Annotated in this window: 63 protein-coding genes and 1 pseudogene (2 of these 64 cut by a window edge); 34 read left to right on the top strand and 30 right to left on the bottom strand. The window is 68.8% G+C overall.

From position 1 onward, the window contains the following. The 7 genes from DI276_RS18140 to DI276_RS18170 all read right to left on the bottom strand — a co-directional run. Positions 1-229, bottom strand: the 5' portion of a protein-coding gene (locus DI276_RS18140) for a hypothetical protein (protein WP_112264828.1). It extends 254 nt beyond the left edge of the window; only the first 229 of its 483 coding nucleotides appear in the window; it begins with the start codon at positions 227-229; the stop codon falls past the left edge of the window. Continuing rightward, positions 222-1499, bottom strand: coding sequence for a M20 family metallopeptidase (locus DI276_RS18145; RefSeq protein WP_112264830.1), 1278 nt, complete (start codon positions 1497-1499; stop codon positions 222-224). The genes DI276_RS18140 and DI276_RS18145 overlap by 8 nt, the downstream gene beginning before the upstream one ends. Continuing rightward, positions 1496-2668, bottom strand: a complete 1173-nt coding sequence (locus DI276_RS18150; RefSeq protein WP_112264832.1) for a M20 family metallopeptidase — start codon at positions 2666-2668, stop codon at positions 1496-1498. Before DI276_RS18150 ends, DI276_RS18145 begins: the two co-directional genes overlap by 4 nt. Positions 2669-2873: 205 nt before the next feature. Further along, on the bottom strand, positions 2874-3167 hold the full coding sequence (locus tag DI276_RS18155) for a hypothetical protein (RefSeq protein ID WP_112264834.1): 294 nt from the start codon (positions 3165-3167) through the stop codon (positions 2874-2876). Positions 3168-3224: 57 nt separating this feature from the next. Next, positions 3225-4217 carry a methylmalonyl Co-A mutase-associated GTPase MeaB gene (gene meaB, locus DI276_RS18160; RefSeq protein ID WP_112264836.1) on the bottom strand — a complete coding sequence of 331 codons (993 nt, stop codon included), beginning with the start codon at positions 4215-4217 and terminating at the stop codon, positions 3225-3227. Further along, a complete protein-coding gene (scpA, locus tag DI276_RS18165) occupies positions 4210-6345 on the bottom strand; it encodes a methylmalonyl-CoA mutase (protein WP_112264838.1) in 2136 nt (711 codons plus the stop codon). Before scpA ends, meaB begins: the two co-directional genes overlap by 8 nt. Beyond that, positions 6342-8039 (bottom strand): methylmalonyl-CoA mutase family protein, encoded by a 1698-nt coding sequence (locus tag DI276_RS18170; protein WP_112264840.1) that lies wholly within the window; start codon positions 8037-8039, stop codon positions 6342-6344. The genes scpA and DI276_RS18170 overlap by 4 nt, the downstream gene beginning before the upstream one ends. A gap of 136 nt (positions 8040-8175) precedes the next feature. Between DI276_RS18170 and DI276_RS18175 the strand changes: the two genes are divergently transcribed. The 3 genes from DI276_RS18175 (at position 8176) to DI276_RS18185 (ending at position 12351) form a co-directional block, all read left to right on the top strand. Then, positions 8176-9789, top strand: a complete 1614-nt coding sequence (locus DI276_RS18175; protein ID WP_232836736.1) for a serine/threonine-protein kinase — start codon at positions 8176-8178, stop codon at positions 9787-9789. A gap of 172 nt (positions 9790-9961) precedes the next feature. Then, positions 9962-10753 (top strand): purine-nucleoside phosphorylase, encoded by a 792-nt coding sequence (locus tag DI276_RS18180; protein WP_112264844.1) that lies wholly within the window; start codon positions 9962-9964, stop codon positions 10751-10753. Continuing rightward, a complete protein-coding gene (locus tag DI276_RS18185) occupies positions 10750-12351 on the top strand; it encodes a phospho-sugar mutase (protein ID WP_112264846.1) in 1602 nt (533 codons plus the stop codon). The genes DI276_RS18180 and DI276_RS18185 overlap by 4 nt, the downstream gene beginning before the upstream one ends. A gap of 26 nt (positions 12352-12377) precedes the next feature. Here DI276_RS18185 and DI276_RS18190 read toward each other — a convergent pair whose 3' ends face one another. Both DI276_RS18190 and DI276_RS18195 read right to left on the bottom strand, forming a co-directional pair. Then, on the bottom strand, positions 12378-12713 hold the full coding sequence (locus tag DI276_RS18190) for a hypothetical protein (RefSeq protein WP_232836737.1): 336 nt from the start codon (positions 12711-12713) through the stop codon (positions 12378-12380). 21 nt (positions 12714-12734) lie between these two features. Continuing rightward, positions 12735-13361, bottom strand: a complete 627-nt coding sequence (locus tag DI276_RS18195; protein WP_232836738.1) for a class I SAM-dependent methyltransferase — start codon at positions 13359-13361, stop codon at positions 12735-12737. A 20-nt stretch (positions 13362-13381) separates the two neighbouring features. On the opposite strand from DI276_RS18195, the gene DI276_RS18200 reads away from it, so the two are divergent. Together DI276_RS18200 and DI276_RS18205 are read left to right on the top strand one after the other, a co-directional pair. Further along, on the top strand, positions 13382-13849 hold the full coding sequence (locus DI276_RS18200; protein ID WP_157984785.1) for a hypothetical protein: 468 nt from the start codon (positions 13382-13384) through the stop codon (positions 13847-13849). Then, entirely contained in the window at positions 13849-14301 is a 453-nt protein-coding gene (locus DI276_RS18205; RefSeq protein ID WP_112264854.1) for a flavodoxin family protein, read from the top strand. Before DI276_RS18200 ends, DI276_RS18205 begins: the two co-directional genes overlap by 1 nt. Before the next feature lie 70 nt (positions 14302-14371). Here the strand turns inward: DI276_RS18205 and DI276_RS18210 are convergent, their stop codons facing one another. From DI276_RS18210 to DI276_RS18225, 4 genes are read right to left on the bottom strand one after another with little or no spacing between them, the layout of a single operon-like run. Further along, the gene (locus tag DI276_RS18210; RefSeq protein WP_112265003.1) at positions 14372-15292 is read right to left on the bottom strand and encodes an aldo/keto reductase; all 921 of its coding nucleotides are present in this window, start codon (positions 15290-15292) and stop codon (positions 14372-14374) included. A 47-nt stretch (positions 15293-15339) separates the two neighbouring features. Continuing rightward, complete coding sequence (locus DI276_RS18215) at positions 15340-15717, bottom strand: MerR family transcriptional regulator (RefSeq protein ID WP_112264856.1); 378 nt, start codon at positions 15715-15717, stop codon at positions 15340-15342. Positions 15718-15751: 34 nt separating this feature from the next. Further along, on the bottom strand, positions 15752-16138 hold the full coding sequence (locus DI276_RS18220; RefSeq protein ID WP_112264858.1) for a type II toxin-antitoxin system death-on-curing family toxin: 387 nt from the start codon (positions 16136-16138) through the stop codon (positions 15752-15754). Positions 16139-16170: 32 nt separating this feature from the next. Further along, positions 16171-16377, bottom strand: coding sequence for a ribbon-helix-helix protein, CopG family (locus DI276_RS18225; protein WP_030470728.1), 207 nt, complete (start codon positions 16375-16377; stop codon positions 16171-16173). 56 nt (positions 16378-16433) lie between these two features. On the opposite strand from DI276_RS18225, the gene DI276_RS18230 reads away from it, so the two are divergent. Further along, positions 16434-17018 carry a TetR/AcrR family transcriptional regulator gene (locus tag DI276_RS18230; RefSeq protein ID WP_112264860.1) on the top strand — a complete coding sequence of 195 codons (585 nt, stop codon included), beginning with the start codon at positions 16434-16436 and terminating at the stop codon, positions 17016-17018. Positions 17019-17089: 71 nt separating this feature from the next. Here the strand turns inward: DI276_RS18230 and DI276_RS18235 are convergent, their stop codons facing one another. Together DI276_RS18235 and upp are read right to left on the bottom strand one after the other, a co-directional pair. Beyond that, a complete protein-coding gene (locus DI276_RS18235; RefSeq protein ID WP_112264862.1) occupies positions 17090-18382 on the bottom strand; it encodes a glycoside hydrolase family 18 protein in 1293 nt (430 codons plus the stop codon). 94 nt (positions 18383-18476) lie between these two features. After that, positions 18477-19100, bottom strand: coding sequence for a uracil phosphoribosyltransferase (upp, locus tag DI276_RS18240; RefSeq protein WP_112264864.1), 624 nt, complete (start codon positions 19098-19100; stop codon positions 18477-18479). Positions 19101-19133: 33 nt separating this feature from the next. Between upp and DI276_RS18245 the strand changes: the two genes are divergently transcribed. From DI276_RS18245 to DI276_RS18305, 13 genes are all read left to right on the top strand, one after another. Beyond that, positions 19134-19736 (top strand): maleylpyruvate isomerase N-terminal domain-containing protein, encoded by a 603-nt coding sequence (locus DI276_RS18245; RefSeq protein WP_157984786.1) that lies wholly within the window; start codon positions 19134-19136, stop codon positions 19734-19736. A gap of 33 nt (positions 19737-19769) precedes the next feature. Beyond that, complete coding sequence (locus tag DI276_RS18250) at positions 19770-20762, top strand: Gfo/Idh/MocA family protein (protein WP_232836739.1); 993 nt, start codon at positions 19770-19772, stop codon at positions 20760-20762. Between the two features lie 64 nt (positions 20763-20826). Further along, entirely contained in the window at positions 20827-21306 is a 480-nt protein-coding gene (locus tag DI276_RS18255; RefSeq protein ID WP_112264870.1) for a SigE family RNA polymerase sigma factor, read from the top strand. Between the two features lie 44 nt (positions 21307-21350). Then, positions 21351-22067, top strand: a complete 717-nt coding sequence (locus DI276_RS18260; RefSeq protein WP_157984787.1) for a hypothetical protein — start codon at positions 21351-21353, stop codon at positions 22065-22067. A 102-nt stretch (positions 22068-22169) separates the two neighbouring features. After that, positions 22170-22367, top strand: coding sequence for a hypothetical protein (locus tag DI276_RS18265; RefSeq protein WP_157984788.1), 198 nt, complete (start codon positions 22170-22172; stop codon positions 22365-22367). A gap of 19 nt (positions 22368-22386) precedes the next feature. Then, a complete protein-coding gene (locus DI276_RS18270; RefSeq protein ID WP_232836740.1) occupies positions 22387-23031 on the top strand; it encodes a DUF1707 SHOCT-like domain-containing protein in 645 nt (214 codons plus the stop codon). Further along, positions 23031-23441 carry a hypothetical protein gene (locus DI276_RS18275; RefSeq protein ID WP_112264877.1) on the top strand — a complete coding sequence of 137 codons (411 nt, stop codon included), beginning with the start codon at positions 23031-23033 and terminating at the stop codon, positions 23439-23441. The genes DI276_RS18270 and DI276_RS18275 overlap by 1 nt, the downstream gene beginning before the upstream one ends. Before the next feature lie 36 nt (positions 23442-23477). Next, positions 23478-23678, top strand: coding sequence for a DUF1737 domain-containing protein (locus DI276_RS18280; protein ID WP_112265007.1), 201 nt, complete (start codon positions 23478-23480; stop codon positions 23676-23678). Between the two features lie 71 nt (positions 23679-23749). Beyond that, positions 23750-24148, top strand: coding sequence for a hypothetical protein (locus DI276_RS18285; protein ID WP_157984789.1), 399 nt, complete (start codon positions 23750-23752; stop codon positions 24146-24148). Continuing rightward, positions 24145-26307: a bifunctional polysaccharide deacetylase/glycosyltransferase family 2 protein gene (locus tag DI276_RS18290; RefSeq protein ID WP_232836741.1), complete on the top strand. Its 2163-nt coding sequence runs from the start codon at positions 24145-24147 to the stop codon at positions 26305-26307. Before DI276_RS18285 ends, DI276_RS18290 begins: the two co-directional genes overlap by 4 nt. A 10-nt stretch (positions 26308-26317) precedes the next feature. Continuing rightward, on the top strand, positions 26318-27274 hold the full coding sequence (gene deoC / locus DI276_RS18295) for a deoxyribose-phosphate aldolase (RefSeq protein WP_112264881.1): 957 nt from the start codon (positions 26318-26320) through the stop codon (positions 27272-27274). A 4-nt stretch (positions 27275-27278) separates the two neighbouring features. Continuing rightward, positions 27279-28706 carry an aldehyde dehydrogenase family protein gene (locus DI276_RS18300; protein WP_112264883.1) on the top strand — a complete coding sequence of 476 codons (1428 nt, stop codon included), beginning with the start codon at positions 27279-27281 and terminating at the stop codon, positions 28704-28706. Then, a complete protein-coding gene (locus DI276_RS18305; RefSeq protein WP_112264885.1) occupies positions 28699-29562 on the top strand; it encodes an aldehyde dehydrogenase family protein in 864 nt (287 codons plus the stop codon). Before DI276_RS18300 ends, DI276_RS18305 begins: the two co-directional genes overlap by 8 nt. 3 nt (positions 29563-29565) lie before the next feature. Here the strand turns inward: DI276_RS18305 and DI276_RS18310 are convergent, their stop codons facing one another. From DI276_RS18310 to DI276_RS18320, 3 genes are read right to left on the bottom strand one after another with little or no spacing between them, the layout of a single operon-like run. Further along, entirely contained in the window at positions 29566-29766 is a 201-nt protein-coding gene (locus DI276_RS18310) for a helix-hairpin-helix domain-containing protein (RefSeq protein ID WP_112264887.1), read from the bottom strand. Between the two features lie 2 nt (positions 29767-29768). Further along, positions 29769-30395 carry a response regulator gene (locus tag DI276_RS18315; protein WP_112264889.1) on the bottom strand — a complete coding sequence of 209 codons (627 nt, stop codon included), beginning with the start codon at positions 30393-30395 and terminating at the stop codon, positions 29769-29771. Beyond that, positions 30392-31522 (bottom strand): sensor histidine kinase, encoded by a 1131-nt coding sequence (locus tag DI276_RS18320; protein WP_157984790.1) that lies wholly within the window; start codon positions 31520-31522, stop codon positions 30392-30394. Before DI276_RS18320 ends, DI276_RS18315 begins: the two co-directional genes overlap by 4 nt. Positions 31523-31631: 109 nt before the next feature. Between DI276_RS18320 and DI276_RS18325 the strand changes: the two genes are divergently transcribed. From DI276_RS18325 to DI276_RS18345, 5 genes and pseudogenes are all read left to right on the top strand, one after another. Further along, positions 31632-32318 carry an ABC transporter ATP-binding protein gene (locus DI276_RS18325; RefSeq protein ID WP_112264893.1) on the top strand — a complete coding sequence of 229 codons (687 nt, stop codon included), beginning with the start codon at positions 31632-31634 and terminating at the stop codon, positions 32316-32318. Further along, entirely contained in the window at positions 32315-34504 is a 2190-nt protein-coding gene (locus DI276_RS18330; protein ID WP_112264895.1) for an FtsX-like permease family protein, read from the top strand. Before DI276_RS18325 ends, DI276_RS18330 begins: the two co-directional genes overlap by 4 nt. 77 nt (positions 34505-34581) lie before the next feature. Then, positions 34582-35097: a VanZ family protein gene (locus DI276_RS18335; protein WP_112264897.1), complete on the top strand. Its 516-nt coding sequence runs from the start codon at positions 34582-34584 to the stop codon at positions 35095-35097. A gap of 37 nt (positions 35098-35134) precedes the next feature. Beyond that, positions 35135-35377 (top strand): annotated as a pseudogene (locus tag DI276_RS53415) (MarC family protein); the annotation flags it as partial. Positions 35378-35480: 103 nt separating this feature from the next. After that, positions 35481-35702, top strand: coding sequence for a hypothetical protein (locus tag DI276_RS18345; RefSeq protein WP_112264907.1), 222 nt, complete (start codon positions 35481-35483; stop codon positions 35700-35702). A gap of 22 nt (positions 35703-35724) precedes the next feature. Here the strand turns inward: DI276_RS18345 and DI276_RS18350 are convergent, their stop codons facing one another. After that, complete coding sequence (locus tag DI276_RS18350; RefSeq protein ID WP_112264909.1) at positions 35725-36261, bottom strand: SMI1/KNR4 family protein; 537 nt, start codon at positions 36259-36261, stop codon at positions 35725-35727. A gap of 87 nt (positions 36262-36348) precedes the next feature. Between DI276_RS18350 and DI276_RS18355 the strand changes: the two genes are divergently transcribed. Both DI276_RS18355 and DI276_RS18360 read left to right on the top strand, forming a co-directional pair. Next, a complete protein-coding gene (locus tag DI276_RS18355) occupies positions 36349-36675 on the top strand; it encodes a hypothetical protein (protein WP_112264911.1) in 327 nt (108 codons plus the stop codon). Beyond that, positions 36672-37844, top strand: a complete 1173-nt coding sequence (locus tag DI276_RS18360; protein WP_112264913.1) for a C40 family peptidase — start codon at positions 36672-36674, stop codon at positions 37842-37844. Before DI276_RS18355 ends, DI276_RS18360 begins: the two co-directional genes overlap by 4 nt. On the opposite strand, the gene DI276_RS18365 is transcribed toward DI276_RS18360, so the two are convergent. Then, entirely contained in the window at positions 37826-38254 is a 429-nt protein-coding gene (locus DI276_RS18365; protein ID WP_112264915.1) for a limonene-1,2-epoxide hydrolase family protein, read from the bottom strand. The two genes, DI276_RS18360 and DI276_RS18365, sit on opposite strands and share 19 nt — an antisense overlap. Before the next feature lie 26 nt (positions 38255-38280). Next, complete coding sequence (locus tag DI276_RS18370; protein ID WP_232836743.1) at positions 38281-38709, bottom strand: tautomerase family protein; 429 nt, start codon at positions 38707-38709, stop codon at positions 38281-38283. Positions 38710-38799: 90 nt separating this feature from the next. Between DI276_RS18370 and DI276_RS18375 the strand changes: the two genes are divergently transcribed. Continuing rightward, positions 38800-39363, top strand: coding sequence for a TetR/AcrR family transcriptional regulator (locus DI276_RS18375; protein ID WP_112264919.1), 564 nt, complete (start codon positions 38800-38802; stop codon positions 39361-39363). On the opposite strand, the gene DI276_RS18380 is transcribed toward DI276_RS18375, so the two are convergent. Beyond that, the gene (locus DI276_RS18380) at positions 39344-39670 is read right to left on the bottom strand and encodes a YnfA family protein (protein ID WP_112264921.1); all 327 of its coding nucleotides are present in this window, start codon (positions 39668-39670) and stop codon (positions 39344-39346) included. The genes DI276_RS18375 and DI276_RS18380 overlap by 20 nt on opposite strands. A 31-nt stretch (positions 39671-39701) precedes the next feature. Here DI276_RS18380 and DI276_RS18385 point away from each other — a divergent pair, with 31 nt between their 5' ends. Genes DI276_RS18385 through DI276_RS18395 form a run of 3 tightly spaced genes read left to right on the top strand, consistent with a single transcriptional unit; the run spans position 39702 to position 41767 of the window. Next, positions 39702-40055, top strand: a complete 354-nt coding sequence (locus tag DI276_RS18385; RefSeq protein ID WP_232836744.1) for a YbaB/EbfC family nucleoid-associated protein — start codon at positions 39702-39704, stop codon at positions 40053-40055. Beyond that, positions 40052-40489 (top strand): YbaB/EbfC family nucleoid-associated protein, encoded by a 438-nt coding sequence (locus DI276_RS18390; RefSeq protein WP_157984791.1) that lies wholly within the window; start codon positions 40052-40054, stop codon positions 40487-40489. Before DI276_RS18385 ends, DI276_RS18390 begins: the two co-directional genes overlap by 4 nt. A 54-nt stretch (positions 40490-40543) precedes the next feature. Beyond that, entirely contained in the window at positions 40544-41767 is a 1224-nt protein-coding gene (locus DI276_RS18395; protein WP_112264925.1) for a primosomal protein, read from the top strand. 60 nt (positions 41768-41827) lie between these two features. Here DI276_RS18395 and DI276_RS18400 read toward each other — a convergent pair whose 3' ends face one another. Continuing rightward, entirely contained in the window at positions 41828-42916 is a 1089-nt protein-coding gene (locus DI276_RS18400; protein ID WP_112264927.1) for an adenosine deaminase, read from the bottom strand. A 358-nt stretch (positions 42917-43274) separates the two neighbouring features. Between DI276_RS18400 and DI276_RS18405 the strand changes: the two genes are divergently transcribed. Then, the gene (locus tag DI276_RS18405) at positions 43275-44651 is read left to right on the top strand and encodes an apolipoprotein A1/A4/E domain-containing protein (RefSeq protein WP_112265013.1); all 1377 of its coding nucleotides are present in this window, start codon (positions 43275-43277) and stop codon (positions 44649-44651) included. Positions 44652-44721: 70 nt separating this feature from the next. Here DI276_RS18405 and DI276_RS18410 read toward each other — a convergent pair whose 3' ends face one another. The 7 genes from DI276_RS18410 to DI276_RS50025 all read right to left on the bottom strand — a co-directional run bounded on the left by DI276_RS18410 (position 44722) and on the right by DI276_RS50025 (position 51808). After that, positions 44722-45996: a thymidine phosphorylase gene (locus DI276_RS18410; protein ID WP_112264929.1), complete on the bottom strand. Its 1275-nt coding sequence runs from the start codon at positions 45994-45996 to the stop codon at positions 44722-44724. Beyond that, positions 45993-46382: a cytidine deaminase gene (locus DI276_RS18415; RefSeq protein WP_112264931.1), complete on the bottom strand. Its 390-nt coding sequence runs from the start codon at positions 46380-46382 to the stop codon at positions 45993-45995. The genes DI276_RS18410 and DI276_RS18415 overlap by 4 nt, the downstream gene beginning before the upstream one ends. Further along, the gene (locus DI276_RS18420) at positions 46375-47616 is read right to left on the bottom strand and encodes an ABC transporter permease (RefSeq protein ID WP_112265015.1); all 1242 of its coding nucleotides are present in this window, start codon (positions 47614-47616) and stop codon (positions 46375-46377) included. Before DI276_RS18420 ends, DI276_RS18415 begins: the two co-directional genes overlap by 8 nt. 8 nt (positions 47617-47624) lie before the next feature. Then, positions 47625-48698: an ABC transporter permease gene (locus DI276_RS18425; RefSeq protein WP_112264933.1), complete on the bottom strand. Its 1074-nt coding sequence runs from the start codon at positions 48696-48698 to the stop codon at positions 47625-47627. Then, positions 48698-50278, bottom strand: a complete 1581-nt coding sequence (locus DI276_RS18430; RefSeq protein ID WP_112264935.1) for an ABC transporter ATP-binding protein — start codon at positions 50276-50278, stop codon at positions 48698-48700. The genes DI276_RS18425 and DI276_RS18430 overlap by 1 nt, the downstream gene beginning before the upstream one ends. An 81-nt stretch (positions 50279-50359) precedes the next feature. Beyond that, the gene (locus DI276_RS18435) at positions 50360-51493 is read right to left on the bottom strand and encodes a BMP family lipoprotein (protein ID WP_112264937.1); all 1134 of its coding nucleotides are present in this window, start codon (positions 51491-51493) and stop codon (positions 50360-50362) included. 162 nt (positions 51494-51655) lie between these two features. Continuing rightward, positions 51656-51808, bottom strand: a complete 153-nt coding sequence (locus DI276_RS50025; protein WP_157984792.1) for a hypothetical protein — start codon at positions 51806-51808, stop codon at positions 51656-51658. Between the two features lie 415 nt (positions 51809-52223). Here DI276_RS50025 and sdhC point away from each other — a divergent pair, with 415 nt between their 5' ends. The 3 genes in view from sdhC to sdhA are tightly spaced (at most 22 nt apart) and all read left to right on the top strand, a layout consistent with a single transcriptional unit that may run on beyond the window. Next, entirely contained in the window at positions 52224-52646 is a 423-nt protein-coding gene (gene sdhC, locus DI276_RS18445; RefSeq protein ID WP_112264941.1) for a succinate dehydrogenase, cytochrome b556 subunit, read from the top strand. Between the two features lie 2 nt (positions 52647-52648). Continuing rightward, a complete protein-coding gene (locus tag DI276_RS18450; protein ID WP_408610559.1) occupies positions 52649-53056 on the top strand; it encodes a succinate dehydrogenase hydrophobic membrane anchor subunit in 408 nt (135 codons plus the stop codon). A gap of 22 nt (positions 53057-53078) precedes the next feature. Beyond that, on the top strand, positions 53079-54515 hold the 5' portion of the coding sequence (gene sdhA, locus DI276_RS18455; RefSeq protein ID WP_112264942.1) for a succinate dehydrogenase flavoprotein subunit. It continues 318 nt past the right edge of the window; only the first 1437 of its 1755 coding nucleotides appear in the window; the start codon lies at positions 53079-53081; its stop codon lies beyond the right edge, outside the window.

Below are 54515 nucleotides of genomic sequence, written 5' to 3' on the forward strand. Positions count from 1 at the left end.
TGTCGGATGATCCGGTGACGAGCTGATCTCCGTCGAGCACCCGCCACGGGCACTGCACGTGCACGGCGTAGTCACTGACCTGACGGGATTCGCCGCTGTGGTCGATCACATCGCGGGACGCGCCGAACCCCAGCCAGAGGAGGTCGGCGGCGCGCCCGAAAGCACGCCACCGCTCACCGACCAGTTCGTGCAGGGATCGGCGCGCTACCTCGATGACGGACTCAGGCAAGCGCTGCCAGGGCCGTGTGCACCATGACGCGGACGCCGACGAGCAGCGCGCGCTCGTCCAGGTCGAACGTCGGCTGGTGCAGGTCGCGCTGCTTCTCCTGGCCGTTCCACACGCCGAGGCGCGCGAACGAACCGGGCACGTGCTCCAGGTACCAGCCGAAGTCCTCGCCACCGGACGACTGCTCGGTGCCCGCGAGTGCGTCGTCGCCCAGCGCGGCCTCGATGCCGGCGCGCAGGATCTGGGTCGACTCGCGCTCGTTCACGACCGGGGGCACGCCGCGGCGGTGGTGCAGGTCGAAGCCGACGCCGGTGGGCAGCAGCAGACCCGTGACCAGGTCCTTGACCAGCGGTTCGAGCTCGGCCCAGATGTCGCGGTCGCCGGTGCGCAGCGTGCCGCGCAGCATGCCGTCCTGCGGGACGGCGTTCGGCGCCTCGCCCGCGTGGACGGCGCCCCACACCAGGACGGTGCCGGAACGCGGGTCGACGCGGCGGGACAGCATCGTCGGCAGGCCGGTGATGACCGTGCCCAGGGCGTGCACCAGGTCCGCGGTGAGGTGCGGGCGCGAGGTGTGGCCGCCCGGCGAGGACAGCCGCAGCTCCAGCAGGTCGGACGCCGACGTGATGGCGCCGATCCTGGTACCGATGCGGCCGACCTGCAGGCGCGGGTCGCAGTGCAGGCCGAAGATCCGCTCCACGCCGTCGAGGCCACCGGCGGCGAGCACGTCCAGCGCGCCGCCCGGCATGACCTCCTCGGCCGGCTGGAACACCAGACGGACGCGGCCGGGCAGTTCGGTGGCCGACGCGAGCGCCAGTGCAGTGCCGATCAGGACCGTCGTGTGGGCGTCGTGACCGCACGCGTGCGACACACCGTCCACAGTGGACGAGAACGGGAGGCCCGTGTTCTCCGGCAGCGGCAACGCGTCCATGTCGGCGCGGAGTGCCACGCAGCGGGGGCCGCTGCCGACGTCGCAGATCAGGCCGGTGCCGCCGGGGAGGATGCGCGGCTTGAGGCCGACCTCGCGGAGCAGCTTCGCCACCAGCTCGGTGGTGTTGTACTCCCGGCGGGACAGCTCGGGGTTGGCGTGGATGTGACGACGCCAGGCGACGATGTCGGAGGCGTGCGCCTTCAACCAGTCGTCGAGCCAGGCGGGGCCGCGGCCCTCTCCCAGATCATCCACAGGAGACATGCTCACCCCGGTGGGGTCGACGAGCATCTCGGTGGACGTCTGGACGGTCGAGGAACCCGAAGGGCGTGAGTCCAAAACCGTCATGCCGCACCTCCGCGGGCCAGCAGCCGTGCGCGCTGCTGGGAATCGGTGGCTGTCGCGATCGTCGTCCAGGCCATGGCAAGTGCTCCATCGAGCAATGCACGGTCCGCCGACGCCGAGGCACAGGCGGTCGCGAACTCTTGTTGGTGGTTCACCGCGTCTCCGCAGTCAATGGCAATGGTCGGGTGGATGGCGGGCAACACTCTGGTGACGTTGCCCATGTCGGTGCTCCCGATCTTCTCTCGCTGTTCCTGCTCGGGCGAGAGCGGTCGTCGTCCCAGCTCAGTGGCCGCACGCCGGTAGGCGTCCGCGAGCCACGGGTCGGGAGTCAGCTCGGCGTAGATCGGTGAGACCTGCTCGACCTCATGGGTGCAGCCGGTCGCGAGTGCCCCGGCGCTGAAGCAGTCCCGGATCCGGTTCTCCAGGCGCTGCAATGATTCCAAGTTCTCCGCCCTCACATCGAACATCGCTGAGGCGCGAGCGGGTATTACGTTCGGCACGGTGCCGCCGTTGGTGACGATGCCGGTCACCATCTGGCCGGGCTCGAGGTGCTGCCGCAGCAGGCTGATCGAGATCTGCGCGACGGTCACCGCGTCCGCGGCGTTGATGCCCAGGTGCGGGGCGGCGGCCGCGTGGGACGGCTTGCCCGTGTAGTGCACCTCGAGGTCGGTGATGGCCAGGGACTTCGCCGCGCACGACTCGTACGGCGCCGGGTGCACCATCATCGAGAACGAGACGTCGTCGAACACGCCCCGTTCGAGCATGAGCACCTTGCCGCCGCCGACCTCTTCCGCCGGGGTGCCGATCACCTTCACGGTGACACCCAGCTGGTCGGCGACGTCACGCAGAGCGAGCGCAGAGCCCACGGAAGCAGCGGCGATGACGTTGTGCCCGCACGCGTGCCCGACCTCGGGCAGCGCGTCGTACTCGGCACAAAGCCCCAGCACCAGCTCGCCGTCGCCGTACGTCGCGACGAACGCGGTGTCGAGGTCAGCCACCCCGCGGTCGATCTTGAAACCCTCGCGGGCGAGCAGGGAGGTGATCTTCTCGACGCTGCGGTGCTCCTGGAACGCCAGCTCAGGCTCGGCGTGGATGGAGTGCGACAGGTCCAGCAGCGCGTCCGAGTACCGCTCGACGGTCGAGCGTGTGCTGATCTTCAAGTCGGTACCCATTTGCCACCATCCTGCATCACCACCTGTCGGGCGCGGTGCGCTGATGATGATCAACCGGCTGGCCGGTCGCAGCGCTGCGCCAAGCGGCGAGCGAGTTTCGGTCTGACCGATCAACGATGACGCAAATGGTCGAGAGACACGCTTAATTTTGACTATTTCGTCCCACCAAGTGGGACGAATCGTCTCAGCCCGAACAAACGGCCGGCTAGCCCTTCTTGGCCGCCCGCTCCTTGCGCCACTTCGCCCACCGCTTCTTGTTGCGGTAGTAGACCAGCGCGAACAGGCCCAGCGCGATGGCGCCGATCCACAGTTTGCGCTTGGTCTCTTCACGTACTTCAGGCGACGGTTCCTGCGGCGCGTTCACGGTCGGACCCGGATTCACGGTCGTCTGCTGAGCGGCCACAACCGGCTCGTTCGCAGCCTCTTGCGCGGACGCCACCCCGGCGACCCCGACAACGCTCATCAGCGCGAACACGCAGGCCAGCAGCAACCTCGACATGGCCTGAACTCTACAACGAATACCACGATTGAAGGTCACCCAAACTAGTTACAACGGCTACCGAGAGTCCGATTGGAACGCCCGCAGAATCTCCTCTGCGGCCAGCGTCGCGGTGAGCTCTCCAGACCTGACCTTCTCTTCCAGAGAGGGCGCCAACGCGCGCACAGCAGTGCTCTCCCGCACCTGCCGCCACAGTTCGTCGTGGACCATCATCCAGGTCCATTCGACCTGTTGACGGCGACGGCGCTCATCCAGCTCACCAGCGTCGGTCAAGGTCGACCGGTGTTCCAGCACGCGGGACCACAGCTCTTCGAGCCCGTTCCCGGTGAGTCCGGAACACGTCAGCACGGGCGGGTGCCACAACGCGTCGGGCGGGCGGAGGAGTTTGAGGGCTCCAGCCAGCTCGCGCGCGGCCTTGCGGGCGTCCAGCTCGTGCTCGCCGTCGGCCTTGTTGACCGCGATGACGTCCGCGAGCTCCAGGATGCCCTTCTTGATGCCCTGCAGCTGGTCACCGGTGCGCGCCAGGGTGAGGAACAGCGAGCAGTCCGTCATGTTCGCGACGGCCACCTCCGACTGCCCGACCCCGACGGTCTCGACCAGCACCACGTCGAAGCCCGCGGCCTCGACCAGCACGATCGTCTCGCGGGTGGCCTGCGCGACACCGCCGAGCGTGCCGGACGTCGGCGAGGGCCGGATGAACGCGTTCTCGTTCACCGACAGCCGCTGCATGCGCGTCTTGTCGCCCAGAATGCTGCCGCCGGTGCGGGTGGACGACGGGTCGACGGCGAGCACCGCGACCCGGTGGCCCTGCTCGGTGAGCATCGTGCCGAGCGCATCGATGAAGGTCGACTTGCCCACGCCGGGCACGCCGGTGATGCCGACCCTGATCGCGTTGCCGGACTTCGGCAACAGCTCGATCAGCAGCTCCTGCGCTTTTTCCCGGTGGTCCGCCCGCTTGGACTCGACCAGCGTGATCGCCCTCGCGAGCACACCGCGCTTGCCCTCGAGGACGCCCTTGGCGAGTTCGGCGACGTCGATCACCCTAGCCATGGTGGCCGAGCTGCCCTGCGAGTTTCACCAGAAGGTCCTTGGCCGCGTCCGCGATCACGGTGCCGGGCGGGAAGATCGCCGACGCACCCGCCGCGTACAGCTCGTCGAAGTCCTGCGGCGGGATCACACCACCGACGACGATCATGATGTCCTCGCGTTCGAGCTTGGCGAGCTCTTGACGCAGCGCGGGCACCAGCGTGAGGTGGCCTGCCGCCAGCGAGGACACGCCGACGATGTGCACGTCCGCCTCGACGGCCTGGCGCGCGACCTCCTCCGGCGTCTGGAACAGCGGGCCGACGTCGACGTCGAAGCCGAGGTCCGCGAACGCCGTCGCGATCACCTTCTGGCCGCGGTCGTGCCCGTCCTGCCCCATCTTGGCGACGAGGATGCGCGGCCGGCGGCCTTCTTGTTCCGCGAACGCCTCGACGACCTCGCGGCAGGCGTCCACGTTGGACACTTGACCGACCTCCTGCCGGTAGACCCCGGTGATCGTGCGGATCTGCGCGCTGTGCCGGCCCCACACCTTGCCGAGCGACTCGGAGATCTCCCCGACGGTCGCCTTGGCGCGCGCCGCGTTGATCGCCAGCTCCAGCAGGTTGCCGTGGCCCTGCGCGGCGTTCGTCAGCTGCTGGAGCGCACTGTCCACAGCGGACTCGTCGCGTTCTTCCCTGAGCCTGCGCAGCTTTTCGAGCTGCTGCGCGCGCACGCCGGCGTTGTCGACCTTGAGGACGTCGATCTGCTCATCGTTGGTCACCAGGTACTTGTTGACGCCGATCACGGGCTGCCGGCCGGAGTCGATGCGCGCCTGCGTGCGGGCAGCGGCCTCCTCGATGCGCAGCTTCGGGATGCCCTCGTCGATCGCGCGGGCCATGCCACCGGCCTTCTCGACCTCGGTGATGTGCTCCCACGCCTTCCGCGCGAGCTCGTTGGTGAGGCGTTCGACGTACGCGCTGCCGCCCCACGGGTCGATCACGCGGGTGGTGCCGGACTCCTGCTGGAGCAGCAGCTGCGTGTTGCGGGCGATGCGTGCGGAGAAGTCGGTCGGCAGCGCCAGTGCCTCGTCGAGTGCGTTGGTGTGCAACGACTGCGTGTGGCCCTGCGTCGCCGCCATCGCCTCGACGCACGTGCGCGCGACGTTGTTGAACACGTCCTGCGCGGTGAGCGACCAGCCGCTGGTCTGGCAGTGCGTGCGCAGGCTCAGGGACTTCGCGGACTTCGGTTCGAAGGTCTGCACGAGCTTCGACCAGAGCAGGCGCGCCGCCCGCATCTTGGCGATCTCCATGAAGAAGTTCATGCCGATCGCCCAGAAGAAGCTGAGCCGCGGCGCGAACGCGTCCACGTCCAGGCCTGCTTCTCGTCCGGCGCGGATGTACTCGACGCCGTCCGCGAGCGTGTAGGCCAGCTCCAGGTCGGCGGTCGCTCCGGCCTCCTGCATGTGGTAGCCGGAGATCGAGATGGAGTTGAACTTCGGCATGTGGCTGCTGGTGAAGCTGAAGATGTCGGAGATGATCCGCATCGACGGCTGCGGCGGGTAGATGTAGGTGTTGCGGACCATGAACTCCTTGAGAATGTCGTTCTGGATGGTCCCCATGAGCTGTTCCGGCTTCACCCCCTGCTCCTCCGCCGCGACCACGAACAGGGCGAGAACGGGCAGCACCGCGCCGTTCATCGTCATCGACACGGACATCTTGTCCAGCGGGATGCCGTCGAACAGCGTGCGCATGTCGTAGATCGAGTCGATCGCGACGCCCGCCATGCCGACGTCACCGGCCACGCGCGGGTGGTCCGAGTCGTAGCCGCGGTGCGTGGCGAGGTCGAACGCGACACTCAGACCCTTCTGGCCCGCCGCGAGGTTGCGGCGGTAGAAGGCGTTCGACTCCTCAGCCGTCGAGAAACCCGCGTACTGCCGGACGGTCCACGGCTGGTTGACGTACATCGTGGGGTACGGCCCGCGCAGGAACGGCGCGATGCCGGGGTACGTCTGCAGGAAGTCCAGTCCGTCCACATCGGACGGTCCGTAGACCGGCTTGACCGCGATGCCCTCCGGCGTCTCCCACGCCGGCAGGTCGGTCTCGTACTTCGCCGACGGGAGCGGGCCGAGGTCGATGTCCGCGAAGTTGGGGATCATCGCTCCACTCCCAGGAAGTCGAAGGTGCTGTTCAGGATTTCCAGGGCCGGGCAGCCCATGTACACGTAGCCGTCGACATTTGCGTCTGACTTCTTGCCTGCCAGGAGTACCCGTTCGGCTCCCGCTGCACGCAGGGCCTCTTCCGTCGGGACGGCCTGGTCGGCGTAGCTGGTGTCACTGCCGCAGATGATCGCGATGCGCGCTCCTGAGGCCTTGAACTTCTCGGCCACTTCTTCTGGCGTTTTGGTCGGGCCCGCGTTGGGGGTGGCGAAACCGCCGGCGTTGAAGAGGTTGGCGGCGAAGGTGGCTCGCGCGGTGTGGGCGGCCACCGGGCCGAGGGTGGCCAGGAAGACCTGCGGGCGTTCCGGCTGAGCGTCGGCCAGGTCGCGGAGTTCCTCGAAGGCCTGGGCGTACCGAACTCTCGGCAAACCACCGGTGGGCAGTTCAGGAGCAGGTTCGCGGACGACCGGCTTCTCGGTCAGGTTCGGGAACTCGCTGACACCCGTGATCGGGTCGCTCCGATCCGCGAGCCGGGCCGAACGCGCAGCCCACGTCGCGGCGATCCGGTCCCGGACCAAGCCCTGCGCGGCGGAGAATCCACCCGCCCGCTCGATCTCCTGGAACCACGACCAGGCGTGTGCGGCCAGCTCGTCGGTCAGCTTCTCGACGTACCAGGACCCGGCCGCCGGATCGATCACCTCACCGAGGTGCGACTCCTCCAGCAGCAGGTTCTGCGTGTTGCGCGCGACCCGCCGGGCGAACTCGTCCGGCAGCCCGATCGCCGCGTCGAACGGCTGCACCGTCACGGCGTCCGCACCACCAAGGCCGGCGGCCAGCGTCGCCACCGTGGTGCGCAGCATGTTCACCCACGGATCGCGGCGGGTCATCATCGCGGACGACGTCACGGCGTGCTGCACCTGCGGCACGTCCACGCCGGACACCTCGGCAACGCGCGCCCACAACCGGCGCGCGGCACGGAGCTTGGCGATGGTCATGAACTGGTCGGCGGTCGCGGCGTAGCGGAACTCCAGCTGCGCGAACGCCTGCTCGACAGTCAGCCCGGCGTCCGTCAGGGCCCGCAGGTACGACACGGCCAGGGCCAGCGAGGCGCCCAGCTCTTCGGAGTCCGAACCGCCCGCGTCGTGGAACGGCAGCGCGTCCACCACCACGGTCCGCAGCGACGGGAACTGCTCGCAGGCCTGCTTGGTGACGTCGAGCGCATCACCGAAAGGAGTGAGTGCCAGGTTGCCGCGCACGTCCGAAGCCAGCACCGGCGCCTGGTCGTAGATCCGCAGCATGGCCCGCGCCGCGTCGACGTCGCCGTCCAGCACGATCGGGGCGAGGTCGAGGTAGACGCCGTCGAGCACCCGTTCCAAAGACTGAGCCGGCAGCGCGAGCCACAACGACGTGACGCCGCCCTCGAGGTCGTTCATCAGGGCGACCGGGTCGGGCACGGTGTGGCGCTGGCGGACGTCCCAGCCCTGCTTGACCGGCGCCAACGCGTACGGAGGCAGCGCGTCGTCGAGCGTGTAGAGCGGCTGGAGCTCGATGCCGTCGTACGTCTTCGTGACCAGGGAGTCGTAGCTCGCGCCGGTCTTGCGAAGGACGGCGTCGACCATCTCTCGCCACTGTTCCCGCGACGCCGCGGGGAACTCGTTCGGGCGGAATTCGGCGGGCAAGGCCAACTCCATCATGCGTTGCAGTGTTACCGACCAGTACCGACACGGCTATGTGAGGTTCACCGCCGTTAACGATGCAGTGGTGTTCGCGGACCCGTGCAGCGGCCCTCAGTGTCTCAGGAAGAATGAACATGTGGAGGACCAGGAGCGCTTGATCGCGGCTAGGTACCGGCTGCTGCACCTGCTGGGTCAGGGCTCGATGGGCACCGTCTGGGCTGCTCACGACGAGGTGCTGCGCAGGCAGGTCGCGGTCAAGGGGATCCTGCGGCCGCCGGGCATGCCCGACATCGCCGCCGACGAGCTGCGGGAACGGACCATGCGCGAGGCACGTGCCGTCGCCGCGCTCTCGCACCCGAACCTGGTGACGCTTTACGACGTCGTCCAGCACGACGGCGACCCGTACGTGGTGATGGAGCTCGTGCCGTCGCGCAGCCTCGGCGAGATCCTGCAGGAACAGGGCTGCCTCACCGAGAAGCAGGGCGCGGCGGTCATCGACGCGATCGCGGCGGCGCTGGCGTCGGCGCACCGGGCCGGCATCACGCACCGCGACGTGAAGCCCGGCAACGTGCTGATCGCGGACGACGGGCGGGTCAAGCTCACCGACTTCGGCATCGCGCGCAACGTAGCCGAGGCCACGATGACCGCGCGCGGGATCACGCTGGGCACGCCCGCCTACATCGCGCCCGAGGTCGCGCAGGGCGGCGATGTCTCGGAGGCCGCGGACCGGTGGTCGCTCGGCGCCACGATGTGGGCCGCGATGGCCGGCGAGCCGCCGTACGTGGGCAAGAACGTCATGCAGACGATCAACGCCGTGATCCACGGCGACGTGCCGGTGCCCGCGGGTGCCGGGCGGCTCGCGCCGGTGATCAGCGGGTTGATGCAGAAGGAGCCGTCGGAGCGCATGTCGCTGGTCGACGTGCGGCGGAAGGTCTACCAGCTGCTGCCCGAGCCGGGGACGGACGCGTTCGAGGTCCGCGAGTCCGTGCCGCTGCCGGTGGTCGTGCGGCCGAAGCCGAAGATCGAGCCGGACGCACCGCTGGCCGACGACCCGGGCCCGTTGCCGTTCATGCTCACCGAGCCGATCCGGCCCCAGCGCCGGCGCGGCCGGGTCGCCACGACGTTCATGCTGGTCGCGGCGCTTCTGCTGTTCGTGGCCGGCTCGGGCGGCGGGTTCGCGCTGACCCGGCTGGCGGCGGGGGCGTCGCTGCTGCCGCCGATCGAGCAGACGGTGCAGACGCTGCCGACCCTGCCCACGTCCGCGACGCTGGAGCCGCGCACCGCCTCGGCCGTGACGGCGATCGGTGACCAGGGCGGGAAGTTCACGCTGAACGTCGAGAAGAGCTGGTCGATGTACGCGGAGCAGCGCGCGGCCGACAAGCTGATGCCCGCGTCGTCGGTCGTGCACTTCGTGTCGGCCACCGGCGCGTACGAGGTCGCGGTGCAGCGGTTCCCCGACTTCTACCCGAAGCGCTCGATCAGCCAGTACATCGCGAGTGTGCAGACGCGGTGGCCGAACCGGTTCTTCGGCGGCGAGAAGGTGCTGACGCCGAACCTCGCGGGGCCGCGCAACGAGGACGGCATCCAGTTCATCTACAAGACGGTGGAGGGTGACGGCACGGAGGCGCTGGGACGGTCGCACTTCTCGCGGGTGCTGCCGTACGGCAACGACCTGTGGGTGGTCGAGGTCATAGTGCCGACCGAGCAGCAGGACGAGGCGCGCGTGCGACTGTTCGACGCGATCGCCTCCACCTTCGCCCCGGTGTAAGCCGTGTCCTGTGGGTCACGTCCGCGATAGCCGCGCCCGAGGGGGTCCCTGACGGCACCGCCGCGTCTCCCGAATACGCCCGGTATGAGGGAGACGCGGCGGCACCGCCAGGAACCCGCTCGAACACGACTCTCATCGGACAGACCCACAGGACACGGCTTACGCTCTCGCGGTGACTCCAGAAGAGCTGGCCGGCAAGGCCGCGGAAGAGATCCAGAGCCGCACCGGCGTGGCCAAGCACGACATCGCGATCGTGCTCGGCTCCGGCTGGCGGCCCGCCGCCGACGTGATCGGCGACCCGATCAGCGAAATCCCCGTTGGTGAGCTGGAAGGCTTCGAGGCGCCGACCGCGCTCGGCCACGGCGGCACCATCCGTTCCGTCGAGGTGGGCGGCAAGAAGGTCCTCGTCGTCCTCGGCCGCACCCACGGCTACGAGGGCAAGGGCGTCCAGAAGGTCGTCCACGGCGTGCGCACCGCCGCTGCAGCCGGCGTGTCGACGATCGTGCTGACCAACGCCGCCGGTGGCCTGCGCCAGGGCATGTCGGTAGGGCAGCCCGTGCTGATCTCCGACCACCTCAACCTGACCTCGCTGTCGCCGTTGGTCGGCGCGCGGTTCGTGGACCTCACGGACCTGTACTCGCCGCGGCTGCGCAAGCTCGCGCAGGAGATCGACCCGTCGCTGGAGGAGGGCGTGTACGCCGGTCTGCCCGGCCCGCACTTCGAGACGCCCGCCGAGATCCGGATGCTGCGCACGATGGGCGCTGACCTGGTTGGCATGTCGACGGTGCACGAGGCGATCGCCGCGCGTGCCGAGGGTGTCGAGGTGTTCGGGTTGTCGCTGGTCACGAACCTCGCGGCGGGCATCACCGGTGAGCCGCTGAACCACCAGGAGGTGCTGGACGCCGGTGCCGCCGCCGCTCAGCGCATGGGCACGCTGCTGCGCGAGCTGGTGGACCGGGCATGAGCCTGACGCCGGCACTGCGTGACGCGACGTTCCGGTGGATCGCTGACGACCCCTCCGCGGCAACCCGCGAGGAGCTGCAGGGGGTGCTGGCCCGCGCGATGGGCGGTGACGCCGCTGCGCTGGAGGACTTGCAGGACCGCATGGCCGGCCCGTTGACGTTCGGCACCGCCGGGCTGCGCGGGCCGGTGCGGGCGGGCACCAACGGCATGAACGTGGCGACGGTGGTCCGCACGACCGCCGGGCTGGCGTCGTGGCTCGGGACTTCCGGGCTGGTGTTCGTCGGGCGTGATGCCCGGCACGGGTCGGAGGAGTTCTGCGCGGCTGCCGCCGAGGTCATGGCCGCGGCGGGCTTCGACGTACGCGTACTGCCCGGCCCGTTGCCCACGCCGGTGCTGGCCTTCCTGGTTCGCCGGCACGGTGCGGTGGCGGGGATCCAGATCACCGCGTCGCACAACCCGCCCGCGGACAACGGGTACAAGCTCTACCTGTCCGGTGGCTCGCAGATCGTGCCGCCGGCGGACGGCGAGATCGAGAAGGCGATCGAGGCTGTTCCGGCGGCTGTTTCGGTGCCTCGAAACGCTTCTTACGCAACGGTTTCCGAGGCCGAGATCGACGAGTACCTGGAACGGGCGGCATCGCTGCCGCGCCAGAACTCGCGTGACCTGAAGATCGCGTTGACGCCGATGCACGGCGTCGGTGGCGCGTTCGCCGTGGAAGCGTTGCGGCGCGCGGGTTTCACCGACGTGCACGTGGTGCGGTCGCAGGCGGTGCCGGACCCGGACTTCCCGACCGTGGTGTTCCCGAACCCCGAGGAGCCCGGCGCGTCCGACGAGCTGCTTTCCCTTGCGGCGTCAGTGGATGCGGACCTGGCGATCGCTCTGGACCCGGACGCTGACCGGTGCGCGCTGGGGGTGAAGGACGGCGACACGTGGCGGATGCTGCGCGGCGACGAGACCGGCGTGCTGCTCGGCTCGCTCGTGCTGTCGACCACCGAGTCCGCGGATCCGTTGGTGGCGACGACGATCGTCTCGTCCTCGCTGCTGAAGTCGATCGCGGCCGCGCACGGTGCCCGGTACGCGGAGACGTTGACCGGCTTCAAGTGGCTGGCACGGGCCGGTGAGGGCCTGGTGTTCGCTTACGAGGAAGCCCTCGGCAACTGCGTCGATCCCGAGCACGTGGCCGACAAGGACGGCATCTCGGCCGCTGTGGTGGCCGCCGATCTCGCGGCCGGTCTGAAGGCCTCCGGTCGCACGTTGCTGGACGCGCTCGACCAGCTCGCGGTGGACCACGGCCTGCACCTGACCGACCAGGTCTCGTTGCGGTACACCGATCTGTCGCTGATCGGCGCGACGATGGCCCGGCTGCGCGCCGAGCCTCCGGCGGACTTCGCGTCGGAAGACCTGCTGCCCGGCGCGGACGTGCTGCGCTGGACCGCCGATGGCGTGCGCGTGATCGTGCGGCCGTCCGGCACCGAGCCGAAGCTCAAGGCGTACCTGGAAGTCGTCGAGCCGGTCACGGACGGACTGGAGTCCGCCCGTGCCACGGCTCGGCAACGGCTCGAGGTGCTGCGGGAACGGGTGACCGAGCTGGTCAGCTAGTTGGCGTGGCCCCTAGCCGGCGCCGGTCAGCCGGACAGCGCGATCAGCAGGCAGAGCACGGCAAGAGCGAAGCCCCCGCCGGCCACCCAGTAGGCCCTTCTGGTCGGCGGGGCGATCGCGTTGCGACGCCCCTCGGTGACCGCCGCGACGGCGATCCGCCCGAAGATGTAGGCGACCGTGCAGAGCCCCACGCCGAGTCCGAGCAACATCGTGTTGACGTCCCACGGGCTGTGGTCGAACCCCGGCCACAGCGACGCGAAGAGGGGCCCGATGCCGATCATCCCGATGCCGACCGCAAGGCCGAACCCCCAGGTGATGCGACGCTGACGAGGACTGGTGGTCATAAGGGCGGTGGTCTTCATGGTCCCTCCTGTGTACACCCACTAAGACGTCTGACCGGCCGCGGGGTTCCGTTTGCAGAGCAACAAGAACGCCTGCGGTCCGCCTTCGTCCACGCCCTTCTGACGTTGCAGGCGCGCCACTTCGTTGAAGCCGGCTTCGGTCGCGTTGCGCACGGTCTCGTCGATGTCGTGCCAGTAGACGTTCAGGTCCACGTCGTGGCCGTACGCGTGGGTCAGGTGCCTCTTCTGGTTACCCAGCTTGAAGGCGTGCAACAGGTGTCCGCCGGGTTCGAGGACGCGGTGGAACTCCTGCCAGGGCACTTCGGCCGCGGGCATGTGCACCGTGGAGTACCAGACCACCGCGCCGCCGAGGCTGTCGTCCTCCAGGTCCAGCTTCGTGATGTCGCCCTGCCTGAAGCTGAGGTGCGGGTACAGCTTTCGCGCCTGGTCGACCATGCCGTCGGACAGGTCGACGCCGAACGCGTCCTTGCCGAGCTCGTGCAGGTGCTGGGTGATCCGGCCGGTGCCGCAGCCGAGGTCGCCGACCGGGCCCTCGGTGAGCTCGGCGAACGCCCGCATGATCGCGGCGTCGAGCGGCCGGCCGTCGTGCGCGTCCGGGAGGAACTCGGCGTAGCTGGCGGCAACAATGTCGTAGGAGGCGCGGGTCATGGTCATCTATGTTGCCGCCCATGGAGTACACGCGGCGTGACCTAGCCCAGGCCGTGCTCGACGCACACCCGGCCAGCAAGCGCGGCCTCAACATGTTCTACGGCGCATTCAGCGACGACATGAAGAAGCACCAGGTCGGGATGCGGAACGGCCTGCTGGCGGCGTTCGGCGTCGACCTCGACTCCAACATGGCGATGAAGATGATGCTGAACGCCACGATCGAGTCGAACGCGGCCATCACCGGCCCGATGAGCGGCTTCGGCGAGGCCGGCCTGCTCATCCGCAGGCTCGAGGGCAGCGGTGTCCTCGACAAGGTGGACGAGATCTACGCGCTGAACGAGATGTCGAAGAAGGTGCACCTCGACATCGTCGAAGAGCTGCTCGGCATCGTGGACTCCACAATCGAGTCGGTCACCACCGAGGACCTGATCGCGCTCGGCGTGAACGTCACACCGCCGAAGACCGACGACTACGAGATGGACTACTGATGGCCCGCCTGCTGATCGTCCACCACACGCCGTCGCCGGCCGTCCAGGCGATGTTCGAGGCGGTCGTCGCCGGCGCGTCCACACCCGAGATCGAGGGCGTCGAGGTGGTCCGGCGAGCCGCGTTGTCCACAACCGCTGTGGACGTCCTGGAGGCCGACGGCTATCTGCTGGGCACGCCCGCGAACCTCGGCTACATGAGCGGCGCGCTGAAGCACTTCTTCGACACCGTCTACTACCCGTGCCTGGACTCCACGCGCGGCCGGCCGTACGGGTTGTACGTGCACGGCAACAACGACACAGCGGGTGCGGTGCGCGGTGTGGAGGCGGCCACGACCGGGCTGGGCTGGGAGAAGGCGGCCCAGCACGTGCTCGTCACGGGTGAGCCGTCGAAGGCCGACTTGGAGGCGTGCTGGGAGCTCGGCGCCACGGTCGCAGCCCAGTTGTCCACATGAACCCAGGGTTGTCCACAGCCTCTTGTCCCCAACCTGTGGACAACCCTGGGGATGCTTTCGAACGTATGTTCTAGCGACCCACGGAGCTCATGTCCGGGTACCGGTCACCGGCGACGGCCGAAGCCGGCACCGCGGCCTCGATCGCCGCGAGATCGTCGGCGGACAACGACAGCGAAGCCGCCGCCACGTTCTCCTCCAGGTACTTGATCCGCTTGGTGCCCGGAATCGGCACCACGTCGTCGCCCCGGTGCTGCACCCACGCCAGCGCCAGCTGCCCGGCCGTCACGCCACGCTCCTCAGCCAACGCACGCAGGTCCTCCACCATCTTCAGATTGGTGTCGAGGTTCGCGCCCGAGAACCGCGGCTGCGCGACGGCACGGTAGTCGCCGTCCCCGAAGTCGGCGGCGGATGCGAACCGCCCGGTCAGCACCCCACGTCCCAAAGGCGAGTAGGGCACCAGACCGATGCCCAGCTCACGGGCGGTCGGCACGATCTCGGCCTCGATGTCGCGCGACCACAGCGACCACTCGCTCTGCAGCGCCGTGATCGGGTGCACCGCGTGAGCCCTGCGCAACGTCTCAGTGCCCGCCTCGGACAGGCCCAGGAAGCGGACCTTGCCCTCGGTCACCAGCTCGGCCATCGCGCCGACGGTCTCCTCGATCGGCGTGTCCGCCGGCACCCGGTGCAGGTAGTACAGGTCGATCACGTCAACGCCGAGCCGCTTCAGCGAGCCCTCGACGGAAGAGCGCACGTAGTCGCGGTCGCCGCGGATCGAGCGGGTGCCGCCCGGCTCGCGCACGATGCCGAACTTCGTGGCCAGCACGACGTCCGAACGACGGTCCGCGATCGCGCGGCCCACCAGTTCCTCGTTGACATAAGGCCCGTACATGTCGGCCGTGTCGATCAGCGTGACGCCGAGCTCCAACGCACGGTGGATCACCGCGATCGACTCGGTCTCGTCGCCGGCGCCGTAGAACTCCGACATTCCCATGCAGCCGAGCCCCTGCGGGCCGACCTCCAACGATCCCAACAAACGGCTCACGCCGTCGCCTCCAAGTCCCGCTCGACCAGCGCGTAGTGGTCGATCTTGTAGTCGAGCACCTCCAGGCACGTCTGCAGCTCCGCGATGCGGGCGCGGACGTCGTTGCGGTGCTCCACGAGGATTTGCTTGCGGCGGCCTGCCGTCAGGTCGCCCTTGTGCCTGAGCTGCGCGAACTCGCGCATCATGCGGATCGGCATGCCGGTCGTGCGCAGGCGCGTCACGAAGGCCAGCCAGCCGAGATCTTCTTCCGAGTAGCTGCGACGCCCACCCGAGTCACGCGCGGGCGGGTCGACGAGCCCGATTCGTTCGTAGTAGCGCAAGGTGTCGATGGACAACCCACTGCGCTGCGCGGCTTGGGCGATCGAGTAGCTCACGGACTCGACGCTAAGACCTAGAGCGCGCTCTAGGTCAAGCGGAATCCTTCGGGAGTCCCCACGCTTCGAGATGGCCGGCCATCTCCGGCACGTCGATCTTGTCGCGGCCCAGGGCGCGGACGAGGCCCAGCGCATCGTCCTCGTCGGCGTCGATCCAGTAGCCGTTGATGTCGCACATCGTGACGGCGGAGACCCAGCCGAGCCGCCAGTTTCCCTCGACCAGGGGGCGGGTTCGCACGATCGAGTCGAGTAAAGCGGAGGACTTCAACCACAGCGTGTCGTAAGCCTCCACGCCGAGCACGGTGGCGCGGGGACGGTAGGCCGCCGTGTCCAGCAGACCGATGTCCCGGACGACGAGGTCGCCGCCGGTCACGGCCGTGGCCAGCACCAAGAGGTCCCCGGCGTCGAGGTAGGAGATCACGGCACCCAGTTGATCACAGAGGTCTGACAGTTTCAGGAAGATCCGAGCCTATCCAAAAGACCTCGGTACTTGGGCAGGACTCGCCCCAGAACCTCGCCGAGCTTTTCTTCCTGCTGCATGCGCTGGTAACGGTCCGCGATCGCGAGCCGCACGACCTCCTGCTTGGAGCGCCCCTCGGCCTGCGCCAGTTCAGCGAGCCGCAGGTTCTCCTCTTCGGTCAACCGCAAGGTCATCGCCATTCCAGGCACGGTACCAATGTGATACCACTCAGGCCAGCGACCGTTAGGATTGCGTGATGCCCAGGCCCAAGACCCACGACGACGCGCTGCGCCGGCGTCTGCTGGAGCGGGCGGGCGAGTTGCTCAGCACCGAGGGCCCTGCCGCGGTGAGCCTGCGCAAGATCGCCACCGACGTCAACACGTCGACCACGGCGGTCTATTCCCTCTTCGGCGGCAAACCCGCGTTGCTCGAAGCGCTCTACGACGAGGCGTTCAGCCGGTTCGGCGCGCACCTGCGGGCGGTGCCGGTCACCGACGACCCCGCGGAGGACCTGGTCCAGATCGGGCTGGCGTACCGGCGCAGCGCGCTCGCGGACCCGCAGTTCTACTCGGTGCTCTACTCGAAGGTCGTCGAGCCGTCGAAGGCGATGAGCCGCGCGGCGGGCAGGACGTTCGCACCGGTGATCGACACGGTGCGCCGGGCCGTCGAGCAGAAGGTGTTCCTGGCCGAGGAACCCGAGCAGATCGCGATGTCGATGTGGGGCATCGCGCACGGCCTGGTGAGCCTGGAGCTCAACGGCAACCTGCCGCCGGGCGTCGACGCCGCCGCCACGTACGAGCTGGCGTTGCGCGCGCACGGCAGAGGTTGGCTCAACCACTGACGGAATCCGGGGAGGCGGCCGCCGCGAAACCTCCCCGGACCCGCTGAACTGTCCGATCCGGACAGTCCGTCTCACCTCAAGGCGCCGTCCAGTGCCTTGATCAGCTCGCCGTCCGCGGTGTCACCGTCGAGCGACCAGACCATCGCGCCACCCAACCGGTTGGCGTTGATGTAGCGAGCCTTGCGCTTCATCTCGGTCGCGTCGTCGTAGGTCCACCACGTCGTGCCGTCGTAGATCCACGCGAAGCCGGCGCGCTCGTCGCGGTAGATCTTGTAGCCGGGCTCCGACAGCTTGGTCTTGAGCTTGTGGAAGTCCTCGTAGCCCGCCTCGTACGTGGCCGGCGCCGGCGTACCAGGGCTGAACAGGCCGTTGCGCTCGCCCGGCGCCACCCCGGTCCAGCCGCGGCCGTAGAACGGCACACCGAGCACGGCCTTCGAACGCGGCGCACCCCGCGAGAGCCACGCCTTGACCGTCACCTCGGAGCTGAACTCGAACTCCGACGGGTCGCCCTTGGGCACGCGCAGCGCGGACTGCTGGTTCGCCGGGGCGTCCCAAGCACCGTGGTAGTCGTAGCCCTGCAGCGTGCCGAAGGTGAGGTAGCAGAACACCTTCGAGACCTCGAAGCCGCGGTCGACCTGCACCGGGTCGGCCGGCAGGAACGCGGTCAGGTCGCGGTTCCAGCCCATCTGCTTGCGGTACTCGGCGAGCAGCTTGGTGAAGTTCTGCTTGTCCTCTGGACGCACGACGTTGGGCGGGTCCATGTTGCCGTTGCTGGCAGGCCACTCCCAGTCGAGGTCGATGCCGTCGAAGACGCCCTTCGCGGCACCCTCCGGCAGACCGGGGAGGTTGCCCTTGATCCACATGTCCGTGCACGACTTGACGTGCGCGGCGCGCGACTCGGCGGTCAGCGCGGCGTTGGAGAACCAGCGCGAGCCCGTCCAGCCGCCCAGCGAGATGTTGACCTTCAGCTTGGGGTACTTCGCCTTGAGCTGCTTGAGCTGGTTCAGGTTGCCCATCAGCACCTGGCCGGCCTCGTCGGCCTTGCCGCTCACGGACTGCTCCGCGGTGTGGGGCATCTGCCAGTCGGCCCACGGGTCGGCGCTGACGCACTTCCCCGACTCGTCGAGGAAACCGAAGGCGTAGTTCAGGTGCGTGAGCCGCGCGGCGGCCCCGCTGTCGACGAGGTTCTTGACCCGGAAGTTCCGGCCGTACACGCCCCACTGGATGAAGTACCCGACGGTGCGGGCCTTCGAGTAGCCGTGGTGCCCATTGGTCTCGACATCGGCGTTCGCCGGCGTATAAGCCAGCGACGCGGACAGGGCGCCGACCGCGAGGGCGGCGACACCCCATCTCCGTCTGGACATGGTTCTCCTAGATCGATGGCGGCAGCGGCGATGTGGTCCTGAGCACGTTAGCTCTGAGGTCTAGACCACTGCTACGTCCGATCGGAGGTATGTCCTAAACCGCTCCGTACAGACGGTCACCGGCATCGCCCAGACCAGGCACGATGAAGCCGGAGTCGTTCAACCGCTCGTCCACCGAAGCCGTGATGAGACGAACTGGCAGCTTCGAGTCCTCGAGGTGGTTGATGCCCTCGGGCGCCGCGAGCACGCACACCGCCGTCACGTCGGTCGCGCCGCGCTGGGTCAGCAACCGGATCGTGTACGCCATCGAGCCGCCGGTCGCGAGCATCGGGTCGAGCACGAACACCGGGCGTCCGGCGAGGTCCTCCGGCAGCGACTCCATGTACGGCGTCGGCTGCAACGTCTCCTCGTCGCGCGCGAGCCCGACGAACCCCATCTGGGCGTCCGGGATCAGCTTGTGCGCCTGGTCCGCCATGCCCAGCCCGGCCCGCAGCACCGGCACCAGCAGCGGCGGGTTCGCGAGCTTGTAACCGGTGGTGCGCGCGACCGGCGTGTGCGTGCGCTCCTCGGTCACCGGCGCCTCGCGCATGGCTTCGTAGACCAGCATGACGGTGAGTTCCTGCAGCGCGGCGCGGAAAGCGGCGTTGTCCGTGCGCGCGTCGCGCATGGTTGTGAGTCTCGCCTTGGCGAGTGGATGATCGACGACGAGGACGTCCATGCCCGACACCGTAACCGCTGGGAGGAGCTAGGGGTGTTCGAAGAGATCTACCGGGAGTCCCGGCAGCGCACCGCGGGGCTCGCGATGGGGTTGAGCGGGGAAGACCTGGCCCGCACGGTGCCCGCGTGTCCTGAGTGGACCGTGCACCAGCTCATCGCGCACCTCGCCGGCGTCGCGGCCGACACCACCGCCGGCCGGCTCGACGGCGCCCCCGGACCCGAGTGGACGGCGCGGCACGTCGCCGAGCGCGCGGACGTGCCGGTGCTCGACCTGCTGGAGCAGTGGAACACCGACGGCGACAAGCTGACCAAGACCCCCACGCAGATGGTGATGGACGCCGTGGCGCACGAAGCAGACTTGCGCGCGGTGCTCGGGCGCGAACGCGTGCCGGACCACGTCTGGCAGGTCCTGCTGACCGGCATCGTCACGCGGTACCTCACCGACCTGACCGTCAAGACGGAGTTCGGCGCGATCGGCGAGGGCCCGGTGGTCGTCGAGGTGGACGGCTACGAGTTCTGGCGCGCGTTCTTCGGCCGGCGCTCCCGCGAGCAGATGGAGTCGTGGAGCTGGTCGACGCCGTTCCCGGTCGAGGAAGCGACGTTCTTCCAGCCGCGCGCAACCGATCTGAAGGAGTGAACGCCGTTAACCATGGGGTGTAGGGTCGGCCGGGTGACAGACCACGTGCGCATCGGAGTGCTCGGCGCGGCCATGATCACGCCGCCCGCAGTCATCCGTCCGGCCCGATCCTCGACCGTCGCCGAAGTAGTGGCGGTCGCCGCGCGATCCTCCGCGCGCGCCCAGGCTTTCGCCGACAAGCACGGCATTCCGCGCGTGCACGGTTCGTACGAGGACCTGCTCGCGGATCCCGCGGTCGACGCCGTCTACAACCCGCTGCCGAACGGTCTGCACGGCAAATGGACGCTCGCCGCATTGGCAGCCGGCAAGCACGTGCTGTGCGAGAAGCCGTTCACCGCCAACGCTTTGGAAGCCGCCACGGTCGCCGACGCCGCTCGCGGTTCCGGACTCGTGGTGATGGAAGCGTTCCACTACCGCTACCACCCGCTGGCGATGCGCGTGGACGAGATCATGCGCTCCGGTGTTCTCGGGCCGCTCCGGCACGTCGAGGCGTCCGTCTGCTTCCCGCTGCCGATGTTCTCCAACATCCGCTACGACTACTCGCTCGCGGGCGGCGCGATGATGGACGCGGGCTGCTACGCCGTGCACATGGCGCGGCTGCTGGGCGGCGAGGAGCCGGAGGTCCGTTCCGCACGGGCGTTGCTGCGCGGGCCCTCCATCGACCGGGCGATGCGCGCTTCGTTGCGCTTTCCCTCTGGCCACACGGGTTCCGTGCACGCGTCGCTGTGGTCGTCGACGGTGCTGAAGCTGTCGATGAAGGCGATCGGCGAGAACGGCACGTTGAGCGTGTTCAACCCGCTCGGGCCGCACGCGTTCCACCGCTTGTCGCTGCGGCTCAAGGGAAGGACCTCCACGGAGACGTTCGGGCGGCGCGCGACCTACGCCTACCAGCTCGACGCGTTCACCGACGCGGTGCTGCACGGCAAGCCGTTCCCGACGACCGCGGACGACGCGGTGCGGAACATGACCGTGATCGACTCGATTTACCGGGCGGCCGGACTGCCGCTGCGCCAGCCGACTCCGTGACGCAGGTCACCCAACCCGCACTCCCCCTCGCCGTGTCTTGAGTGTGGACAGATGAGGGGGAGGGTTGGCTGACAACGAGTACACCGAGTACGTCACGGCAGCACTGCCCTGGTTGCGGCGCACGGCCTACCTGCTCTGCGGTGACGTGCACCAAGCCGACGACGTCGTGCAGGTCGCGATCACGCGGCTGTACACGAGCTGGCGGAAGGCTCGCAGCGCCGACAACCTCGACGCGTACGTGCGCGCGATCCTGGTCCGCACGTTCCTCAACGAGCGCAGGCGTCCGTGGAGCCGGGTTCGGTTGTCCGAGCGCGTCGACGAACTGCGGACCGTCGCGAATCCGGACTACGAGACCCGCGAGGAGATCCGGGTCGCGCTGACGCGGATGCCGCCGGGGCAACGCGCGGTGCTCGTCCTGCGGTTCCTGTGCGATCAGCCGGTGGCCGAGGTCGCACGCGCTCTGCAGTGCTCGGAAGGCACCGTGAAGAGCCAGACCGCCGCCGGACTGACGGCACTGCGCACACAGTTGGGAGTGACTCGGTGATGCCAGAAGAGGACGGCGCACGGCTGTTGGGACCGTTGCGAACCATGGACGTTCCCGCTTCCGACGGTGTCAGCGTGGCGCGGGCGATCCGTTCGGGCAAGCGCACCAAGGCGGTGCGGGTGGCGGCGGCCGGGGTGTTCGTGCTGATCATCGCGGGCGTGCTGCCGCTGCTGGTCCGGCCGGCCCCCGATCCGGTGGCCGCCGGGACGTTCGACCCGCTGGTGCGCACGATCAGCGTGGCTCCGGCCGGAGGGTTCCGGCCGCAGACCTACATCACCGGGCGCGAAAGCCAGATGATCCTGCTGACACCGGACAGCAGGAGCTACGAGTCCGCGCACGTCGTGGTGAACGCGCCGGGCGCGGTGGGGGCACCGTCGGGCGAGCCGACGCCGGACATCAACGGCAGGCGCGCGCTGTGGACGGGCACGAACGTCGCGGTCGAATGGCAGCGCGACGCGTGGGCCTTCATCCAAGTGCAGGGGTTCCCGGACGACCGCGACAGGGCCCGGCTGCTGGCGGAGAGCCTGAGGTTCGACGAGCGCGTGCAGATCAAGGTCCCGTTCACCGTTGAGACTTCGTGGCAGCTCGACGGCGTTCGCGACACCGAGGGGATCATCGAGCTGGTGTTCACCAACGGCGTTCGTCTCGGGATGAACGGCGTCTTGGGGCCCGCGCCGGGCCGGGTGACGAAGGCCGAGATGGACGCACTGGGGGACTCGGTGCGGCCCGCTGACCCTCCGGTGACGAATCCGTTGCGCTGACACCACCCGATTCGGTGGCTATCGAACCCGATCCGGGAGTCAAGAATCGACAAAGCGACTCCGAAATGTCTCGTAGCCAGTTGAGACGCGGAGGTGCGAACGGTGACGATCGAGCAGAAGCCCGTCCAGCAGTTGTGTGAATCCCCGCTGCTCATCTTGGGTGTGTCGGCGTCAGTCGCCGTGTTGATCGGGGTGCTGCCGGTGACGTGGGGCTACAGCCCGGCGCTGGCTTCCGCTTTGGCCGCGCTGCTGGTTCTCGCCTTCGCGATCACGGTCAAGTACGCACCGAACAGGAAGTAACAGCTCTAGACTCGATCGGGTGAGCGACGAGCTGGTACCCGCTGACCAGAGTCATCTGCGTGCCTCCGACGCGGACCGGGAACGGATCGCCCAGGTGCTGCACAAGGCGACCGCCGAGGGCCGCCTCGACATCCACGAGCTGGACGAGCGACTCGCGGCCGTCTACGCCGCGAAGACCTACGGCGAACTCGCTCCCATCACGGCCGACCTGGTGCTGAGCGGCCTGCCGCAAAGCCCGGCCGTCCCGCAGTACCAGCCGGTCATGAGCGACCGCATCGGCGGCGAGCCGGGCAGTGCGGTGTCCGTCGCGTTCTGGTCGGGCATCAACCGCAAGGGGCACTGGGTGGTCCCGCGCATGCACAACGCGGTCGCGGTGATGGGCGGCATCGAGATCGACCTGACCCACGCGAGCTTCGCCGAGGCCGAGGTCACCATCAGCTGCTTCGCGTTCTGGGGCGGCGTCGAGATCCGCGTGCCGGACGACATCAACGTGAAGGTCGACGGGTTCGGCTTCATGGGCGCGTTCGAGGACCGGGCGCCCGGGCGGCGGCACATTCCTGGTGCGCCGACGGTGCGGATCACCGGGCTCGCGATCATGGGCGGCGTCGAGGTGAAGGGTCCCAAGCGCAAGAAGAGCTCGATCTTGCGCGAACTCCTCGACTGATGCGGCTGGCCGACTTCGTCGAACGGGTGGGGCAGACCGGCGTCGTCTTCATGATGAAGATGGACGGTCCGCGGCCGCGCAACAAGTGGACCGTGCGCCTGAACAAGCCGCCGTACGTCGGCGAGTACTGGTTCGCGGGCGGCGACTTCCCCCGGCTCGACCAAGGCCTGGACAGCGCGCGCAGAGATCTGGTGACGCTGCCGGGCGACTGGTCGTGGCTGGACGAGCCGATCAGTGACGCAGACGCCTATGCGGAGTTGTTCGAAGCGATCGGCGACACCGGCGAGCTGCTCATCGTCCAGTACGGCCTGGGCTCGAAATGGGTGCTGTTCGCCGGCGGGGACGAGCAGGACGGGTACGCGAGCCTCGACGAGTGCGTCCTGGCCGGTCTCGCGAAGCTGGGTTGGTGAACGACTTCCGTTGGGGCGTCTGTGATCCTGCTGCCCATGAGCACACCACCTGACGGATTGCCGACCTACCGAGTCCTGACCGGGCCGGACGACGCCACGTTCTGCCGCCGCGTGAGCGAAATGCTGGCTCTTGGCTACGAGCTGCACGAAGGCCCCGCTGTCACGTTCAACGGCGAGAACGTCGTCGTCGCTCAGGCGCTCCTCTGGCCGACACGGGTGCCGAACCCCGATGCGTAGCTGAACGACTTCCGCTGGGCGCGGTCTGCGGTTACCCTCCTGCGACCGCATGCCGTCCCCCCGCGAAGGTCATGACGACTCCCTCAGACAGACCCGTGTTCGTTGATCCGAGTGGCCGCCGCCGCAAGGTGTTGCGCATCGCCATCGGCACTGTCGCCGTCGGCGTGGTCGCCTACCTGGTGCTACTCGTGGTCGCGCTTGCCGGAGGCCCGGTGAAGCCGACGACGTTGCTGCCGATTCCCGAGGCCGCCGAGCCGGTGGTCACCACGACGACGGACGCACCGGCACCGTCACCCGAAGCAACATCGTTGCCACGCAACGAAACCGTCGCTACCACGACACCGACCACCACGACGACGACGGTGACGAACGCCACCACCGCAGCCACCACGACTGAGAACGGCAACGGGCGCGCTGATCCGCCGGGCGCGTCGAACCGGCCCAGCAGCCCCGGTCAGGGCAAGCCGTGAGACCTCAGCCGCGCGCCCACTGGGTGCTGTTGGCGTTGGGCATGGTGGTGCTGCTCGGCGCGTTGCTGCTGGACACGTTCGTGGTCGGCCACGTCGGCCAGGGTGCGCAGCCGACCGCAGGGCCCGCGAAGACCGTGCCGGAGAAGGTGCACCAGGGCGGGCCGTTGATCGGCGACAGCGGGGCCGGGCTCACCTCCCGCACCACGCCCGACCGCACCATCGTGCTGACGTTCGACGACGGGCCTGATCCCGAGTGGACGCCCAAGATCCTGGACGTCCTCCAGCGTCACGAAATCAAAGCCACCTTCTTCGTCACCGGCGCGAACGCGGCGCAGCACCAGGACGTGCTGCAGCGGATCAACGAAGCAGGCCACGAGGTCGGGCTGCACACGTTCACGCACGTCGACCTGGGCAAGGTCGGCGAGACGCGCACGCGGCTGGAGCTCGGGCAGACCGGGCTCGTCGTGGCGAGCGGCACCGGCAAGTCCAGCCAGCTCGTGCGGCCGCCGTACTCGAACCGGCCCGACGCGGTCGACGACGAGGACCTGGTCGGCATCGAGCGGATCACCGCGGCCGGCAATCTCGTGCTGCTCAGCGACCTCGACAGCGAGGACTGGCGCAGGCCTGGCACCGACGCCATCGTCGCGAAGTCCACGCCGAAGGACGACAAGGGCGCCGTGGTGCTGATGCACGACGGCGGCGGCGATCGCGAGCAAACCGTTGCGGCGCTGGAGAAGTTGATCCCGAGCCTGAAGGAGCGCGGGTTCAGGTTCCAGACCACCGATGAGGCGTTCGGCGTACCGCAGGCCACCAAACAGTCCACCGCGACGGAACGTGCCCAGGGCACGGCCGTGTCGCTGGCCGTGCGGTTCGCGCGGTTCGTCACGGAGCTGCTGACCTGGCTCGTCGTCATCTCCAGCGTGCTCGCGCTCGCCCGTGCCGCGGTCCTGCTGATCACGACCGCGATCCACGCGCGGCGCAAGCCGGGCAAGCACGCACCGAAGCTCAAACCGCAGATGGTGACCGTGCTCGTGCCCGCCTACAACGAGGAAGCGGGCATCGAGGCGACCGTCCGCACGATCCTGTCGAGCACCAACGCCGTGCACGTGATCGTCATCGACGACGGCTCGACGGACCGCACGTCCGAGGTGGTCAAGGGTCTGCACCTGCCCAACGTCTCGCTGGTGCGCCAACGGAACGCGGGCAAGGCGGCGGCGCTGAACACCGGGCTGCGGCACACCCGCACCGAGCTCGTCGTGATGGTCGACGGCGACACCGTGCTGGAGCCGGAGACCGTCGCGAACCTCGTGCAGCCGTTCGCGGACCCCGCGATCGGCGCGGTGTCGGGCAACGCCAAGGTGGGCAACCGGTCCGGGCTGCTCGGCCGGTGGCAGCACATCGAGTACGTGATCGGCTTCAACCTCGACCGGCGCATGTACGACGTCATGCAGTGCATGCCGACGGTGCCCGGCGCGGTCGGCGGCTTCCGGGTGGAGGCGTTGCGCGAGGTCGGTGGCGTCCCCGAGGACACGCTGGCCGAGGACACCGACCTGACCATGGCGCTGGAACGGGCCGGGTGGTCGGTCGTCTACCAGGAGGACGCACGGGCGTGGACCGAGGCGCCGGCGAGCCTCGGCCAGCTGTGGCGGCAGCGTTATCGCTGGTGCTACGGCACGTTGCAGGCGATGTGGAAGCACCGCGGCGCGATCTTCGACCGCGGCATGGGCGGCAAGCTCGGCCGCCGCGCACTGCCGTACCTGTTCCTGTACCAGGTGGCGCTGCCCGTGCTGGCACCCGCGATCGACGTGTTCGCACTGCTGAGCCTCTGGACGGATCCGGTCGCCGGCGCCTTCGCGTGGCTCGGCTTCCTCGCGCTGCAGCTGATCCCCGCGGTGATCGCGTTCCGGCTCGACGGCGAACGGCTGCGGCCGCTGTGGGCGGTCGCGTTGCAGCCGATCGTCTACCGGCAGCTCATGTACCTGGTCGTGATCCAGTCGGTGATCACGGCGATGGCCGGCGCGGTGCTGCCGTGGCAGAAGCTCAAGCGCACCGGCAGCGCCGCTCAGGACGCCCCGGAGATAGACGAGCGAACCGTGCCGCTCAGCCGCGCTGACGTGCAGAAACGGCTTCACTTAGGACGGGCGTCCCATTCCGCCTAGACTCCCAGGCATGGCTGCTCCAACGACACTGCCGTCGGCCCTGGCTGACGCCGTGCGCGACGAATCGTCGCTGCGGCGTTTCCTGCACGGGCTCCCCGGCGTCGACCAGGTCGGCGTCGAGCAACGAGCCGCGGGCCTCGGCACGCGGAGCATCAAGAAGGCCGCCAAGCTGCACGCCATCGACCTGGCGATCAGCATGGTCGACCTGACCACGCTGGAAGGCGCGGACACGCACGGCAAGGTGCGCAGCCTGGCCGCGAAGGCCAAGCGTCCCGACCCGGAGCGGCCGGACGTGCCGCGCGTCGCGGCGGTCTGCGTCTACCCGGACATGGTCAAGACCGCGGCCGACGAGCTCAAGGGCACCGGCATCAACATCGCCAGCGTGGCGACGGCGTTCCCCAGTGGGCGCAGCACGATGGACATCAAGCTGGCCGACACCCGGTTCGCCGTCGAGCAGGGCGCCACCGAGGTCGACATGGTGATCGACCGCGGCGCGTTCCTGAGCGGCCGCTACGGGCAGGTGTTCGAGGAGATCGTCAAGATCAAGGAGGCGTGCGGGGACGCGCACCTCAAGGTCATCCTCGAGACCGGCGAGCTCGTGACGTACGACAACGTGCGCCGCGCGTCGTGGCTCGCGCTGCTGGCCGGTGGCGACTTCATCAAGACGTCGACCGGCAAGGTGCAGCCAGCCGCGACGCTGCCGGTCACGCACGTGATGCTGCAGGCGGTCCGGGACTGGAAGACCCAGACCGGGGAGCTGCGCGGCGTCAAGCCCGCGGGCGGCATCCGCAGCACCAAAGACGCGATCAAGTACCTGGTGGCCGTGCACGAGGTGGCCGGTCCGGAGTGGCTCGACCCGAACCTGTTCCGGTTCGGCGCGTCGACGTTGCTCAACGACCTGCTCATGCAGCGGCGGACCCAGTTGGACGGCCACTACAGCGGCCCGGACTACGTGACGGTGGACTGAAGACATGTGGGAATACGCCCCCGCGCCCGAGTCGCGGGACATCGCGAACCTCAAGCCGAACTACCGGATGTTCGTCGACGGCAAGTTCGTCGAGGGCACCGGCGAACCGCTCAAGACCATCAACCCCGGCACCGAAGAGGTGCTGGCCGAGGTGTCGACGGCCTCAACGTCCGATGTGGACACAGCCGTCAAGGCGGCCAGGCGCGCATACGACCGCGTCTGGTCCAAGATGCCCGGCAGCGAGCGGGCCAAGTACATCTACCGGATCGCGCGGCAGATCCAGGAACGCGGCCGTGAGCTCGCGGTGCTGGAGTCGCTCGACAACGGCAAGCCGATCAAGGAGTCGCGCGACGTCGACGTGCCGACGGCCGCCGCGCACTTCTTCTACCACGCGGGCTGGGCGGACAAGCTCGGCTACGCGGGCTACGGCCCGGACCCGAAGCCGCTGGGCGTCGCGGGACAGGTGATCCCGTGGAACTTCCCGCTGCTGATGGCCGCGTGGAAGATCGCGCCCGCGCTGGCGTGCGGCAACACCGTGGTGCTGAAGCCGGCCGAGACGACGCCTCTTTCCGCGCTCGTGCTGGCGGACATCATCCAGCAGTGCGACCTGCCGCCGGGCGTCGTCAACATCATCCCGGGCGCCGGTGACGTCGGTGCGACGCTCGTCGAGCACCCGGACGTCAACAAGGTGGCCTTCACCGGTTCCACCGAGGTCGGCAAGATCATTCAGCGGCAGCTGGCCGGCACGTCGAAGAAGCTCACGCTGGAACTGGGTGGCAAGGCCGCGAACATCGTGTTCGACGACGCGCCGCTCGACCAGGCCGTCGAGGGCATCGTCAACGGCATCTTCTTCAACCAGGGCCACGTCTGCTGCGCCGGATCGCGCCTGCTGGTGCAGGAGTCCGTCGCGGACGAGCTGCTGGAGAAGCTGCACGCGCGCGTCAGCACGTTGCGCGTCGGCGACCCGCTGGACAAGAACACCGACGTCGGCGCGATCAACTCGCGCGAGCAGCTCGCCAAGATCAAGGAGCTGACCGAGTCGGGAGAGGCCGAGGGCGCACAGCGCTGGACGTCGTCGTGTCCGCTGCCGGACAAGGGTTTCTACTTCGCCCCGACGGTGTTCTCCAACGTGTCGCAGGCGATGCGGATCGCCCGCGAGGAGATCTTCGGCCCGGTGCTGTCGGTGCTGACGTTCCGCACGCCGGACGAGGCCGTGGCCAAGGCGAACAACACGCCGTACGGCCTGTCCGCCGGTGTCTGGACGGAGAAGGGCTCGCGCATTCTCTGGATGGCGCAACGGATGCGCGCCGGCGTGGTGTGGTCCAACACGTTCAACCGCTTCGACCCGGCCGCGCCGTTCGGCGGGTACCAGGAGTCGGGCTTCGGCCGTGAGGGCGGCCGCACCGGTCTGGAGGCCTACCTCGATGTCTGATCGCGTCTCGGTCGCGAAGACCTACAAGCTCTACATCGGCGGCGCGTTCCCGCGGTCCGAGTCGGGTCGCAGCTACCCGGTGACCGACTCGAAGGGCGGCTTCCTCGCCAACGCCGCGCAGGGCTCCCGCAAGGACGCCCGCGACGCGGTTGCCGCCGCCCGCAAGGCTTTCCCCGGCTGGTCCGGTGCCACGGCCTACAACCGCGGCCAGGTCCTGTACCGGGTGGCCGAGGTGCTGGAGGGCCGCCGCGAGCAGTTCATCAGCGAGGTCGCCCTGTCCGAGGGCGTCCAGGCGAAGAAGGCTCAGTCCCTTGTGGACACCGCGATCGACCGCTGGGTCTGGTACGCGGGCTGGACGGACAAGCTGGCAGCGGTGCTGGGTTCCTCGAACCCCGTTGCGGGCCCGTACTTCTCGTTCTCCACGCCGGAACCGACGGGTGTGGTCGCGGTGCTCGCGCCGCAGCAGTCGTCGTTGCTGGGCCTGGTGTCCGTGATCGCGCCGGTGATCGCGTCCGGCAACACCTGCGTGGTCATCACCTCGCAGGACCGCCCGCTGCCCGCGATCACGCTGTCCGAGGTGCTCGCGACGTCCGACGTGCCGGGCGGTGTCGTCAACATCATCACCGGCCGGACCGCGGAGATCGCACCGTGGCTCGCCTCGCACGCCGACGTGAACGCGTTGGACCTGACCGGCGCGCCCGAGTCGTTGCGCGCCGACCTGGAGCGGTCGGCGGCCGGCACTGTGAAGCGCGTGCTGCGCAACAAGGTCGGCGAGGACTTCGCGGTCACGCCGGACATGTCGCGCCTGCGCGCCTACCTGGAGACGAAGACGGTCTGGCACCCGATGGGGGTCTAGGAGCTAGTCGGCGGCGTAGGCCTTGCCCTGCGCCGCCAGCTCCTCGCCGAGGATCCTGATCGACTTCGGGCCGATGCCGTGGATCTTCAGCAGCTCCTTCGCTGAGACCTTCGTGAGCGAGTCGAACGTCGTGTAGCCGTGCGCGGCCAGCTCACGGGTCGCAACCTTGCCGATGCTGCGCGGGAACTCGGTTTCCTCTGGCATGTTCAGGAGTTCACCAAACCGGCGCGCCACGCCCAAGAGGCGATGCCCACCCGGTTCTTCACGTTGAGCTTCGTCTGCACCGACGCGAGATGCGTCTTCACCGTCGACAGCGACAGGAAGAGCTCCGACGCGATCTCCTGGTTGCTGAGTCCGCGCGCCACCTCCCGCACGACGTCCTGCTCCCGAGCGGTCAGCAGCCCGAGATCGGGCCGCTGGGCCGGCCGGGCGAAGTGCTCCAGCATCCGCACGGTCACCTGAGGCGAGATCAGCGCGTTGCCCTGCGCCGCCGCCCGCACCGCCTCGACCAGCAGCGCGGGCCCCGCGTCCTTGGTCAGGAACCCGGACGCGCCGTTCTCCAACGCCGTGTGCACGTACTCGTCGAGGTCGAAGGTGGTCACCACGACGACCTTGGTGGTGGGCGAGAGCTTCTTGGTGACCTCGAGACCGTCCAGGCCCGGCATGCGGATGTCCAGCAACGCCACGTCCGGCTTGTGCTCACGTGCGGCGGTCACCGCCGAGATGCCGTCCGCGACATCGGCCACGACCGTGATGTCCGGCTGCTTCTCCAGGATCATGCGGAAACCGACGCGGACCATCTCCTGGTCGTCGGCGATGAGAACCGAGATCACTTCGTCCCTTCCAGGGGTAGCTCGGCGAGCACCTGCCAGCCGTTCTCACGCGGGCCCGCCGAGAACAGGCCGCCGAGCAGGTCGACCCGCTCACGCATGCCTACGAGACCGTATCCACCCTGGTTCAGCTCGTGCGGGCGGCCGTCGTCGGCGACGATCACGCGCAGCGCGTTCTGCGGGGTGCGCGAGATCTCCACGTCGATCATGGTGGGGCTCTGCGCGTGTTTGTGCACGTTGGTGAGCGACTCCTGGACCAGGCGCAACACCGAACGGCCGAGTTCCGGCGGCACCTCGTCCGGCAGGTCCATCCGCAGTCTGGTCTCGAAGCCGAGCTCGCGGGTGCGTTCGACGGTCGAGATCACGTCGGCGGCGAGGTCGGTCGTGGCGACCTCGTTCTCGCCCTGCCGCAGGGTGCCGACCATGCGCCGCATCGCGCCCAGGGCTTCCGTGCCCGATCGGACGATGCCCGGCAGCAGGCGGTGGGCGGCCTTCGGGTCGTCGTCGGAGACCTCAAGCGCGGCCTGAGCCTGCACGAGCATGCCCGTCACGTGGTGGGCGACCACGTCGTGCAGCTCGCGGGCCAGCGCGATGCGTTCTTCCTTCTGGGCATCGGTGACGGCGGCCGCGATCAGCCGGCCGCTCTCGGTGTCGCGCGCGCGGAAGTACAGACCGACGCCGACGGCCCCGAAGCCGAGCACCAGCGAGCCCAGCATCTCGTTGTAGTTGCTCGACGAGATCCAGTTGTCGCGGACGATCGCGGCGAAGAAGCTCACGGCCATCAGCGAGCCGACCGACCACGTGGCGGCGCGGCGCGGCTCTTCGCGCACGATCACGGCGGTGAGGACGAGGCAGGCGGCGGTCTCGGCGACGGTCAGCGGGCTCAGCAGCGTCGGCAGGTTGACGTTGAACAGCCGGAAGACGAACGACGAGACGAAGATCGACCCCACCGTCACCGGAATGGCGAAGGCGCGCGACTTGAACGACGTGACGGCTGCGATGCACGGCGGCACGCTGAGCAGCCACACCAGTGCTTCCGCGCTGCCCGGCCCGTTCATCAGCACGAGCTCGCCGAGCATCAGCAGCGCGAGCCCGGCGGCGATCGGCCATTGGCCCCGATGACTGTCCACGGAAGACAACGGTAGGACCATCACACCCCTCCGGCCTCGGTCATCCGGCTGATCCGGTGTGTCGTCAAGGCTGAGGTTTTCCTGCCCCGCGACCGGCACCTTCAAGCACATGAATTCGGTTCTGGCCGCTCGTGGCCTGGTCAAGACCTACGGCGACGTGGACGCGCTCGCCGGGGTGGACATCGACATCAAGGCCGGGGACGTGCTGGCGGTCGTCGGTCCGTCCGGCTCCGGCAAGACGACGCTGCTGCACGTGCTGTCCGGCATCCTGCGCGCCGACGGCGGCGAGGTGTTCCTCGACGGGCGCGCGATCGGCGAGCTGAACGAGGCAGGCCGCAGCGAACTGCGGCGCACGGCGTTCGGGTTCGTGTTCCAGTCGGGCATGCTCGTCGCCGAGCTCACCGCGGAGGAGAACGCCGCGCTGCCGATGCTGCTCGGTGGCCGTTCGCGCGACGAGTCGCTCCGCGCGGCCCGGCTGTGGCTGGGGCGGCTCGGCCTGAAGGGCCTGGAGAAGCGGCGGCCCGGCGAGCTGTCCGGCGGGCAGGCGCAACGGGTGGCGATCGCGCGGGCCCTCGCGCACCAGCCGCGCGTGGTGTTCGCGGACGAACCGACCGGCGCCCTCGACACCCGCACCGGCCAGGAGATGATGACCGCCCTGCTGCAGGCCGCGGAGGAGACCAACGCGGCCGTCGTGATCGTCACGCACGACAAGGCGATCGCGGACCGTGCGCTGCGCGTCGTCGAGATCCAGGACGGTCGCATCGCCCAAAAGATCGACACGGGGGTGTCCGCGTGAGGATCGCTCTCGCGGTGCTGCGCAGGGACCGCCGCAGCCAGGTGGCCACCGTGCTCGTCGCGCTCGGCGTGATGATCGCGGTGTCGCTGGTGCTGTGGCTCGTCGCCGCACCGAACGGCCTGCAGGCGCGGGCCGACCGCACGGCGTGGCGCGACATCCACGGCCAGATGGACAAGGGCGCCATTTCCGTTGCGACGAACAAGGATTCGTACGGCGGCAAGCTCATCGAACGGTTCGACGTCGCACGCAACGAACAAGGCGATGTCCCGGTGGCCAAGGGAATCACGAAGTTCCCCGAGGCGGGCGAGGTGCTGCTGTCCCCCGCGTTGTCCGACCTCGTGCGCAGCACACCGGCCGAGAAGCTCGGGAACCGCTTCCCCGGCGAGCAGATCGGCGTGCTCGGACCGGAAGCGCTGAAGTTCCCCGACGAGCTCGTCGCGATCGTCGGCCAGGAGAAGGTCGAGAACGGTTACCCGGCAACCGGTCTGGCCGGCGGTCCAGGCTCGTACCGCGACGACTACGACGGCATGCTCTACCTGCTCACCCGCGTCGGGCTGGTGGTGCTGGTCGTGCCGTGCCTGGTGCTGGTCGCGTCGGCCGCCCGGCTGACCGCGGCGAAACGGGAACGGCGCCTGGCCGCGTTGCGGTTGGCCGGCGCGTCGCCGAAGCAGGTGATCGTGATGACCGCAGTGGAGACGGCGGTCGGCGCGATCCTCGGCAGCGTGCTCGGTGTGGTGCTGGCGCAGCCGTTCAGCCACATCACCGCGAAGGTTCCGTGGGAGGGCGGCACCTGGTTCCCCGGCGACTTCGTGCCGGTGCCCGCGGTCGTGGCGGCGGTGGCGGTGCTCGCTCCGGTGCTGGTCGTCGGGGCGGCGATCATGGGGCTGCGCCGCGTGGTGAGCCGGCCGCTCGCGGCGGAGGAACAGCGCAAGGTGCGGTCGTGGCGGCTGCTGATGATCGTCGGTGCGCTGGGCGTGTTCTTCCTCGGCATCATGTACGCGCAGGCGACCCACGGCGACAGCCAGTTCACGGTGGTGCTGCTCGGTCTCGGCGCGGTCGCGATGGCGCTGGTGCTGGCCGGGCCGGTCATGACGGCGTGGGTCGGCCGGTTCTTCGTCGGGCGGTGGACCAAGCCGTCGACGCTGCTGGCCGGACGACGGCTGTCCGGTGATCCGGTGGCGGCGTTCCGCGGCTCGGCCGGCGTGGTGATCGCGGTGTTCACCGGTTCGATGGCGCTGACCATGTTGCCCGGCCTGGAAAGTCAGGTGCCGTACCGCGACGACACGTGGAAGGTCGACTCGATCGTCGCGGAGCAGGTGACGCACGACGTGACGCCGTTGCGGCTCGCGACCTCGGCGCCGATCGTGACGATGCTGGAAGGCTCGGTGAGCACCGGCAAGGACAGCGACTACCCCACGTCCGTGATCGTCGGCAAGTGCGCTGACGTCGCGAAGGTGCTGAACAACCTGACGTGCCGGCCGGGACCTGCCGTCTACTCCTCCTACTCGCAGCTGCCCGGCGACGTGTTCAAGTCGAGGGGGACGAAGGACGTCCTGACCGCCAAGCTGCCCGCGCAGTACGAGACCCGGCCGTTCCAGGGCAACCGCCTGGTCAACGCGGTGATCGACCCGGAGCTGCTGCCGGGCGTCGAGGGCAAGGCGTCGATGGTCGGCGTGCCGACGACGGCGGAGAACCGCGACGCCGTGCACACCGCGTTGGTCGGCACGCTGCCGGGCGTGCGGCTGGTGGACGGCGAGCAGCTCGCGTTGTGGAGCGACACGCTCATGGACGACCTGCAGCGCGCCACGATCATCGGGCTGTCGATCGCGGCGGTGCTGGGCGGCATCGGCGCGGCGGTGGCCGCGGCCGGGTCGGTGATCGACCGCAGACGCACATTCGGCGCGTTGATCGCGGCCGGGACTCCCATTCGCGTGCTGGCTCACGCATTGCGCCGAGAAGTGATGCTGCCGGTGTTCGCCGTCACAATTGCGGCGTGCGGCGCGGGCATTGTTGTCGGCCTCGGACTGCTCACTCTGGCGCGCGGACTCGTGGGCCACGGCGAAATGCCGATCACACCGTGGGTGGTCGCTCCTGTGGCCGTCGGCATGGTGGTTGCGCTGGTGGCAGCGCTGGCGTGCGGTCCGGTACTACGTGGCATCAGCCCGCGGGATTACGCGGCCGAGTAGTTCTCGGACGGAAGTACGAGCAGGAGACCGGCCCTCAGCGCGATGTGCGCTGAGGGCCATTTTCTTAGTTTTGATTCATGACGAATGCACAGCTCGCGAGCATCCGGTGGGGCCTTTTCCTGTCGGTCGTCTTTCTGCTGCCGCAGCTGTTCTTCCGTCAGCTCACCTGGCGCAGCGCGACCATCACCGGTTATGCCTGCATGCTGTTCGCCGCGACGTTCCTGCCCATGCAGACCGTGCCGCCGCGCCAGGCCGTGCAGCTGGTGCCGTTCCAGTGGATCGCCGACACGTTCCGCCACGGGCAGATCGCGTTCGACCAGATGACGTTGAACGTGATGCTGTTCGTGCCGCTCGGCGCGATGCTGATGTTCTGGGGCCACCGGACGATCGGACAGGCCGCGCTGATCGGGTACGGCGTCTCGCTGCTGATCGAGGGCTCGCAGCTGATGTGGGCCAACCGGATCTTCGACGTCGACGACCTGATCACCAACACCACCGGCACCGCGCTCGGGTGGCTCGTCGCGTTGACCGCCGTGAAGGTCCACGCCCGCGTGCAGGCCGTCGCTCCGCGTTCACTCGCCAGCGTGAGGTAGCCAGTGGGGTCGGTGGGCCGGCTCGATCATGGCCGCCATGAAGTTCGTGGAGGCGTTCAGCATCCTCGTCGCCGTGGTCGGCCCGCCGAAGATCCTCCTGGCGTTCCTGATGGACACCGAGGGCGCCGACGCCAGGACGCGGTGGCGGGTGGCGTTCACCTCCACCGCGATCGCGCTGGGCGTCGGCCTGTTCGTGGTGGTGGCGGGACGTGGGCTGCTCTCGATCTTCCACATCAGCGAGGGCGGGCTGTACCTGGCCAGCGGCGTGATCCTGTTCGTGCACGCGCTGGACCTCGTGCTCGGGCGCAAGCAGGAGCCGACGCACGACGACACCCGCGGCACCCACGAGCTGGCCACCGCCTACTACGCGAACCCGGTGGCGCTTGGCGTACGTGTTCCTGCTCTCGGACACGAAGTCGATCGGCACGACGTTCGCCCTGGCCGGCGGGTTCGCCGCGGTGATCGCGCTCGACCTGGCCGCGATCGCGGTCCTCGGCATCGCGATGCGCTGGGTGAAGATGACCTACGCGTGGGTGCTCGTGCGAGTTCTCGGCGTGCTGCTCGCCGCGCTCGGCGTAGACCAGATCATCGAGGGCCTGATCTAGCTGGGCATTCTCGAACGTGCCGTCAGCTGGTCCGCCAGCCCAGCTCACCGGCCGTGTTGACCTCGGGGAAGCAGTGCCCGACCGCGCTGCGCGTCTCGAGTGCCGTCGCCACCTGGTCGAACATCTCCACGATGGACGTCCACTCCGGCTTGATCATCTCGGTGCGCTCCTGGTCCCACTCGACCACGCAGCCGCGCAGCAGGCCCGGCCGGAGATCGATCGCGAGCACGTCACCCGTGCCGTCGAACGCGATCGGCAGCCACTCGGGGTGGAAACCGGTCGTGGGCGAGCCCGCCTCGGTGGCGTCCGCGGTCTTGCTGGTGTGGGTGTCCCTGAGCACGAACGCGCGATCGGCGCCCAGCGGTGTGTAGAAGGGCGGCAGGATCTCGGCGTAGTGGCCTTCCTCCGTGCCGCCGTAGACGCTCCACCACATCTGCAGATCGATCGGAACCCGAAGCTCCGGCAGCGCGTCGTACCTCGGACGCAGCACGGCACGGGTGGCCGGAGCGTGCTCAGCCAGCCATGCCAGGATCCGGTTCCAGTGCTCGATCACACCCACCGCTCCATGATCTTGGCGGAACGACGGGCGAGGTACCGCTCATCGGGGCAGGATCAAGGCGAACAGGTCACTACTGGGGGATTTCAGATGGCGGAACAGGGTCTCAAAGTCGACCTCGACGCCTTGACCGGCTACGCGTCGGCGGTGAGCGGTCTGGCGAGCGAGGTGGGCGCGGTCGGCACCGGCACGCTGAACGGCACGACGTCGCTGCCGGGCGACTGCTTCGGCAAGATCGGCAACGAGGTGGGCCTCAACGCCGCGTTCCAGACCGCGGCTCAGGCGCAGATGGACGCGCTGAAGGCGGCCTCGTCCGGGCTGGCCGGCCTCGGCACCGCCGTTGCAAAGGCCCGTGAGGCGTACATCGCGCAGGAAGAAGCGCACAAGGCGTCGTTGAACAAGGCGGCGCGGGCATGAGCGTCGAGGGGCTGCTGTCGTCGTTCATCGCGCCCATGAAGGAAGACCTGGCCAAGCTGGACGGCGACACCGGCGGCGCCACGCGTGCCGGCGACGCCTTCGGCCGTGCCCAGACCGCGCTGACGGACCTGGGGTCGCGGCACTCCTCGGCCGCCACCGCCGTGCTGAACACCTGGTCCGGCGACAAGGCCAACGCATTCACCGGCCGGGTGGCCACCTTTGGCGCGGCCGCGAACACGTTGTCCGCCAACGCTTCCGCGGTCAAGACCGTGGCTTCTGGTGGTGTATCCGCCGTGACGGGCGGGCGTACCGCGATCCAGGGGCTGATCGACGAGTTCGTCGCCAAGGCAACACCTCGGCTCGCGGCCGCCGTTGCCGCGTCGTTCGTGGCCGGGCCCGGTGTGGTGCTCGCCGCGCTGGCCGATCTCGCCGGGATGGCTTCCGGTTACCAGGGCAAGACTTCCGCCGAGCTGCAGAAGGTGCGGGACCAGCTCACGCAGCTGGTCGGGCAGCTGAACGGGCTGCAGAAGCCGGATGTCGGTGCGTTGGGAGCGCTGGGCGAACCGCTCGGCGGCGACGGCGGCACGACGTCGACTGCTGGGGCCGCTGACACTCCGAAGAAGGAGTCCAGTTCGAGCTCGGGTTCCTCGGGCTCGGGTGGTGGCGGTGGTGGTGGCGGCGGCGGTGGCGGTGGCGGCGGCTCGGGTGGCGGCGGCGGTGGCGGCGGCGGTTCCGGTCCTCGGCTGCCGGTCGCGATTCCGCCCCAGCCCGGCACCGGTGTCGGCGTGAACCTGCCCGACGGCAGCAGCGCCGAGGCGCCGAACGAGACCGCGGCCAAGGCCGTGCGGAACGCGTTGTCCGCTCTGGGCACCCCGTACGTGTGGGGTGGCGCGAACCCGCCCCAGGGCACCGACTGCTCGGGTCTGACGCAGTGGGCCTACAAGAACGCCGGGTTCGACATCCCGCGGCCGGCCTCCTCGCAGGCCATGGGTGCGTCCGTGCCGCCGGACCAGCTGCTGCCCGGTGACCTCGTGGTGTGGGACGGCCACGTCGCGATGGTGATCGGCAACGGGCAGATGGTCGAGGCCGGTGACCCGGTGCAGGTCGGCAAGATCCGCACGACGAACAGCGGAATGTCGTTCTACGGCTTCTACCGCCCGACGGGCTGAAGCTTGGCCTGGGCGGTCCTGACGGCCGCCCGGACCAGTCCCTTCAAGCACGCGAAGACGAAGGTCGCGTTGTCGTAGTAGTCACGCCACAACACGACCTTCCCGTCGCGCACCACGAACGTCCCGCACACCCAGAACTCGGCCTGCCAAGCCCCGCGCCCGATGACGTCGGTCCGCTCGGTCAGCACCACGTCGCCGTTGGCCGCGATGTTGTGGATCCGCACCTCGACGTCCTGGACGACCTTGTGCATGGCGCGCAACTGCTTGGCCACCGTCGCCTTGCCGCGCGCGGGAGGCAGCGGCACGTTCTGCCAGACGACGTCGTCGGCCATGTGCGCCACGACCTGCTCGGGGTCACCGGTCTCGGTGGCTCGGAGCAACGCGACGACGACGTCCCGAGGATCAGTCATGAACCGACCCTAGCGGCGAGGTCAGTTCACGCTTTCGCGGCTTTCGCGGCCTGCGCTGCAGCCTTCAGCTCGGCGAAGTTCACGATCTGCCCGCCGGCGCCCCACGTCCCGTCAGGCTGCTCGTGGATCAACACCCACACCCGCATCGCGTCGCCCTCACCCAGCCCGGCGGCGTCGAGCACCAGCGCGGTCGCCTCCTGCACCAGCCCGGCCTTGCGCCGATCGGACAGCACACCCGTCGGCACCCGGACGTCCACCCGGAACCGCGGCGCGTCGTCCTCGCCGGTCGTCTGCGCGCCCTCGGGCAGCTCGTGCAGGTAGGTCCACGCCACCGACCGGAAGAACTCGTTGTCCGGCGCGCCCTCCCACTTCAGCAGCAGCGCGGCCAGGTCCTTCTGCACGCTCTTGCGGCCCGCGTCGGTCAGCGATCCGGCGGGAGCGGTCAGTTCGATCATCGGCACGACAGGAGCTCCGATCTATGACGACTGTTATATCCCGCGGCGGACGCTATCCTATGACGAGCGTTATAGCCAGAGAGGCACCGAATGTCCCGACAGCAGATCGTCGCCGGAGCCGCCGACATGATCCGGCGCCGCGGCCTCAACGCGACGAGCATCCGGGAGGTCGCCAAGCACGCCGGCACGCCGCTCGGCTCGACCTACCACTACTTCCCCGGTGGCAAGAACCAGCTGGCCACCGAGGCCGTGCAGTGGGCGGGCGACACTGTGCAGAAGGTGCTCGCGGCGAAGCTCCGCAAGGGACCGGTCGACGGGCTGATGGCGTTCTTCGCGCTGTGGCGGCAGATCGTCACCGAGACCGAGTTCCAGGCCGGCTGCCCGGTGCTCGCGATCGCCATCGAGGAGAACGCCGACGAAAAGGCGCTCACCGCCGCCGCCGATGCGTTCCGGACCTGGTCGGACCAGCTGAAGACCTCGTTGCAGGAACACGACGTCGACGAGCGCCGCGCACAGAGCCTCGCCCGGCTCGTCGTGGCCGCCGCGGAGGGTGCCGTCGCGATGTGCCGGGCCCAGCGCAGCGTCGAACCGCTCGACGACGTGGCGGCAGAACTGACCACGTTGGTCGAAACCGCTATCGCGGCGCATACATGATCACGGCGACACCGGCCAGGCACACGAGGGCGCCGATCACGTCGTAGCGGTCGGGGCGGAAGCCGTCGACGAGCACACCCCAGGCGAGTGAGCCGGCCACGAACACGCCGCCGTAGGCCGCGAGGATCCGGCCGAAGTGGGCGTCGGGCTGCAGCGTCGCGACGAAGCCGTAGACGCCCAGGGCGATCACGCCGCCGCCGATCCACAGCCAGCCGCGATGTTCCCGCACGCCCTGCCACACGAGCCAGGCGCCGCCGATCTCCATCAGGGCGGCGAGGGCGAACAGCACGACCGAACGCAGGATCATGCGGCACACTGTCGCAGTAGGGGGTGATCAGGTGGACGACGACGTCGAGCGCGCCGCGCGGAAGGTGCGCGATGTCGAGCAGGCCGTGTCGGAGCACGTCGCGCGCAGTGGTCCCATCACGGGACGGGCGTCCTCACCGGACGGTGCGGTGACGGTGATCGCCACGCCCGGTGGTCCGCCGCAGCAGATCGCGGTGAGCCCGGCGGCGCTGCGGATGGGGCCGCAGGGACTGGCCGCCGAGATCATGCGCATCGCCGAGAAGGCGCAGCGCAACGCGTCGAGCAGGCTGCACCAGACGCTGGAGCGGGTCGTCGACCCGCGGGAGCTGACGGAGCTGGGCTTCGCGCGCGGACAGGACGACGACGAGTTCGGGTGGCGGCGGTGAACGAAGAGCGCTTGCAGGCCACCGAACAGCTGCAGCACGACCTCGCGCGCACCGCCGAGACGGTCGAGCACCCGAACGGGCTGTGCATGGTCACGGCGTCCGCGAAGGGCGAGATCAAGGCGCTGCACCTGCACCCGGCTCTGCTGCAGCAGGGCGCGCAGGCGGTCGGCGAGGTCGTCACCGAGACCGTGCGGCTCGCGACCAACGCGGCCGTGCAGACGAGCTTCAACAAGATGGCGCTGGCACTGGGTGACGGAATGGCGATCGACGTCGAGTCCATCGCCGGCGACTCACCCTTCCGGTCGACGTGGAACCCCGTCGTGCCGCCGAAATCCGCAGCTGACGAGGCGGTCCAGGAGCGGCGGCCGAGGTCGCCGATCGTCGAGGACCCCGACGAGGACGCGTTCTTCGAGAACCCCTTTGGGCGCCGGTGATCAGCACCGTTAGGCTCGCCCACGGCATCAGGCAGGCGTGACCGGGAGGTCAGGATGGCGCAGGACATCGTCCCCATCGAGCTGGGGCTGACGCAGGGTGACGTCGTCACCCTGTGGGCACCCCGCTGGCGCGAGAAGGGCGAGGAGTGGGAGGCGTTCCTCGGCGACGAGGAGGACCTGTTCGTCTTCCCCGACGCCGCGCACCTCGCCGCCTTCGTGCGCACCGCGGAAGAGCACGACCTCACCGATCACCCCGCGTGGCCGATCGTGCCGTCGCTGGGCGTCGCGGACCTCTCGCCGGACGACAACCACCAGTTCGACCTCGTCGGCGTGCCCGAGCTGATCGCGGAGGACCCGGACACCTGGACGATCGGTGAGCTCGCCGACGTCATCGCGATCGTGCGCGCGCTCGCGGACGTGTGCGACCTGGAGAAGGTCCACGAGGTGCTCGACTCGGCGGAGGGCTTCTCGCTGCTGCCGCAGGGCACGCTGCCGTTCAGCGGCCGCGACGGCGCGAAGCTCTGGGACGAGCTGTCCGAGGTCGTCTCCGAGAAGTGGGACGAGGTCCTCGACGCGATCGACGGCGTCGTGAGCACGCCGGACGTCCCGGAGAAGGAACTCTCCGTCGCGCAGGAGGAGCTCGCCGCCCTCGAGGCCGAGACCGCCACTGCCGCCGCCGTCGACGCCGCCGGTTCGGAAGACGAGTCGGACGAGGACGAGGCCGAGCCCACCGGGTTCTGGGCAGAGGTCGGCATCGACCCGATCAAGATCATCACGTCCGCCGGCGAGTTCTACACGCTGCGCTGCTACCTCGGCGACGACCCGGTGTTCCTGGGCCGCCGCGGCAAGATCGAGGTCTTCACCTCGCAGCGCGGCCTTAGCCGGTTCGTGGCCGAGAACGACGACCACGACCTCGCCGACGTCGAGACGTGGAACGACGTCAAGGTCAAGGCCACCGCCGGCGAGCTGGACGTCGACGTGGACGACGAGAACGTCTACGTGCTGACCGGCATCGCCGAGGACATGGAGGAGGGCCCGGACTCCCTCGACCCGCAGCAGCTCGACCTGGCCGTCGAACTGTTCGAGGACGCGGGCGAGTGGGCCGGCGACGAGTCCGTGAAGGACGCGCTGGCCACGTCCGAGTCGCTGGGCTGGCTGGTGTCCTTCGTGGTGGCGCCGGACCCGACGCGGCTCGCGCCGTCCGCTCCGTACGACGCCGAGGTGGCCGCGTTCCGCGCGCTGCAGGCCTCGTTCGAGGACCGGCTGCACACCAACTGATCTGCAAACGACGAACGGCGCTTTTGTTCACCTCAGGTGGACGAAAGCGCCGTTCATCATTTAGGCGGTGAGGGCCGCGTAGCCCGGCTTGATCAGCTCGTTGATGATCGCGAGCCGCTCGTCGAACCCGATGAACGCCGACTTCATGGCGTTGATCGTGAACCACTGCAGGTCGGCCCAGCCGTAGCCGAACGTGTCGACCAGCGTGGCGAACTCGCTGGAGAGCGTGCAGTCGCTCATCAGGCGGTTGTCGGTGTTGACGGTCACGCGGAACCGCAGCTTGGCGAGCAGGCCGATCGGGTGGTCGGCGATGGTGGCGGCGGCGCCGGTCTGCAGGTTCGAGGTCGGGCACATCTCGAGCGGGATGCGGCGGTCGCGGACGTACGAGGCCAGGCGTCCCAGCTGGACGGTGCCGTCGCCGGACACCTTGATGTCGTCGACGATCCGCACGCCGTGGCCGAGACGCTCGGCGCCACAGTGCTGGATCGCCTCCCAGATGGACGGCAGGCCGAACGCCTCACCCGCGTGGATGGTGAAGTGCGCGTTCTGCTGGCGCAGGTACTCGAACGTGTCGAGGCCCCTGGTGGGAGGGAAGCCGGCCTCCGGGCCCGCGATGTCGAACCCGACGACGCCGAGGTCGCGGTAGCGGACGGCGAGCTCGGCGATGCGCAGCCAGCCCTCGTTCTGGCGCATGGCGCAGAGCAGGGTGCCGATGCGGATCTTGCGGCCGGTGGCGGCGACGCGCTGCTCGCCGATGCGGAAGCCCTCCTGGACGGCCTCGATGACCTGCTCCAGCGAGAGGCCCTTCTCGGTGTTCAGCTCGGGGGCGTAGCGGATCTCGGCGTAGACGACGCCGTCGGCGGCGAGGTCCTCGACCGCCTCGGCGGCGACGCGCACCAGCGAAGGCTCGTCCTGCATGACACCGCACGTGTGGGCAAAGCCTTCGAGGTATCGCACGAGCGACCCCGAGTTCGCGTTGTCGCGGAACCAGCCGCCGAGGACGCCCGCGTCAGTGGTGGGCAGGCCCTGGTAGCCGGAGGCATCGGCGAGTTCGATCACCGTCTGCGGGCGGAGGCCACCGTCGAGGTGGTCGTGCAGCAGCACCTTCGGCGCGCTGCGGATGGACTCCAAGGAAAGCGGCGTGGACATTGCTACACGTTACTTCAGCCGACACGCCGCTTCAGCGCTGGCCAAAATGATCTTGCTCCCGCTATGATCGTTTGCTGGCTCACAGATGTTGCCGATCCGTGATCACAACTTTCTGCAACCACGCCGAGGCTTTAGTCACCCCAAGGTAGGAACATCACCAGTCGCAACTGGCCGCTTCCGCCCAGTAACTTGGCGTTCGGAGTAATCGGGTAGCCTGTTCGGGCCAGTCGCCCGTCCGCACCCGGCCGTTTTCTGGCGGGGGTGGTACAGAGACGTCCCGTGACGCGGATAGGCTCCCGTGGTCTCCCCCTCCCCTGGACGAAGGCACTCAGCCGTGACAGAGAACAACAACTCCACGATGTCCTTCGATCGGATGCGCAACATGCTCACGCGCGCCGCGGAGATCCGTGAGAGCGAGCAGCAGCAGATCTTCGACGCGTTGGACGAGATCCACGCCCGGATGTCGCCTCTGGAGTCGCTGGGTTCGGTCCGCAAGCGCCTGTCGGAGCTGCCGGACCGCACCGAGGTCAGCGTTCTCGCGGAGCGGCTGGACGAAGCTCTCGCCAAGCTGGAGGCCCAGGACAACGCCGTCGCCGACATCGGTCGCGCGGTCGACGCCCTGGTGGACAAGCTCGCCAAGCCCTTCGCCCAGCTGGACGGCCGTCTCGACGGCGTCGCCGGCCGCTTCGAGGGTGTCGCGGGCCGCATGGACGGTCTCGAGGACAAGCTCGCGAGCATCCACAAGCGCATCGACGACCTCGACGGTCACCTCGACAAGCAGGACGGCAAGGTCGACGCGATCCCGGGCGCGGTCACCAACCCGCTGCGCGAGCGCATCGAGGCCCTCGAAGCCGCACTGCGCGGCCGCCTCGACGAGGTCGACGAGGGCGTGCACGAGCACCTCGACGGCACCCGCGAGGCCCTGCAGAAGATCCTCGCCGACTCCTTCTCCGGCATCCACGGCCGCGCCGACGAGCAGCGCGACGCCCTGGCCGCCGCCCGCGCCGACCTGGCCGCCGCCGTCGCCGACAGCCGCGCCGAGCTCGTCAACGCGGTGACCGACCGCCACAACCAGCTGGCCTCCGCCCTCGCCGAGACCCGCTCCGAGCTGTCCGGCGCCGTGGCGGACTCCCGCAACTCGCTGGCCGGCTCGGTCACCGAGACCCGCGACTCGCTGGCGTCGTCGCTGGCCGAGACCCGCACCGAGCTCGCCTCCGCCGTCGCCGACACCCGCGAGGCCGTCAACGGCAAGCTGGACGAGGCCCGCACCGCCCTGTACGCGGCGATCGAACAGTCCCGCGACCAGGTCGACGCAGCCGACCGCCTGGAGGCCCTCGCCGGCCGCCTGGAGCAGGTCACGTCGAAGCTCGACACGATGACCGACCGCCTGGACAAGGTCGAGGACGACTTCGCCACCCGCATCGCCGAGCTCGGCGGCTCGGTCGACGCCAGCCTCACCAAGGTCGCCGAGACCGTCGGCGCCCGCCCGGACACCGACGCCCTGCAGTCCCTGGTCCGCAAGTCGAACCAGGAGTCCGAACTGCGCATCGGCGGCCAGCTGGACGAGGCCATGGCCACCTTCGCCGAGCTCATCCTCGGCGGCGGCTCGCCCACGCCTCCCCCGCCGCCCACCGCCCTGCCGCGGCCGCAGCGCCGGACCCGCAAGAACGGTCCGAAGCCGGCCAACGGCGGCAAGGACATGGACGACGACGATCTGGCGCAGGAAGGCGCCTGATCGCGCTTGACCACGAAGAACGGCCCCGGAGCTGCACAGCTCCGGGGCCGTTGTCGTTCACCTGACGCAGTCAGCCGCGGATCGTGTCGATCACCAACGGCGACCGCTCCACAGCGGAGTCCGAGACCTCGTAAGCACCTTCCAACGCCTGCAGGGCACCGTCGATCGCCTCCGGGGTGTCGGTGTACAGCTCCAGCAACGGCTGCCCGGCCTCCACCACATCCCCTGGCTTGGCCAGGCACATCACGCCGGCACCGGCCTGCACCGGATCCTCCTTGCGCGCCCGCCCGGCCCCAAGACGCCAAGCAGCCACCCCAACGCCGTAAGCGTCCAAAGTGGACAGCACGCCGGAAGCAGGTGCCTCGACGACGTGGCGATGTGCCGCGACCGGCAACGGAGCCTCCGGATCGCCGCCCTGAGCCCGAATCATCCGAGCCCACGTCTCGTAAGCCTCACCAGAAGCCAGCACCGCAGCCGGGTCAGCGGAAATCCCAGCCAGGGCAAGCATTTCCGAGGCCAGCGCCACGGTCAGCTCGACCACGTCGGCAGGCCCGCCACCGCGCAAAACGTCAACGGACTCGGCCACCTCGACCGCGTTGCCGACGGCCGCGCCCAACGGCACCGACATGTCGGTCAACAAAGCCGAAATCCGCACGCCGTGCTCGACACCGATCGCCACCAGCGCCTCGGCCAAAGCACGTGCGGAGGCCAAATCCTTCATGAAGGCACCAGAACCGACCTTCACGTCGAGAACCAGCGACTCGGCCCCCTCCGCGATCTTCTTCGACATGATCGAAGACGCGATCAGCGGAATCGCCTCAACGGTCCCGGTGACGTCCCGCAACGCGTAGAGCTTCCGGTCCGCCGGAGCAAGTCCTTCGGTAGCAGCGCAAACGACCGCACCGACCGAAGAGAGCTGAGCAAGAATCTCCGAAGTGGACAGTGCGGCTCGCCAGCCGGGGATCGACTCCAGCTTGTCCAGCGTCCCACCGGTGTGGCCGAGACCGCGTCCGGACAGCTGCGGCACCGCGGCACCGCAAGCCGCGACCAGGGGCGCCAGCGGCAGCGTGATCTTGTCGCCCACGCCACCGGTCGAGTGCTTGTCCACGGTCGGGCGGGAAACGTGCAACGACAGCCGCTCGCCGGACGAGATCATCGCCTGCGTCCAGCGCGCGGTCTCCGCCGAGGTCATGCCGTTGAAGAAGATCGCCATCGCCAGCGCGGACATCTGCTCGTCCGCCACGACGCCGCGCGTGTACGCGTCGATGACCCAGTCGATCTCCGCGTCGGACAGCACCCGTCCGTCGCGCTTGGCGCGAATGACGTCCACAGCCGAGAAACTCATGGCAGGTCCTCCGGTCCGAACGCGTCGAGCAGCACCTCGGTCATCGGCAACGGCCCGCGCGCGGTGTCGACCAGGCACTCACGCCCGCCGAACTCGTAGATCACCTGACGGCAGCGGCCGCACGGCATCAGCAGTTCGCCGCTACCAGAACGACACGCGACCGCGACCAACCGACCGCCGCCGGTCAGCCGCAGCTGGCCGACCATGGTGCATTCAGCGCACAAGCCGAGGCCGTACGAAGCGTTCTCGACGTTGCACCCGACGATGATGCGGCCGTCGTCGCACAGAGCGGCGGCACCGACCTGAAGCCCCGAGTACGGGCAGTGGGCGAACGACGCCGCTTCCACTGCCCGTGCCCTGAGCAGGTCCCAGTCGATCTCAGCCACGCCGGTAGACCAGACCGTCGGCGGCCGGCATGCGCAACCGCTGCGACGCCACGGCCAGCACGGCCAGCGTCACCATGTGCGGGGCGTACGAGACGAACTCGCCGGGGATCTCGTCGAGGCTGATGTACAGCAGATACAGCAGCACTGCCACGACGATCGCCGCCGCCGCCGAGAACCACTTACGTCGGATCAGCTGCCACACGACGATGACGCCGAGCAGCAGCACCACGCCGTAGACCAGCGCCAGCACCGTTTCACCGCCCGAACGCAGCTGCAGGCCGTCGGCGTAACCGAACAGCGCCGCGCCACCCAGCAGGCCACCAGGCCGCCAGTTGCCGAAGATCATCGCGGCCAGACCGATGAAGCCGCGGCCGCCGGTCTGACCCTCCAGATAGGACAGCTGACCGGGGTTCAACACCAGTGCCGCGCCACCGAGACCGGCGAGGCCACCCGAGACGATCACGGCCACGTACTTGTGGAAGTAGACCTTCACACCGAGCGAGTCGGCGGCGTGCGGGTTCTCGCCGACCGAGCGCAGGCGCAGGCCGAAGCGGGTGCGCCAGAGCAGGTAGTACGAGAGCGGCACCAGCAGGATCGTCAGCAGCATCAACGGCGAGACGCCGGTGACCAGGCCGCGCAGGATGCCTGCGACGTCGGAGATGAAGAGGCGCTGACCGGCCTCCAGCTCACCGAGCCAGTCCGCGAGGCCCGCCGCCGAGTACGTGTCGAACGGCTGGACCGGCGGCGACTGCCTGGGGTTGTTCGACAGCGGCTGGAACAGCAGCGTCGACAGGTACTTCGTGAGACCGGCGCCGAGCAGGTTGATGGCCACACCGGAGACGATGTGGTTGACGCCGAACGTCACCGTGGCGATCGCGTGCAGCAGGCCGCCCAGCGAACCGAAGACGACCGCTGCGACCAGAGCCGCCCACGGGCCCCACTGGTAGCCGGCCCACGCCGCTCCCCAGGTGCCCATGATCATCATGCCTTCGAGGCCGATGTTGACCACGCCCGCGCGTTCCGCCCACAGGCCGCCGAGACCGGCGAGCAGGATCGGCAGCATCAGCCGGACCGCGGTCTGGGTCGTGCCGGACGAGGTGAGCTGCGGGAAGCCGGTCTGCATCGAGGTGATCGACAGCAACGCGATGGCGCCGGCGACACCGATCATCGCGACGGCCCAGCCGGGCACCTTGCGCTTGCGCGGCGCCGCCGGGACGTGGGGCTTCTCCTCCATCGTCGTGATCACGCGGCACCTCCGACAGTTCCGAGCTCACGGCCGACGCGGCGCTGTTCCGCGGCCAGTTCGACGCGGCGGACCACCTCGTACGCGACGACGACCGACAGGACGATCGAGCCCTGCATGATGGTGACGATCTCCCTTGGCACACCGACGTTGTCGAGCGCGAGGCCCGACTTGTCGAGGAACGCCCACAGCAGCGCGCCGAACGCGATGCCGCCGGGGTGGTTGCGGCCGAGCAGCGCGATCGCGATGCCCGAGAAGCCGATGCCCGCGGTGAAGTTGAGGCTGAACGTGTGGTCGCGGCCGAGCAGTTCCGGCAGCGAGATGAGGCCCGCGATGGCGCCCGAGAGCAGCATCGAGACCAGCACCATCTTCTTGGCGTTGACGCCACCGGCGGATGCGGCGGTCGACGACTCGCCGGACGCGCGCAGCTCGAAGCCGAACCTGGTGCGGTTCATCATGATCCAGTAGCCGACGCCCAGTGCGATGGCCACGAAGATGAAGCCGAACATCGTGCCGCCGCCACCGAACGAGATGCCGGGCATCCAGCCGCTCTCCGGGATCTCCGCGGTGCGGATGTTGTTGCCCCGCAGCTCACCGAAGACGTCGCGGCGGATCAGGTAGGCGGACAGGCCGATCGCCAGGCCGTTCATCATGATCGTCGAGATGACCTCGTTGACGCCCCGGGTCACCTTGAGGATCGCGGGGATCGCGGCCCAGGCGGCACCGGCGAGCGCGGCCGCGATGATGATCACCAGCGTGTGGATGCCCGGTGGCAGCGCGATCGAGCCGCCGACGACCGCGGCGATGACGGCAGCGACGCGGTACTGGCCCTCGACACCGATGTTGAACAGGTTCATCTGGAACCCGATCGCCACCGCGAGCGCCGCGATGTAGTAGATGCCCGTCGAGTTGATGATGTCGACGAGCGTCGTGCCCTTGCCGACCTGGCTCACCATCGCGCCGAACGCGTTGAGCGGGTTCGCGCCCGAGATCACGAGCGCCACACCGCACAGCAGCATGGAGAAGACGATCGCCAACGCGGGCGGCAGGAGTTTGCCGCGCAGGTGTCCCATCAGTTCTCGCCTTCCTCAACCACCGCGGTCTCCTGGACGGCGGCGCTCGTGCTGCCCGCACCCGTCATCGCACTGCCGAGGTCCTCGGGCGTCACGGTGTTCGGGTCGGCGTCGGCCACCAGGCGTCCGCGCAGCATGACCTTGATCGTGTCCGACAGGCCGATCAGCTCGTCCAGGTCGGCGGAGATCAGCAGCACGGCGAGGCCTGCGGCACGGGCGCGCTTGATCTCGTCCCAGATCAACGCCTGCGCACCGACGTCGACGCCACGGGTCGGGTGCGACGCGATGAGCAGCACCGGCTCGCCGGACAGTTCGCGGCCGACGACGAGCTTCTGCTGGTTGCCACCGGACAGCGCGGCCGCCGGCACGTCGATGCCGGGCGTGCGGACGTCGAAGTCGGTGACGATCCGCTCGGTGTCCTGCTTGGCGCCGTCGATGTCGAGCCAGACGCCCTTGGCCGTCGGCTTGCGGGTCTGGTAGCCGAGGATCCGGTTGTACCAAAGGGGTTGCGTGAGCAGCAGGCCGTGGCGGTGGCGGTCCTCCGGGATGTAGCCGATGCCCGCCTCGCGCCGGGCGAGTGTGCCCAGCTTGGTGAGGTCCTTGTCCTGCAACGTGATCGTGCCGCTGCCGGCCTTGCGCATGCCCATGATCGTCTCGACGAGCTCGGTCTGGCCGTTGCCCTCGACACCGGCGACACCGACGACCTCGCCGGAGCGGACCACCAGGTCGACATCGTCGAGGATCGGCCGCGAGCCGTCCGGGGTGAGCAGCTTGAGGCCCTTGACGTCCAGCACGACCGTGTCGGTGACGGTGGACTCGCGGGTCTCCGGGCTGGGCAGCTCGCTGCCGACCATCATCTCGGCGAGCTGGCGCGACGACACGGTCTTCGGGTCCGCGCTGCCGACGGTCGTGCCGCGGCGGATCACCGTGACCGAGTCCGCGATCGCGCGGACCTCGTCGAGCTTGTGCGAGATGAACAGGAACGTGTAGCCCTGCTCCTGCATGCCGCGGACGGTGTCGAAGAGCTCGTTGACCTCCTGCGGCACGAGCACGGCGGTCGGCTCGTCCAGGATGATCACCTTGGCGCCGCGGTAGAGCACCTTGAGGATCTCGACGCGCTGCCGGTCCGCGACGCCGAGCTGCTCGACGAGCACGCCGGGGTCGACGTTGAGGCCGGTCTTGCCGGAGAGCTCGATGATGCGCTTGCGGGCCTTCTGACCGATGCCGTGCAACGCCTCCGCGCCCAGGACCACGTTCTCCTGCACGGTGAGGTTGTCGGCGAGCATGAAGTGCTGGTGCACCATGCCGATGCCGGCCTTGATGGCGTCCGACGGGGTGCGGAACCGCACCTGCTCGCCGTTCACCTCGATGGTGCCCTCGTCCGGCGCCTGCATGCCGTAGAGGATCTTCATCAGGGTCGACTTGCCCGCGCCGTTCTCACCGCACAGGGCATGTACCTCGCCACGGCGGACGGTCAGGTGGACGTCGCTGTTGGCGACCACACCGGGGAATCGCTTGGTGATGCCGGTGAGCACCACCGCAGGGGGATCGTCCGTCCGTACGGACGTGGGACTGCTCATCGTCGAGTGCTCCTCCTACCACGCACCAGGCCCTGTGAGGTCTGTCCTCACAGGGCCCGGAGCGTGCTGTGGCTTTCGGACTTACGGCTTGTCCTTGACCTGGATCTTGCCCTCGATGATCTGGGCCTTGTAGCCCTCGAGGATGCCCTGCAGCTTCGCGTCGATCTTGCCACCCGACGTGGCGTAGCCGACACCGTTGACCTTCAGGTTGAAGACCTTCGGCAGCGACGCGAGGTCGTTCTTGGCGACGGCCCTGATGAAGTCGTAGACCGCGACGTCGACACGCTTGAGCATGGACGACACGATGACGTCCTTGGTGTCGGCGACGGTCGCCTGGTTGTACTGGTCGGAGTCGACACCGATCGCCAGCACGCCGGCCTGCTTGGCGGCCGAGAAGATGCCCTTACCGGAGGCACCGGCGGCCTGGTAGATCACGTCGGCGCCCTTGTCGATCTGGCCCTTGGCTGCTTCCTGGCCCTTCGGCGCGTCCTGGAAGCCCGTGAAGTCACCGGCCGGGGTGATGTACTTCTTCTCGACCTTGACCTTCGGCGCGGCGGCCGTCGCACCCTGCACGTAGCCGGCCTCGAACTTCTGGATCAGCGGGATCTCGACGCCGCCGACGAAGCCCACGTGGCACTTCTTGCTCTGGTACGCGGCGATGACACCGGCCAGGAAGGAGCCCTCCTGCTCGGCGAACAGCAGCGGCGTCACGTTGGTCGCGCCCTCGACGACGGAGTCGACCAGGCCGAACTTGACGTTCGGGAACTGCGGCGCGACGACCTTCAGCGACTCGGCGTAGGCGAAGCCGACACCGATGATCGGGTTGAAGCCCTCGGACGCGAGCTGGCGCAGACGGGTCTGCTTGGCCGACTCGTCCTCGTTCGGGGCGGCGGAGAGCTCGCGCGTGTTCTCCTTCTTGACGCCCATGTCCGCGATGGCCTTGTCCAGACCGGCGGCGGCGGAGTCGTTGAACGACGCGTCGCCACGACCACCGATGTCGTAGGCCAGACCGATCTTCAGCGCGCTCGCGTCCACCTTGTCACCAGCGGCAGCGCTGGTGTTCGAGGTGGCCGGCGCGGGGGGAGGCGTGGCGAACTCGCACGCGGCACCACTGCCGGTGTTCGAGTTGTTGCTACCGCCACCCGAGTCCTTCGCACAGGCGGCCATAGTCATCACGCTGGTCAACGCGATCGCGGCGACCGCGACACCACGCATACGACGACGCACGGCTCGTCTCCTCCCTGAGGTTCCTCCCCAACGACGTTGTTGGGTTCTAGACGGCGCACCGTACCTCTTAGTAACCAACCTCGTTGCGGCCAGCACCTACAAAGACCCCTATCGGTTACGCATTCGACGCTTTGGCCGTACGAGTGGTGATCATTCGTGTTCGGCGCGTGGTGAAACGTCCTCTTCGGCCGCTTCCCCGTCCTGATCGTCGTCCAAACGGCGCAGTTCCGCGCGCTGACTCCAGCGCTCCAGCGCCGACGACATGCCGGCGACGGGCCCGCCCGGCGGTAGCTCCCTCCCCATGGGCCAAGGATGAGCCGGAACGCTCACGCGGCACTGACTCGGGGATGTCAGTCGCTTGACCGCCGCTGACCTGCGCTTCGACGATCAACGAAATTTCTTCGCGGAGACGTTGAACCGTCTGCGGGGTCATCGTCGTGTAGAGGGTGGCAAGTGCCCTTGCCACTGACGGCGGCCCGGACCAAGGCGGAGGTCCAGGCCGCCGTCCTTCGTTTTCCCGGTACATGCGCACCATTTGTGGCGTGGACCGCATTTCAGGATCGATCAAGACCGCTTGGGCGATCGACAGCGTGTCTCATCGATCACAGAGCGGGTGCGCCTGCTGGGTCGGCTCCAACGTGCGGGACTAGCATTTCCCGGTCATGGTCGGAAGGAACTGTTCGCCGACCACCACCACTGACGTTGGAGGCCGCGGCGCATGACCAGCGCAGGCGCACCCGAGCGGTCGGGCACCACCCGTGGGGGTGGGACGCTCTACCGCGGTGATCTGGGCATGTGGTCCTGGGTCGCCCACCGGATCACCGGTGTCCTCACGTTCTTCTTCCTCTTCACCCACGTGCTCGACACGGCGCTCGTGCGCGTGTCCCCGAACGCGTACGACGCGGTGATCGAGACCTACAAGAACCCGGTCGTGAACCTCTTCGAGGTCGGCCTCGTCGGCGCGGTGCTCTACCACGCGCTCAACGGCATCCGGGTCATGCTGGTCGACTTCTGGGAGAAGGGCGCCAAGTACCAGCGGGTCATGCTCTGGACCGTGCTCGGCGTGTGGATCGCCGTGATGATCCCCGGCGCCTACTTCATGCTGGTGCGCACGATCTCCGAGCTGGTTGGGGGCCACTGACCATGTCGCTCGCACTCGACAAGCCCCGCCAGCCGCGCCGCCCCGCGGCCCGTCGCAGCAACGGTGAGCTCTACAGCTGGCTGTTCATGCGCCTGTCCGGGCTGCTGCTCGTGATCCTGGTGCTGGGCCACCTGTTCATCATGAACATCCTCGACGGTGGCATCCACCGCATCAACTTCGGTTTCGTCGCCGGCCGCTGGGCATCGCCGTTCTGGCAGTTCTGGGACCTCGCGATGCTGTGGCTCGCGCAGATCCACGGCGGCAACGGCGTGCGGACGATCATCAACGACTACGCCCGCAAGGACACCACCCGGTTCTGGTTGAAGATGCTGCTCTACGTCTCGATGGTGCTGATCGTCTCGCTCGGCACGTTCGTGATCTTCACCTTCGACCCGAACATCTCGAACTGACCCGCGCGGGGAGCCCACCACAATGCAGTTCCACAAGTACGACGTAGTCATCATCGGCGCTGGTGGTGCCGGCATGCGCGCGGCCATCGAGTCCGGCCAGCGCGCCCGCACCGCAGTGCTCACCAAGCTCTACCCCACGCGTTCGCACACCGGCGCGGCCCAGGGCGGCATGTGCGCCGCCCTCGCCAACGTCGAGGAGGACAACTGGGAGTGGCACACCTTCGACACGATCAAGGGCGGCGACTACCTGGTCGACCAGGACGCCGCCGAGATCATGGCGAAGGAAGCGATCGACGCCGTTCTCGACCTCGAGAAGATGGGCCTGCCGTTCAACCGCACGCCCGAGGGCAAGATCGACCAGCGCCGGTTCGGCGGCCACACGCGCAACCACGGTGAAGCCGCCGTGCGCCGCGCCTGCTACGCCGCGGACCGCACCGGCCACATGATCCTGCAGACGCTGTACCAGAACTGCGTCAAGCACGGCATCGAGTTCTTCAACGAGTTCTACGTGCTCGACATCTGCCTGACCGAGACGGAGAACGGCCCGGTCTGCACCGGCGCCGTCGCCTACGAGCTCGCGACCGGCGAGATCCACGTCTTCCAGGCCAAGTCCGTCGTGTTCGCGACCGGTGGTTTCGGCAAGGTCTTCAAGACCACGTCGAACGCCCACACGCTGACCGGCGACGGCATGGGCATCGTCTTCCGCAAGGGCCTGCCCCTGGAGGACATGGAGTTCTACCAGTTCCACCCGACGGGCCTCGCCGGTCTCGGCATCCTGCTGACCGAGGGTGCTCGCGGCGAGGGCGCGATCCTGCGCAACGCCTCGGGTGAGCGGTTCATGGAGCGCTACGCCCCGACCATCAAGGACCTGGCTCCGCGCGACATCGTGGCCCGCTCGATGGCCCTCGAGGTGCTGGAAGGCCGTGGCGCCGGCCCGAACAAGGACTACGTGCTGCTGGACTGCACGCACCTCGGTGCCGAGGTGCTGGAGACCAAGCTGCCGGACATCACCGAGTTCGCGCGCACCTACCTGGCCGTCGACCCGGTCGTCGAGCCCGTCCCGGTGTACCCGACCGCGCACTACGCGATGGGCGGCATCCCGACGAACATCCACGGCGAAGTGCTGCGGGACAACGACAACGTCGTTCCGGGCCTCTACGCCGCCGGTGAGTGCGCCTGCGTGTCGGTGCACGGCGCGAACCGCCTCGGCACCAACTCGCTGCTGGACATCAACGTGTTCGGCCGCCGCGCGGGCATCGCCGCCGCGGAGTACGCGCTGTCCCGCGACGAGCACGTCGACCTGCCGCCGAACCCGGCTGCGTCGGTCGAGGCACAGGTCGCGCTGGCGCTGTCCGAGCACGGCCAGGAGCGCGTGGCGGACATCCGCACCGAGCTGCAGGCCACCATGGACGCCAACGCGTCCGTGTACCGCACCGAGGACACGCTGAAGCAGGCGCTG

The organism is Lentzea terrae (assembly GCF_003265345.1).
Lineage (GTDB): Bacteria > Actinomycetota > Actinomycetes > Mycobacteriales > Pseudonocardiaceae > Lentzea > Lentzea terrae.

Bases quoted from the DNA above. Each gene is read 5' to 3' on its own strand.
- DI276_RS18145 (WP_112264830.1), bottom strand. From the start codon at position 1,499: ATGACGGTTTTGGACTCACGCCCTTCGGGTTCCTCGACCGTCCAGACG.
- DI276_RS18150 (WP_112264832.1), bottom strand. From the start codon at position 2,668: ATGGGTACCGACTTGAAGATCAGCACACGCTCGACCGTCGAGCGGTAC.
- DI276_RS18155 (WP_112264834.1), bottom strand. From the start codon at position 3,167: ATGTCGAGGTTGCTGCTGGCCTGCGTGTTCGCGCTGATGAGCGTTGTC.
- meaB (WP_112264836.1), bottom strand. From the start codon at position 4,217: ATGGCTAGGGTGATCGACGTCGCCGAACTCGCCAAGGGCGTCCTCGAG.
- scpA (WP_112264838.1), bottom strand. From the start codon at position 6,345: ATGATCCCCAACTTCGCGGACATCGACCTCGGCCCGCTCCCGTCGGCG.
- DI276_RS18170 (WP_112264840.1), bottom strand. From the start codon at position 8,039: ATGATGGAGTTGGCCTTGCCCGCCGAATTCCGCCCGAACGAGTTCCCC.
- DI276_RS18185 (WP_112264846.1), top strand. From the start codon at position 10,750: ATGAGCCTGACGCCGGCACTGCGTGACGCGACGTTCCGGTGGATCGCT.
- DI276_RS18190 (WP_232836737.1), bottom strand. From the start codon at position 12,713: ATGAAGACCACCGCCCTTATGACCACCAGTCCTCGTCAGCGTCGCATC.
- DI276_RS18195 (WP_232836738.1), bottom strand. From the start codon at position 13,361: ATGACCCGCGCCTCCTACGACATTGTTGCCGCCAGCTACGCCGAGTTC.
- DI276_RS18200 (WP_157984785.1), top strand. From the start codon at position 13,382: ATGGAGTACACGCGGCGTGACCTAGCCCAGGCCGTGCTCGACGCACAC.
- DI276_RS18205 (WP_112264854.1), top strand. From the start codon at position 13,849: ATGGCCCGCCTGCTGATCGTCCACCACACGCCGTCGCCGGCCGTCCAG.
- DI276_RS18210 (WP_112265003.1), bottom strand. From the start codon at position 15,292: ATGGGAATGTCGGAGTTCTACGGCGCCGGCGACGAGACCGAGTCGATC.
- DI276_RS18225 (WP_030470728.1), bottom strand. From the start codon at position 16,377: ATGGCGATGACCTTGCGGTTGACCGAAGAGGAGAACCTGCGGCTCGCT.
- DI276_RS18230 (WP_112264860.1), top strand. From the start codon at position 16,434: ATGCCCAGGCCCAAGACCCACGACGACGCGCTGCGCCGGCGTCTGCTG.
- DI276_RS18235 (WP_112264862.1), bottom strand. From the start codon at position 18,382: ATGTCCAGACGGAGATGGGGTGTCGCCGCCCTCGCGGTCGGCGCCCTG.
- upp (WP_112264864.1), bottom strand. From the start codon at position 19,100: ATGGACGTCCTCGTCGTCGATCATCCACTCGCCAAGGCGAGACTCACA.
- DI276_RS18260 (WP_157984787.1), top strand. From the start codon at position 21,351: ATGGACGTTCCCGCTTCCGACGGTGTCAGCGTGGCGCGGGCGATCCGT.
- DI276_RS18275 (WP_112264877.1), top strand. From the start codon at position 23,031: ATGCGGCTGGCCGACTTCGTCGAACGGGTGGGGCAGACCGGCGTCGTC.
- DI276_RS18280 (WP_112265007.1), top strand. From the start codon at position 23,478: ATGAGCACACCACCTGACGGATTGCCGACCTACCGAGTCCTGACCGGG.
- DI276_RS18285 (WP_157984789.1), top strand. From the start codon at position 23,750: ATGACGACTCCCTCAGACAGACCCGTGTTCGTTGATCCGAGTGGCCGC.
- deoC (WP_112264881.1), top strand. From the start codon at position 26,318: ATGGCTGCTCCAACGACACTGCCGTCGGCCCTGGCTGACGCCGTGCGC.
- DI276_RS18300 (WP_112264883.1), top strand. From the start codon at position 27,279: ATGTGGGAATACGCCCCCGCGCCCGAGTCGCGGGACATCGCGAACCTC.
- DI276_RS18305 (WP_112264885.1), top strand. From the start codon at position 28,699: ATGTCTGATCGCGTCTCGGTCGCGAAGACCTACAAGCTCTACATCGGC.
- DI276_RS18310 (WP_112264887.1), bottom strand. From the start codon at position 29,766: ATGCCAGAGGAAACCGAGTTCCCGCGCAGCATCGGCAAGGTTGCGACC.
- DI276_RS18325 (WP_112264893.1), top strand. From the start codon at position 31,632: ATGAATTCGGTTCTGGCCGCTCGTGGCCTGGTCAAGACCTACGGCGAC.
- DI276_RS18335 (WP_112264897.1), top strand. From the start codon at position 34,582: ATGACGAATGCACAGCTCGCGAGCATCCGGTGGGGCCTTTTCCTGTCG.
- DI276_RS18355 (WP_112264911.1), top strand. From the start codon at position 36,349: ATGGCGGAACAGGGTCTCAAAGTCGACCTCGACGCCTTGACCGGCTAC.
- DI276_RS18360 (WP_112264913.1), top strand. From the start codon at position 36,672: ATGAGCGTCGAGGGGCTGCTGTCGTCGTTCATCGCGCCCATGAAGGAA.
- DI276_RS18365 (WP_112264915.1), bottom strand. From the start codon at position 38,254: ATGACTGATCCTCGGGACGTCGTCGTCGCGTTGCTCCGAGCCACCGAG.
- DI276_RS18370 (WP_232836743.1), bottom strand. From the start codon at position 38,709: ATGATCGAACTGACCGCTCCCGCCGGATCGCTGACCGACGCGGGCCGC.
- DI276_RS18375 (WP_112264919.1), top strand. From the start codon at position 38,800: ATGTCCCGACAGCAGATCGTCGCCGGAGCCGCCGACATGATCCGGCGC.
- DI276_RS18380 (WP_112264921.1), bottom strand. From the start codon at position 39,670: ATGATCCTGCGTTCGGTCGTGCTGTTCGCCCTCGCCGCCCTGATGGAG.
- DI276_RS18395 (WP_112264925.1), top strand. From the start codon at position 40,544: ATGGCGCAGGACATCGTCCCCATCGAGCTGGGGCTGACGCAGGGTGAC.
- DI276_RS18400 (WP_112264927.1), bottom strand. From the start codon at position 42,916: ATGTCCACGCCGCTTTCCTTGGAGTCCATCCGCAGCGCGCCGAAGGTG.
- DI276_RS18405 (WP_112265013.1), top strand. From the start codon at position 43,275: ATGTCCTTCGATCGGATGCGCAACATGCTCACGCGCGCCGCGGAGATC.
- DI276_RS18410 (WP_112264929.1), bottom strand. From the start codon at position 45,996: ATGAGTTTCTCGGCTGTGGACGTCATTCGCGCCAAGCGCGACGGACGG.
- DI276_RS18420 (WP_112265015.1), bottom strand. From the start codon at position 47,616: ATGGAGGAGAAGCCCCACGTCCCGGCGGCGCCGCGCAAGCGCAAGGTG.
- DI276_RS18425 (WP_112264933.1), bottom strand. From the start codon at position 48,698: ATGGGACACCTGCGCGGCAAACTCCTGCCGCCCGCGTTGGCGATCGTC.
- DI276_RS18430 (WP_112264935.1), bottom strand. From the start codon at position 50,278: ATGAGCAGTCCCACGTCCGTACGGACGGACGATCCCCCTGCGGTGGTG.
- DI276_RS18435 (WP_112264937.1), bottom strand. From the start codon at position 51,493: ATGCGTGGTGTCGCGGTCGCCGCGATCGCGTTGACCAGCGTGATGACT.
- DI276_RS50025 (WP_157984792.1), bottom strand. From the start codon at position 51,808: ATGGGGAGGGAGCTACCGCCGGGCGGGCCCGTCGCCGGCATGTCGTCG.
- sdhC (WP_112264941.1), top strand. From the start codon at position 52,224: ATGACCAGCGCAGGCGCACCCGAGCGGTCGGGCACCACCCGTGGGGGT.
- DI276_RS18450 (WP_408610559.1), top strand. From the start codon at position 52,649: ATGTCGCTCGCACTCGACAAGCCCCGCCAGCCGCGCCGCCCCGCGGCC.